Below are 57,671 nucleotides of genomic sequence, written 5' to 3'. Positions count from 1 at the left end.
ACAGTGCAATGCTGGGTTCTGAAAATAGACCAATGGGTACTGGTCTTTGCCAAAAACGCAGATGCACGTACCATACCGGCTCGGCAAGTGCTTGTTCCCGATTGTCAAAATCGCCAGCCATGTATTGGGCTAAAGCGATTAATTCTGGAGAGTGTGTCATAGGATTCTAGATTGGAGATTGGGGATTGAGGATTTGGTCGCGCAGGTGAATCTAGCGGCTGGGGATCAAATTCCTTGATGGCGATCGCCATCGTACATATTAGACCTTTTCGCTTGACATTAAGACTTGATTGTGCAATCCCAAAGCAAATTTGAACTAATCAGAATATTAAGTTTGTTAACGATTCCAGCTAAGATATAATTGTACAAAAGCCCCTAAGAAAATTAGGAAAATATGTAAGTCAGCGCCTGTAGTTGATTTATCCGGTCAGGTTTTGGCTTCGGTACTGGCGATACCGATGTTAAAAAAAATGGCACTTTTTGTCAGCCCGATCGCACGCAGTTCCAATTCCCGACTTTACTCATGCCGCTGAGCACGCTGGCTACGGCAAAATTATTAGATATTAAGACTCAGGTGAACAAGAACCGTACTGTTTCAGATACTAAGCGAAGTTTCTATACGATTCACACTCGGCCGATCAATTCTATTTACCGTCGAGTGGTGGAAGAGTTGATGGTAGAAATGCACTTGCTTTCGGCAAATGCCGATTTTCACTACGACTCAATCTATGCTTTGGGTGTGGTGACAGCCTTTAATCGATTCATGTTGGGATACGTCCCAGAACAAGACAAGGATTCAATTTTTAACGGTTTGTGCAAAGCTGTAGAGGACGATCCCGATCGCTATAAGCACGATGCTGACAGACTCGAAAGCTTGGCCCAAAGACTTTCGGGTAGTGAGTTGCTTTCATGGTTCGCTCGCTCAACCAGTTTTGAGGATACAGGAGATTTGCAAGGGTGTTTAGAGGCGATCGCCAATAACCCTCAATTTAAGTACAGTCGCTTATTCGCGATCGGCTTATTCTCCATGTTAGAAAAAGCTGACCCCAACTTGGTCAAAGACCAAGCAACCCTCAACGATACACTCAAAAAAGTCTGTGCGGCCTTGCATTTACCCGAAGACAAAGTTAGCAAAGATTTGGACTTGTACCGCAGCAACTTGGAAAAAATGGCTCAAGCACGAATCGTGCTCGAAGATGTAATCCAAGCAGAACGGAAAAAACGGGAAAAACGAGATCTAGCCAATCAAGCCAGTCCTAACCCATCCCTAGACTCCACGGAAAGCACAAATTAACGATTTTTGCAAGAAACCTAGCCTTTGTGAAACAGGCTAGAATTTAGATATCCGACTTTTTCAAGAGGTCGGATATTTTGATATTACAACTAATTTGGCTAAGGTTGTTGCTCAAAATTAGTAGCATTCGCCTGCAACAAATTGCTTAAACTCGAAATAACTTCATTTCCAGAAGACTGCTTAGCCAAAGCTGTCGGGTTGACAGGTTCTGGCCGGTCCAAGTTGCGGGCGATCGCTGCGTTGACTTCTTTGGAAATCAATTCATGAAGTTGCTCTTTAGCCCTAGCCCTTTGAAAGTGAGCTCCTTCTTCAGTCGTAGCGTAAAGAGGCGGCAATCTATTTAAAGCATAAGCCGCAATATCTCCCACATCAAGAGTCTGGTCGCTAGTGGCCTCAATTTCAGCAACCCTGGCGATCGCATCACTAAGCACCAACTCTTCCATCACATTGATGAACTGTTTGCGAGGAAGAACCACAACTTCCCCAGTTAATAAAGCTCCCATCAAACGATCGAGAGCCATATACTCCTCGATCGACAATTCGGAAGCCGTATTGCAAATTCGTCCTACTTCAGCTTCCATAGACGGCGTTAAATAGCCATCCTGCAAAGCTTGTTCAACAATTTTTTCAATACTCATATATGCTTCCCGCTCAACGGCATCATCAATAAAGTTTTGTGAAGACGCAATTACTGGCGTCTGGAGATTGGAATTTGGAGCCGGTCGTTGAGAATTTTTGTAAAAATTCTAACTTAACACTTATAACTTAACTTACAAGTGCGATCGGCACGCCCCAGCCACAAACTTACCCCATAATGACTGGTAAATTCATCAAAGTCTGGAAAAATTATTACTCAATTCCTTGAAGTCGCCAAGGTACCGGATCGATCGACTGCCCGTTTACATACAGTCCCCAGTGCAGGTGAGGACCTGTAGAAGCCCCCGTAGAACCCAGCGCCCCAATAACTTGACCAGGCTTCACGAAATCCCCTTCTTGGACATCAATGCGACTCAAGTGCATCAAAATACTGGCTAACCCTTGACCGTGGTCAATACCAACTACATTGCCATGAATTTTAAACCCTTGAGATTCGCGTCCCACCAGAGAAACCCGACCAGCAGCCGGTGCGACGACAGGAGAACCATAAGCACCTGCATAATCAACACCTCGATGGTAGTAGTCTTGGGCAAACACCCCATTATAGTATCGGCGCACCCCGTAAACAGTAGTAATTTCGCCAGAATTAGGTCGCAACAGGGGGCCATTCCAAAACTTTTCGGGTGTCACCAGTGCTTTAAACGCATCTACGCGATCGAATTCAGCATCAGTACCTTCACTATCTTTCCCTGGTGGTAGCGTGATAGATTGAGTCGGAAAATTGCGATCGCGCACTTGTACGCTCAAGTTTTGCACCTTTCCGTCACCAGTGACTTGGATTTGGCGAGTTCCGGCTTTTTCTAGTGGCGTCGTCGGTAGCAGTGCCCGAAAGCGGTTGTTACCCATCGGAAAAGCTGGGTAATTTTTCTGTTGTAGAGAAACCATTGGAGTTGCCCCAGGGCTATCATCTACCTGAATCATTACTGACAGCGTATCTCCCAGTTGGGGATTTTGTGGAGTGACAACTACCTGCAAAGCTTGCACCGGCGATACCAAACTGAGAATGCTAGCAACAATTCCACCACTCAAACTCGCTCTTTTCATGCTTGTTCTCAACATAGAGTAATCCCAAATCCTTTGTGAATTTCTTACTCCCGGACCTTCATAAAGTCCGGGTTGGGGTGAGGTAAAAAAAATTACTACTCATTAAAATACAAAATAATTTGGCAAAATAGAGAAAATCACCAAACATTCCCCAAACCCATGAATCATACCTCTGACAGCAACTCCCCGTTAGACGATTTCATGAAATCCCTGGGCCTTGACACCCATCAACCAAACAACATCGAACATACTGACAACAACTTACACGACAGCAGCCAACTCCACAACCTCAACCACCCAGGGCGGGTTTAAACAGATTGTTGGTTCGTCTCAACTATTATTTGTAAAACCCGCCCCTACCGCATAATCAAGGGTATTCAACACGATATTAATCAAATATTTCCCGACACTATCCCTGTGAGACAAGAAAGCCGTAGGGGCGGGTTTGACCAACCATCTATGGGGGGAATCAACAACATCATAAACCCGCCCTAGTCCGAGCGCAAATCTGCATTTTTTCATCTGCATTTTTGGGGTCGCCCATCAAGTTAATCGGGGTTATTGGTTGGGTGTGGGCGGGTTTATACAGATTGTTGGTTCGTCTCAAATATTATTTGTAAAACCCGCCCCTACCGAAGAATCAAGGGTACTCAACAGGATATTAATCAAATGTTTCCCGACACTATCCCTGTGAGACAAGAAAGCCGTAGGGGCGGGTTTGACCAACCATCTCTGGGGGAAACCAACAACATCATAAACCCGCCCTGGTCCGAGCGCAAATCTGCATTTTTTCATCTGTATTTTTTGGGTCGCCCATCAAGTTAATCGGGGTTATTGGTTGGGTGTGGGCGGGTTTATACAGATTGTTGGTTCGTCTCAAATATTATTTGTAAAACCCGCCCCTACCGCATAATCAAGGGTGTTCAACACGATATTAATCAAAAATCCGATTTCTGAATTCTCGCACGAGGACTAATTCCCAATTACTAATTCCCAATTCCCAATTCCCAAACTATAATATAACTTTACACTTTTTTCATATAAGTTGTGCAAGAAGACTTCCGACTGATCGTTGACTTAGTTCTAGTTCTCGCTGCTGCCGCAGCAGGAGGATTGTTCGCATCGCTTTTGCGACAGCCGGTAATTCTGGGCTATCTCCTCGGAGGGATGGTAGTGGGGCCGGCAGGTTTAGGGCTGATTAAAGAATTAATTCAGGTAGAGACTTTGGCTGAATTCGGCGTTGCTTTTTTGTTGTTTGCGTTGGGAGTAGAATTTTCCTTCGCCGAACTACAGAAAGTTAAAGCAATTAGTCTCGGCGGTGGGACTTTACAAATTGTCCTCACCATCGCCATTACTACTTTCACATCCTTGGCTGTAGGCTGGGTAGACTCACCAGCCCAAGGTGTGTTTTTAGGGGCGATTCTGTCCCTCTCCTCCACAGCAGTGGTACTGAAGTGCTTGATGGAACGGAATGAAGCTGGTACTTCCCACGGTCAAGTAATGCTGGGAATATTGGTGGTTCAAGATTTAGCCTTGGGTCTAATGCTAGCAGTTTTGCCGGCGCTCAACCAGCCTATCGAAACTATTGGGATCACTGTGGGCCTGGCTTTGCTGCGAATTAGTTTATTTGCTGCGGGCGCTGTGGTTGCGGGCATTTGGGTGATTCCTCGCTTGCTGCGCTACCTGGCTAAAACAGAGAGTCGGGAACTGTTTTTGCTGGGAGTTGTGGTTTTGGCTTTGGGGATTGCGCTGCTGACTGAATATTTGGGTTTTTCCATTGAAATGGGAGCTTTTGTGGCGGGTTTAATGATTTCTGAGGTGGAATATGCTGACCAAACTCTAACTTATGTCGAGCCTTTGCGAGATATTTTTGCATCCCTATTTTTTGTGACCATCGGAATGTTAATTGACCCGTGGTTTCTCTGGAACCATCTAGAGTTAATCCTGGGATTGGTATTTTTAGTATTTGTCGGCAAATTCTCGATCGTAACGCCGATCGTCCGACTGTTTGGCTATCCACTAAAAACAGCATTAATCGCTGGTTTGGGTTTAGCTCAAATTGGAGAATTCTCCTTTGTGCTTGCCAGTTCTGGTCAAGCCTTGGGACTGGTTTCACGAAATGTTTACCTATTAATTTTGGGAACAACGGCAGTTACTTTGGTGCTGACACCGTTCGTATTGAGAAGCGTGCCACAGTTGTTGAAGTGGGCGGAAAACTTCGGGCCTTTGCAGCGCTATTTTGATGCCACATCTCAACCTGTGGAAATAGCTGAAACTTTGCCGGAACAAAATCATATTGTGATTTGTGGCTACGGGCGAGTTGGTAGGAATTTAGTCAAAATGCTGCAAAGTCGCAACTGTTCGGTGGTGGTAATTGATGAGTCGGAAAGTAGAATTCAAGAGTGTAGACTCCAGGGAATTCCCTATATTTATGGTAATGCTGCTAGCTTGCACGTCTTGGAAGCTGCGGGGGTGGAACGGGCAAGAGCAATGGCGGTGACGCTTCCAGATCCGATGAGCACTCGTTTGTGTCTCAAGCGAGCTTTAGAATTAGTCCCTGATTTAGATATTGTGGTGCGAGCAAACAAAGATAAAGATATCGAATTGCTCTACCAACTGGGGGCTTGGGAAGTTGTGCAGCCGGAGTTTGAGGCTAGTTTGGAGCTTTCGTCTCATCTGTTGTCTGGTATTGGTTTGTCAGCCATTGCTATTAGCCGGGAAGTCCAGCAAATTCGCAGCAGTCGCTATCTGGAATTCCGAGCCTCACGAGGAAATGCTGCTATTTCGCGGGATTTGCAAGTGGCGGTTCGAGATATGAACAGTGGTTGGTACAATCTCCCGGAAGGTTCTCCCATTGCTAGCATGACTCTGGAGGAAACTAACTTGCGGCAGTTGACAGGGGTCAGTGTCATGGCGATCGTCCGTCAAGATGGCGAAGAAATTGACTATCCTAATGGTAAGACTGCTTTGGAGTCTGGCGATCGCCTTTTGGTAGTTGGCGAACCGGAAGAGCTTGTGAGTTTTGAGTTGCTGGCGAAGGGCGAAGCTGCTGTGCCGCAGGGCGATAGTTCTTGTCAGTGGCTGAGATTGCCAGCAAACAGTCCTTGGGCGGGCAAAAAACTATCTGAGGTGGAGTTGCTGACTCAGTACGGGGTGGAGGTACGCGCCATCCGACGGGAAGGGAAATTTAGTCGCTGGCCTGATGGTAGTACGGATTTGCAAGAGGGCGATCGTTTGTTGTTGTGCGGAGGCTTCTACGAAATCGGCTTGATGCAGCGAACTGCTGCACCTGTGGTTCAGCCACCTGTGGTCAAACTGCCTTTTGTCACCGCTCAAGTTAGCGAAAAGCTGTTTAGTGATTAGGGAATTGGGAATTGGGAATTGGGAATTGGGAATTGGGAATTGGGAATTGGGATAATTCTCCCACTCTCCCACTCTCCCACTCTTCCCCTCTCCCCCTCCCCCCATCTCCCCAGGGCTGTTTCATTCTCTTGTAGGGGCAATCCCCCCGTGGTTGCCCTGATGCCTGAAACACTTACAAAATCGTGGATGAGGAGGGTAGGCACGCACCATCCACTACCCCTACAAAACGATGATTTGTTTGAGAATGAAACAGCCCTGCCCATCTCCCACTCCCCCCATCTCTCCTCCTCCTCTCACCCGCTGGACTTGATATAAGCAATGGCTTGCCGCGAAACTAGAATTTGTTTTTCTGAGTCATCAAGGACGCAAATACAGTTATTGTCTTGCCAAAAAATTTTACCCACTAGCACGTCGTTGGTCACGAGTTTTAGTTCTATCTGTTGTTTGTCTTTGATGTAGCTTTGTATTAGGCGAACGCTGGGCAATCCGGTCTCAAATTCAGACATACTAGGAAATGGGTTATTTGGTCATTAGTCATTAGTCATTAGTTATTAGTCAAAGGACGAATGACTAATGACTTTAGAAGTCTATCAAGTAATCAGTTTTAACCAAAAGGGGTTTTATGCCGATCGAGTTTGCGAAGTATCATGGACTGGGCAATGATTTTATTCTGATTGACAACCGCCAGTCCTCAGAACCTGTGGTGACACCAGAACAAGCTGTGGTATTGTGCGATCGACATTTCGGGATCGGTGCAGATGGTGTGATCTTTGCTCTTCCTGGGCAAAATGGCACTGACTATACGATGCGGATTTTTAACTCCGATGGTTCGGAACCTGAAATGTGTGGTAATGGGATTCGCTGTTTGGCTAAGTTTATCGCCGATTTGGAAGGAGTGGAAATTTACCCCCCCCAACCCCCCCTTACTAAGGGGGGGAGTGAATCTCAACCCCCCCTTACTAAGGGGGGGAGTGAATCTCAATCTGGTCTTAGTCAGGGGGGGAGTGAATCTCAATCTGGTCTTAGTCAGGGGGGGAGTGAATCTAAGACGCAGTACCGCATCCACACTCTGGCGGGTGTGATTAGCCCGGAATTGCGATCGGACGGTCAGGTTAAGGTGGATATGGGAGTTCCTCGCTTGCTGGCGTCGGAAATTCCGACAACTTTGGCGGCACCAGATGCCAAAGTGATAGATGTGCCGATCGCGGTGGCCGATCGATCTTGGTCTGTTACTTGTGTCAGCATGGGTAATCCTCATTGCATTACTTTTGTGGAGGATGTTTCGGCTGTTAGTTTGGAAACTGTGGGCCCTGAATTTGAACACCACTCAGCATTCCCACAACGTACAAATACGGAATTTATTCAAGTGATACATTCCGACTATGTAAAAATGCGGGTGTGGGAAAGAGGCGCAGGTGTTACTCTAGCTTGTGGAACTGGTGCTTGTGCTGCTGTGGTGGCTGGGGTATTGACTGGTAAGTGCGATCGAACCACTTCTGTTGAACTCCCAGGTGGCGTGTTGCAAATCGAATGGTCAGAAGTCTCAGGACGGATTTATATGACTGGGCCGGCACAGCGAGTATTTACGGGCTTGATTAGTCAATAGTCTGTTAACAGTTGACGGTTAACCGTGGATAGTTAACTGTTAACTGTTTGTTCAAAAATCTCAATTGTAAAATTAATTAGGTGAGCGTGCATGGCTGGAGGTATTTATCTGATTCAGGATGACGACAGGCTGCTGGAAATGATGGAACAGCCCTATGATTCAGAAGATCAGTTACAAGACTTGCTTGTAACTTATCCTAATCTGATTGCTGGAGACCAAATAGATCGGGCTACAGCGCGGAAATGGTTGTTGATTTCGCGCGAAGTTTCAGTACCCAGCGATGAGGAAACAGCCGTGCAGTGGTCTCTGGATCATTTGTTTATCGACCAAAATGCAGTGCCTACTTTGGTGGATGTTAGGCGCACTCCTAATGCTGCTCTCCGACAACAAGTTTTAGGTCAGTCGATCGACTATGCTGCTAATGCCGTAGTTTACTGGCCCATAGATTCAATCATTGCTTTTTTTGAAGCTAATTGTCGCGATCGGGGTCGCGATCCAGAACAGATTTTTGAGGAATTTCTCGGTGCAGATGCCAATGAAGATCGGTTTTGGCAGAAGGTGAAAACTAATTTACAAGCTGGTAAAATCCGTTTGGTTTTTGTAGCTGAGGAGATTTCTGCTGAAATGCGCCGGGTGGTGGAATTTCTCAACGAACAAATGGACCCGGTTGAAGTTTTTGCCCTGGAAATTAAGCAATATGTAAGTGAAGATGGTCTCAGAACTTTGGTTCCGAGAATTATCGGTCAGACAGCAGAAGCACAGCAGAAAAAATCGAGTGCAACGCGGGAAAGAAGACGCTGGGATGAATCGTCATTTTTTGCAGAACTGAAAGCGAGACGGGGCGCAGAAGAGGCGCAAATGGCAAAAGAAATTTATGTTTGGGTGAAAAATCAAGCACCGGAAATGGATATTCAGTGGGGTACGGGGGACACCTATGGAGGCTTTGCGGCTCACTTACATCTAAAAGCCAAAAAACCCTATCAGTTGTTTACGGTTAATATTGCTGGAAAAATGGAGATTTCGGCTCACAATTACGGTTCGCAGCGGCCGTTTAATCGGGAGGAAAAGTGGCTGGAACTGAGGAATAAGTTTAGTTCGATTGGGCTGTCGCTACCTACAGAACCTGGTGAGGTGCGATCGCCTAGTCTGGCTTTGTTTACTTTACAAGATGAATCAGACCTCAACCAAGTTATCGAAATTTTTGATTGGGTGGTTGCAGAAATTAAAAGAGCGTAGTTATTGGGAATTGGGATAGGGCGAAGCGAATCTCCGCCCAATTCCAAATAACCAATAACTAATATCGAATGTTTGCTTCTTTCATGCGACGCAGGGCTTCTCCCAGGCGATCGCAATCGGCAATCAAACTAACTCTGACATATCCTTCCCCACCAGGTCCAAAAGCATTACCAGGAGTCACTACAACACCAGTTTGCTGCAAAACATTCAGCGCAAAATCAGTCGAACTCATGCCGCGAGTACAAGGAACCCAAAGATACATTGCAGCCAAAGGTTTAGGAATATTCCAACCCAATTCTGCCAATCCTGCCACCATAAAATCCCGGCGAATGCTATAACGATTCTGCACTTCTTGCAAGTAACTATCCGGCAATTGCAGTGCGGTTTCTGCGGCGGTTTGCAAGGCGGAAAATATACCGTAATCTAGGTTAGTTTTTAAGGTCCGTAAACCTTGGATAATTTTGCTATTTCCTACTACAAAACCGACTCGCCAACCAGCCATATTGTAGGTTTTTGACATCGTGTGAAATTCGACACCAATTTCTTTACCGCCGGGAATTTCTAATAAACTTGTCGGTTGATAGCCGTCAAAGGCTAATTCGGCATAACATAAGTCATGAACTAACAATATTTGATGTTTGTGCGCGAAGGCCACAACGTCTTTGAAAAATTCGCGGGGTGCAGTTGCTCCAGTCGGATTACTGGGATAATTGAAATAGAGTATTTTGGCTTGTTGCGCTACGCTATCGGGAATGTCGGCTAAGTCAATTACCCAGTTGTTTTCTGGTTTGAGGATGATGTTGTGAACTTTTGCGCCGGCGATAATCGGGCCGCGAAATAATACGGGATAAGCAGGACTTGGTACTAATATTACATCCCCTGGATTGATGTAAGTCATCGCAAAGTGCGCTAAACCTTCTTTGGAACCCAATAAAGGTAATGCTTCGCTTTCTGGATCTAGTTCAACGTTGTAGCGGCGGCTGTACCATTTGGTAATGGTACGGCGAAAACTCGTTGTTCCTTCAAAGGGTGGATAGCCATGATTTGCTGGATTTTGGATGGCTGCGACGGCGGCATCTACTACTGGTTGGGGAGTCGCGCCGTCTGGGTTTCCCATTCCCAAGTCTATTAAGTCTAGTCCTTGTTCGCGGGCGCGGGCTTTGAGTTCGTCGAGACGGGCAAATACATAGGGTGGCAGTGTTTGCAACCTGTCAGCAGGGCTAATCCAATCCAAGGTCATTAGTTTGTTATCAGTTGTTAGTGTTAGTTGTTGGTAGTCAAAACTTTACTATTTAAAAGTTTAGTCGATCGAGGAATCAAGTCCTGACTACTAACCCTTGTCATGTTTCTGGGTTGGTAGTCAGGACTTTAGTCCTCAAAGGTTTACTTAATGGAGGAGTAAAGTCTTGACTTTTGAAAACTGTTAATTCTTGACTTTTAATTCTCCCACAGGTGCGGTGGTAGAAACCATCGCTGCCATTAATTGTTCGGGAACTACTTTGAATGGTAGTCTGTGGATGTCGGAGTTGGGATTGCAAGCTATTTCGGCGGAGCGCTGCAATTCTGTTAGGCTAATGTCTCCAAGTCCTAGACTGTCTAAAGTTTGGGGTAATCCAATCTCGCCGTAGAATTTTAACAGTTGCTGTCTGGCTGTGGCTGCCAGTTGATTGTTTTGCAGCATTTCTTCTAGTCGCAGTTGGACTAAAATGCCGTAGGCAACTTTTTCGCCGTGCAATGTTCCGTGACTTGCTAATAGATGAGTTAGGCCGTTGTGGACGGCGTGGGCGGCGACGGTGCGACATTGAGCACCCCCTATGCCGCCAATTACTCCTGCTAATAATACAACGGCATCTGTCACTTCTTGCCAGGTTTGGCTACCGGGTTCTTGGAGGGCGATCGCCGATTTTTGAAATAGGATATCTCGCAAGATTCTAGCTTGTTGAACTGCCGAAACGATCATGGTTTGTTCGGAGTGTCCGCTGCTGACTGAGGCTTCGTACCATTTGGCGATCGCATCTCCAATTCCTGCTACTAATGTCCGCTGGGGGGCGGTTTGAATCAAGTCGTAGTCTAGTATCAGTAAATCTGGACATCTGGCTAATGTAACATCGTATTGGAAGGCACCTTGTTCTGAATAGATGTTAGAAAGGGCTGTCCAAGCGGCGCAGGTGGCTGCGGAGGTGGGAATTGTGGCGATCGGGATTTGGCACTGATAGGCTAGGAGTTTGGCTGCATCTAAGGCCTTGCCTCCACCAACGCCGATGATGAAATCAGCTTCATGGGTGGCGGCTGCTTCACGCAGGTTTGCCAAACTCATTTCGCTGCAATCTGTACCGTAGGCTATTTCAGCGAACTGTAGGGGCGTTGCCCCTGTGCGCGCCCCAGCGCCTTGGAGGATTGGTTGCAGGAAAGGTTTGGCGGTGGCTAGGGAGTTGCTACCGCCGACGATGAGGGGGCGTTTTCCGAGACGGGCGATCGCCTCACGCGATCGGGCTAGGGCATTTTGACCCCGCAATACACAAGCGGGGGCAATTGTCAAGGATAATAGTGATGTGTCGGTTTTGGTTGAGGTAGAGGTTTGAGTCATTGAGCTGGGAGCGTAGTGACGAGTTGTGGAATTACTAGACTTATAGGATAACTCTAACAAGGCTTTGGCAACAGGATCGGTTTTCTCAAGTTTTTGTTAAGTATTGTGCGGGGTTGGAAGATGGGAAAGGGATTTGATGGGCGATCGGTATGATAAATTTACAAATATAGGCAATTTAAAGGATAAGGCAATGCTGACTAAACAAGATTGGGACTGGTTAGCAGTGTGTTCTCATTATCAAACGGCTGTCACAGTCCAGACACTTCTCAAAGAAGGAAAATCTATGGAAGCCACGGCAGGTTTAGAATCTTTAATTGAAGCAATGGGAAGAAGTGAAAAACGTGCATTAAAAAGCCAATTAATCCGTTTAATGCTTCACATTATTAAATGGAAATGTCAACCTGAAAAACGAACTGCTAGCTGGGCTATTAGTATTCGTTCGGCGCGGCGAGAGATTGAAGAAAGTCAAGAAGAAATGCCGAGTTTAAATCGTGATTTTATTGAGTCTATCTGGGATAAATGTTTTCAAGTTGCGGTGAAAGATGCTGAGGATGAAATGGGTAAAAAATGTCAATTAACCTCACTTGCTTGGTCTGAAGTTTTTGAGGATGAATATAGTTTTGAGACTTTTTGAATTCTGTCATCCTCCCAGTCTTCGCGATCGAGTACCGAAAACTTGCAGTGCTGTTTCATTTGTCCAGTTTCTAGATTCCACAGCTTAATTGTTCTGTCATAACTTCCACTAGCTAAAATTTTTCCATTAGGGTTAATAGCAACGCAATAAACCGCAACTGAATGCCCTGAGAAAGTACGAATCAGCTCTCCTGTATCGAGATTCCAAAGTTTACTGCAATTTCCACTGCTGTTACTAGCAAAAGTCTTGCCATCTGGACTAATAACTACGCAAGCAACAGATGACATACCTACGTCATTAAGAGTTTTTACACAGTCGAATCCGATGAATTATTGGGAGAGGGAATCAGGATATCTCGGTACTTTTGAGAGTTATTGCCGAAGGCTTCTCCTAGTTTGTAGCCGATGTTTCTAGCGATGGGTGAGAGCACTTCGAATATGTAGGGCGCGATAGCGAGGATTGCTTTTGCGAGCATAGATGTGGGTGAGGATGTGGTTGTTAATAGTGTAGCAGCTTGTAGGTTGGGGAGGAATGTAACCAAACATTATCCTTGAATTTGTTGGGTTACGCTACGCTTCGGCCAACCTACTCAAGCAATTTCCGCTTTTTGTAAAATGACAATTTCCTTCAATTCATCGAGATGACTTACAACCCGCTGCTGGAATTGACTAAAATAAACAATTTCGTACTCATCCCCCAATTCCTTTTGAAGTTGTTTCCATAAACTAACCCCTTCTCTTTCAAAAGCTATCTCTTCCTGTGCACTCGCAAAACCAGCCGAAGCCGGATCATCCCAGTCAATAATGCCATCATAAATCTTTTGCCAATTGAGTAAACGTTCAATTGTTGCTTCACTCAGCGGTAACTCTGTTGGATCGATATCGCCAACGTCATCCATATCCCAGAGAGGATAATAGTTATAATCAGTCATCAGCTTTATTCTTGTGTACATGACTATTTTTCCTGAGTTAAACGACCGATTAATCTTGTTTTGCTAGGGTTGGCCCCGACAATATAGCCATTACTAGCTATATCTACAGAAATGTATTGAGTCTCGTCATTAAATTGTACCTCATAGATAGCCCTAGTGGTTCCTTGAGTTCCTAAAAATCTGCCCCTAGTAACAGCAGCGATAACTGCATCAATAATCTGATTTTCAGAAATGCCTCGATTGGCAAAGTCTTTAGTATGCTTTGCCAGAATATGTTGCCATCCAGAGCGATCATTACCAATCTCTAAAAAAACAATTTTACCATCGGACAATCTAGCAATCCGCAGAATGGAATCCGGGTTATGCTTAACTCCAGCGGCCCGCAGTTGGGCTATTAACTCATCTCTCTCAACTTCATTTGTCAATGAAATCACCCCAAAATGTGCGATAATTTGATATTATCACCAACTTCCTAATATGACTGAACAGCCAACTGCAACCTACCGCACCGAAAGCGACTCGATGGGAGACAAACAAATCCCATCAAATGTCTATTATGGCATCCAAACTCTCCGCGCTATCGAAAATTTTCCGATTAGCGGGATTAAGCCTTTATCGACTTATGTTGATGCTTGTGTTTTAATTAAGAAAGCTACGGCGATCGCCAATGGTGAACTAGGCTGCATTCCGCAAGATATCAGTCAAGCTATTGTCCAAGCAGCAGACGAAATCCTAGCTGGTAAATTGCGCGATCAATTTGTAGTTGATGTCTATCAAGCTGGGGCAGGAACTTCTCACCACATGAATGTTAATGAAGTTCTTTCTAATCGCGCTTTGGAAATTATGGGTGATGAAAAAGGCAACTACAAGCGTGTTAGTCCTAACGATCATGTAAACTATGGACAATCGACTAATGATGTGATTCCGACGGCGATTCGGATTGGCGGATTGTTGGCGCTGGAAAAAACTTTGTTGCCCGCTTTGTCCAAGGCCGTAGCCACTCTAGAAAGCAAAGCCACAGAATTCCAAGATATTGTAAAATCAGGCCGCACTCATATGCAAGATGCAGTGCCTGTGCGACTCGGTGAAACCTTCCGCGCTTGGGCTCAAATTCTCAGAGAACATACCTTGAGAATTCAAACTGCATCGGCGGATTTGACATCCTTGGGATTGGGTGGCAGTGCAGTGGGTACTGGCTTAAATACTCATCCTGAATATTGTCAAAAAGTTGCTGAAATTCTCTCGACACTAATTGATAAACCTCTGAAACCAGCGACACATTTAATGGCGGCTATGCAGAGTATGTCGCCGTTTGTAAATGTGTCTGGTTCGCTGCGAAATCTGGCTCAAGATTGCGTTAAAATGTCCCATGACTTGCGTTTGATGGACTCAGGACCGAAAACGGGTTTGAAAGAAATTCAACTGCCTCCGGTGCAGCCTGGTTCGTCAATTATGCCGGGAAAATACAATCCTGTGATGGCGGAAATGACTTCGATGGTTTGTTTTCAAGTCATGGGTTATGATAGTGCGATCGCCCTTTGTGCCCAAGCGGGACAATTAGAGTTGAACGTGATGATGCCCCTGATCGCCTACAATCTGATTCATAGCATCGAAATTTTGGGCAATACGATTAGTGCTCTGAGTACCAAATGTCTGGCAAAAATTGAAGCTAAGGGCGATCGATGTCTCGCTTATGCTGAAGGTAGTCTCGCCCTCGTTACCGCCCTCAATACCCACATCGGTTATCTCAACGCGGCGGCTGTTGCCAAAGAATCCCTAGAAACTGGCAAATCTTTGCGGCAAATTGTGCTAGAACGCGGTTTAATGAGTGCAGAAGACTTGGCAAAAGTTCTAGACTTAGAGAAAATGAGTGCGATGCCCACATATTCTGCTAAGTAAGTTCAACTTAAAACACCGAATCCTCAGATCCCCAACTTTTTTAATAAGTCGGGGATCTAACAGCAGAAATTCCACCTTACGTTATTCTTTGATAGTGTCAAGTTTCGGAGCAACATTTATTATGCGCGCAGGTTCTTTTAGTAAGTTAGTCCCTGATAGAGAGAATACAACCCAAGTTACCTTTCATTATGTGGAAGGTCAGGCAGAAACGTTTACAATTCCTATGCCTGCACGGGATTTTCAAGAGGAAGTAGTGAATTTATTAAACCAACCTTGGTTGACTTTTCATTTAAACGATCAAACCATTTTTATCTGTACATCCAGAGTGGTTAAAATGGAAATAAAACCGGCGATTCCAGAACTTCAAGGTCAAGGAATATTCCCTAACTCCCAGCGAGTTACTACAATGCAGCGTGGGGCTGCGGGTCGATTGGCGATGGATACATAATTGAGTTATTTGTTACTTGTTATTTGTTATTGGTTATTGGTTAGTTGCTGCGCCCTGCCCTTCGGCTACGCTGACTGAACCGCGAAGTCGAAGGGTTATTGGTTAGTTGTTATTTTTGATTGGTGATTGGTTGCTTGTGGTTACTTGATTATTGGCAGACACAAACAATAGGAAGCAATTCAAAATAATAACAAATAACCCCCAAAAAATCACATTCAACAAATAACCAATAACAAATAATAACTAAAATAACCAATAACAAATAACCAACAACAAATAACCAACAACAAATAACAAATAACATTATGCCTACAGTTAGTTTAATGAGAGCGCATTCCTACGATCGCCAAATCTTGCAAAAATCCTTAGAAAGCTTGATAGCACCCTTGGGGGGAATGTCAGCTTTTGTCAAAAGTGGCGATCGAGTTTTGCTCAAACCCAATCTCCTCACAGGTTCTCGCCCCACCAAAGAATGCGTCACCCGTCCCGAATTGGTTTATTGTGTGGCAAAAATGGTAATAGAAGCGGGTGGAAAACCGTTTTTAGGTGACAGCCCCGCCTTTGGGAGTGCGATGGGTGTCGCCAAAGCCAACGGCTATTTGCCACTGCTAGAAGAACTGAATTTACCAGTAGTAGAATTTCAGGGAAAACGTTACGAAACAGTCAACGATGACTTCAATCATCTCCGGCTGTGCAAGGAAGCCATGGAAGCAGATGTGGTAATTAATTTGCCCAAATTGAAATCGCACGTTCAATTAACCGTCACCATGGGTGTGAAAAATTTGTTCGGCTGCGTTCCCGGCAAAATGAAGGCTTGGTGGCACATGGAAGCGGGCAAAGATAGTGCCAGATTTGGTGAAATGCTGGTCGAAACTGCACGCACGATCAACCCAAATTTGACTATACTCGATGGGATTATTGGTCACGAAGGTAACGGGCCCAGTGGCGGGGAACCTAAGTTTTTGGGAATTTTGGGCGCATCAAGTGATGTGTTTGCTTTGGATAGAACCATAGTTGAAATTATTAATGCTAATCCCGCTAGTGTTCCGACTGTGGTGGCGGCGATGAAGTTGGGGCTTTGCTCGAATTTAGAGGCTATTGATTTTCCGCTGTTGCAGCCGGAGAGTCTGAAGGTGTGGGATTGGAAGTTGCCGGAAAATATGATGCCGATCGACTTTGGTATGCCTCGTGTGGTCAAGTCCGCCTTCAAACACCTTTATATCAGGTTTATCAAAGAAAGGTTCAGCATCCGGGCTTCCGATTAGCTCTCGGAAAAGGAATCGCTCAAATTTTCTGTTGTTACGCCTTGTGCTTCCCCTTGTTAATTATGAAGAAATATGACGCGGATGTTACCATCTCAAATAGACTTTATGTTAAGCTATAATAAGCTTGTTCTAAATCCTATGGTTGAAAGTATTTAGATCGCTGTATTCAGAATTCGTGAATCACTCGTGCTGTTTTTCTAGCTCGCAGCAATGGAAGAATAATATTTAGGTATAAATACTTTTCATTGCCGTTAATTTGAACTGGAGCTAGTGGGAAGTTGCACTAATCTTTATAATTGACCGCTAAATTATAAAGACTCAGTAAAACTAGAAAAAGTATATTGACACTTCTACTTATTTTGCATGATAATCCCCACATATCAACTAAATCCGGCTTGAATAACCCATTTATTTCTTACTCAATAGAATCAGAGCGAAAGCTGGTATGTTAGGACTTTTAACCGCCTAGCCTTCGAGGGGTTATCGACCCGTATTTGATTGGAAATATGGCTGTTATTAAAGATAAAAGATTTAATCCAGTTCATTTATCCATCTGGCAGTATTACAAATCTCGGAAACTGTTTCTGAAAACCTTGTCGTATAGGGCAGGGCATGGAAATTTAAACTAGCTTGATGTCTTTTATGAATATCGATGTTTTTGGTCAATTCCACCAAGGATTGATTACTAGATAGACAATAAAAAATCACAACTAAGGAATATCTAGCATATGCCTACTAACAACAACCTGACAATCCTACAACCTCTACAAGCAAAACTATTGCCAGATGGTAAAGTTTTACTCACCCGTAAATTAATAGAAGCGATCGTTGAATTAAATAATTATTGGGATGGTTCCATTACTGTGATGATGGAAGAATCCCAATTCGAGAACGGCAACATCGATCAAAAAGTATTCAAAATGAATGAACTACCTTTTAATTTAGAGGTAATTTCTTTCGATCTGATTACGCCAGCTTTACTGAAAAAACACCACAGCTCTGTAGTATTAGCAGTGCCGGGATACCGACAGAACCATATTGCTCAAGTCTGTAAGTTAGCGGGAGTGCCGTGTATTTATGTTTCTGAATACACTTTGAAAACTCGCAACCAAATTGCGAGTGTGACGACAAGTAATCCGATGATGCGCCTGCGGAAACTGCTGTGGGAATACAATCAGGAAAAAAAGCAGTGCAAGGCGATCGTCATGGCAGATGGCTTGCAATGCAACGGCACTCCTACCTACGAAGCCTACAAGCATATCAATCGCAATCCACTGTTTTTCTTTGACACCCGGATTAGCGAGGATATGTTAGCCACAGAGGCAGAAATTGAACAACGCACTGCAAAAAGCTTACAAGATCAGCCTCTACGTTTGTTGTTTTCAGGTCGCCTGATTAAAATGAAAGGAGCCGATCATTTACTTTTGGTTGCTCAAGAACTCAAGCAAATGAAAGTTAACTTTGAAATGTTCATCAGCGGTTCTGGCGATTTAGAAAAGACGATGCAAAAGACCATCGCAGCTAATCAACTTCAGAACCTGGTGAAAATGCTTGGCGTACCAGACTTTAAAACAGAGTTTTTCCCCTTTGTAAAGAAGAATATTGATTTGTTTGTTTGCTGTCACCGTCAGGGCGATCCTTCCTGTACTTACATAGAAACTATGTCTTGTGGAGTGCCGATTGTGGGCTATGCTAACGAAGCATTCGAGGGGATTTCTGCAATGTCGGGAACCGGATGGGTTGTACCAATGAATCAACCTAAAGTGATGGCCCAGAAAATTGCACAACTCAGCCAGCAGCGGGAAGCAATTAAGTCTATGTCGTTCAAGTCTCTTCATTTTGCTCAAAAGCATACTTTTGAGAAGACTTTTAAAGCTCGCGTAGAACATATGCAGCAGGTGATTGCCCACTCAAGGCAGGCTCAAGAAACTACGGAAAGTCGATTGTCTGAAGAGACAAATCCGATTTTTGCGTAATATTCAATTCTGCGATTTACCCTGATTACCCCCTTTATTCTGTGGCGATTGAAACCGCTATTACTACCATTAAGTAGGCTTTGGCAGACTTAAGATCTAAAGGGGGTATTTGAGGTGACTGCTGTTTGCATTTCCCTGGGATTTGATTTTGGTTACATCAAATCCTCTCTTCATCGTCCTGTATTAATCTCTCTCTTCTCTTCCTTCGCGTCCTTAGCGCCTTCGTGGTTAAATCATTTCGATACAACCGGAATTGATATTACATCACCATTGCGCCCGATCGCTAATCATGGGATAGGCAAACTCAGCTACATAGTCAGTGATGTAGCAGGGCTATCTATGGATTATTGATTTATCTTTAATAAGCACCCTGACAAGTTTACAGTCAAAAGTCAAACAAATTAGTTATTATCTCGACTTTTTACTATTTACTTCTGAAAACCCACAATTTCCAACCACCTTTGAACATTTAACCGTACAATACTTCTTTCATAGGTGGCGTAGCATCTTTAGGATCGAACTGTTTTAATTTCAAAGCTTGGAGTAAAAACAGCCAGATATACAGCGGATTCAACAAAACATATCGCTGCCAAAGACGGCCTGGTTCCATGACGAGTCGAAACAGCCATTCTAAACCCAACTTACCTAAAAAATCAGGAGATTTAGCCAAATTTCCTGAATGAAAATCGTAAGCAGCACCTACAGCAATCAGAGGCATTGATAATTCATCCCGATATTCGTAGGCCCAAACTTCTTGTCTGGGACACCCCAAACCTACAAAAGTAATTGCTGCACCGCTAGCGCGAATTTCCTGAGCGATGCGATGTTTTTCTTCCGTAGTAGTCTGTCTGAATTTAGAAGGCTGCATTCCCGCAATAATTAACTTGGGAAAACGCTGGCAAAGATTTTGAGATAAAGCCTCAAGTACACAAGGTTTAGAGCCGTATAAATAGATAGACAACCCTTCTGCGGCGGCACTTTCGCAGATTTCTAACATCGCATTCGGCCCGCAAACGCGATCGGGCAATTCTGTATTATAGAGCAAATTTAATGCCCATCTGACCGGTTGTCCATCCGGTAATACTAAGTCAATGTGATTGAGGCGATAGCGGTGAGTGCTGTCAAGGACTCCTGTCATTACGCCGTGCACCGCTAAAGCCGAAACCGACATTGGTTTGCCGGCGCGGGCTGCGCCAATAATTTTGCTAACTGCCGCTTCATAATTAACCGCATTTACTAAGATTCCCAGAACATTCTTTTTACCCTTATCAATCATTTGGCACCTCTTTAAGCCAACGGTCGTGGTTACATTCATAAATTTCCTGAAGAATTTGTTTGACGTTATATTTCATTTTCCAATTTGGGTAGTGACTCTCGAATTTGCCATTGTCACTAATCCACCATATATGATCGCCGATGCGATTACTTTCAGCATAGGTCCAGTTGAATTGGCGATCGGCTATTGTCTCGCACATTTGGATAGCTTCTAGCATGGAACAATTGCTATACCTACCACCTCCTGTATTGTAAACCTGTGCGCTTCTGGGAGCTTTGAAAAATTCATAAAATGCTGAAATTAAATCGGCGCTATGAATGTTGTCGCGGACTTGCTTACCCTTATATCCGAAAACGGTGTAGGGAGTTCCTGTGACGGCGCATTTCATTAAGTAGGCGAGGAAGCCGTGTAATTGAGCGCCTGAATGATTGGGCCCAGTCAGACAGCCTCCCCGAAAACAAGCGGTGTTCATATTAAAATAGCGGCCGTATTCTTGAACTAAAATGTCCGCAGCTACTTTGGATGCGCCAAACAAACTGTGCAAACATTGGTCGATGGACATATCTTCCCGAATGCCCCCTTCGTAAGTATGACCCGGTGCAATTTCCCACCTGTGTTCTAATTCCACTAAAGGCAATTTATTTGGGGTATCGCCGTACACTTTGTTGGTAGAAGTAAAAATGAAAACTGCTTTGGGACAGTACAAGCGAGTTGCTTCTAAAAGATTGATGGTGCCGTTGGCATTGACGGTAAAATCTATTTTAGGAGCACGGGCTGCCCAATCGTGGCTCGGCTGGGCTGCGGTGTGAATTACTAATTCGATCGAATCGCCATACCGCTGAAAGATATTGGTAATTGCTTCATAGTCGCGAATGTCAATATCTAAGTGGTAATACTTAGTTCCCAAGGATTGTTCTAGCTGTTGGCGGTTCCAATTTGTAGAACCATCTGCACCAAAAAAGAACTGGCGCATATTATTGTCAATGCCGACTATATCCAAGCCTTGTTTAGCAAAGAATTTACAGGCTTCAGAACCAATTAAACCCGCAGAACCCGTAATAATTGCAACGCTCAATTTTTATCCTCCTCACAAATAGTATTTGATATTTTGGCGATCGAATACATCAGAACTTATCCAGATTTTCGATCGAGTAGATCTTGGCACAATTGGGCAAAAAATTCACCTTTAACATCCCAATCATATACTTCTTTGACGCGCTTTCTACCTGCTTCACCCAAACGCGATCGCCCTAAAGGATCTTTGCCTAAACACACTATAGCTTCTGCTAAACCTTCCACAGCGCGATCGGGGTCTGTAGCCGGAACTTTAATGCCCGTTTCAGCAGTGACCTGAGTAGCAGGACCACCCAAATCCAAACAAATCACCGGACGACCTATCCCCATCATTTCCGTGCAGACAAAACCGCCAGAATCGTGCAAACTAGGGTGGAGGAGAACGTGAGATTCCCCCATTTTAGAAAGAGTTTCACCACGAGGTAGAGAACCCCAAAAATGGACCTGGTTTTTGATTCCCAATTCTGTTGCCAAAGTTTCCAAACGCTGCCTTTCTGGACCATCTCCCACAATCCAGTATTCCGATTGTTCCAGCTTCGCCTCCGCAAATGCACGGAGTCCCAAGTGCACTCCTTTCCAGTGCAAGAGACGACCGACACTGATGAATCTAATGGGTTGTTCCGGGGGAGTTGGCAATTTTGCTAGTGCTTGAATTTCCGGCTGCGACAAACCGACTTGCGAGAAAATTTTCACATTTTTTGCTTTGAGAAATCGGAGTCTTGCCGCCGTTTCTTCGGTAGTTGCTAACGCGACAACACTGCGACGCGCCGTCAACCCTACAAACGGATCGCGTTCTCCCAATCTTTGAGCCAATTCCCGGAGAGTTTCGTAAATTTTGCCCCGGCGGCTAAAATCTTGCCAAAAAGGCTTTGGTGCTGCTTCTGCACCTCCCACAGGTCCCCAAATGAAAGGGTGCGGTAATAATGCTAGGAAGCTGGGAGACCAATGCTTCACATAAGTTACGTGCTGTATTATGTCAAAACCGATCGCGCGATCGAGTTTCCGAGCCCTAAAATAAGCCCAGATTTGCCACAAATAGTAGTGAAGTTGCAACAATCCTTGTTTCCCCTTCCAATCTTCGCTCCACCCAAAGGGGTCAAAATAAATAAAATGCAAATTGGGTACTGGATTGCGTTCTAATTCTGCTTCTATGTACGATCGACAAAAAGTGCGAGTAAATACCCAAGTTTCGTGATATTTAGCAGCTTGAATCACTGTATTCCATCCGACTCCCTCTTCAGAGCCGAGATTTGGTTCGCAAGCAAAAGCAGATAATAAAAGTTTCATCAGTTATTGGTTATTGGTTATTGGTTATTGGTTATTGGTTATTGGTTATTGGTTGTTGGTTGTTGGTTGTTGGTTATTTGTTCCGTCGCTGGCTTAGTCGAAGGTTGATTGGTTATTTGTTGATAGTTGTTGGTTATTAGTGATTTTATCACTCACTAATGACTGCTGACTAATAACTAACCAATAACCACTAACAACTAACCAATAACCAATAACAACTAACCAATAACTAAGGACTTCTTTCCATCAAAAAAGATATAACTTCGACATAACCTTTAGCCGCAGTTTCAGGAGTTTTTTGAGCAATTAGCTGTCGCGATCGCTCCCCCATCGACTCAATCAAATCAGGATTATCTAGAAAAACTTGCATCTTTTCTGCTAAGTCCTGAGCCTGACTAGGGTCGAAAACATAACCGTTTTCCCCTGACACAATCAATTCGCAAGAAGCCGCACCCTTGGAACACAATACGGGTTTCCCAAACACCATGGCTTCTGGTACAACCATTCCCCAGACATCCTCAAAAGTAGGAAATACAAAAACATCAGCTTGGTCAAAGTAAGTGCCCAAACTGCCATAATCTACCCATCCCACCCATTTTACTTGTTCGTAAAAATCTTGTTCTCTAATAAAACTTTCCAATTCCTCCTGCTGGTCTCCCTTGCCAACAATCAGTAAAGTATAATCAGAATATCCTTGTTTTTTGAGCAGAGCACAAGCTTCTAACAGCGTCTTAATTCCTTTTCTGGCGGTAATCCGCCCCACATATAAAAAAATCGGCTGCTTGAGGTCTAGTTTTTTGACCTTAGTTGTGGACAAAGGTTTCAGCAGCGTTTCCGCATCGGGAACTAAATAAGTTCTCGTAAAAACTTCTGCTTCTGGTACATTCAGCGCTTCTATCAAATATCTTTTTCCCGCTTCGCTGTTAGAAACAAAAGCATCAGCAAACTTCGCTAATATACGTCTGACAGATGTCCGAAAACTCGAATCTCGAAAATCTGTGTTTGGGGAACTACCATCATAAATAATTGCAATTCGCCACCGACAAACAGGTTTGAGAATCACCACCAAGACAGTCCACAAAGAAAAAGCTTGAGGGAAAACTATCTGAGGTCTAAATTTGAGCAAATGACCGATGATACTGGGTGATACGGCGATGAAACCGCGATCGTACCCTGTTTCAATCTTTTCCGTTTCGACAAACTTAGTCTCCCCTACCAATACAATCGAAGATGCTCCCGGTAGCGTCGGATCGAATCCAGACCAAACACGACCAGTATAAAAAACTGTATTGTTAAATACTTTAGTAAATTCTCTCAATACTGGCTGCCAGTAAGCTCCCAATTCGACTTCCGGGACTAGCCAAGCGACGCGGATTTCATCCATGCGATTCACCTTTTAGTTGTAGGACTACCAGAAAGGTGGCCATATGTTCAACAATTTTCCCCATTGCCTGTGCTTCCAAAAATAGTCACTTGTACAGAATTTAAATTGTCTATTTCTCCAGCAGTCTCAAAAATCGTCAAATTTTATCCCCCTCTCCCTTCTGGGCTTCTCCATTCTCCCCTCAACCCATTCTCCCCTGAACCCCTGGGACTTTCGCCCCCTTTAACATCAAAGCTAATATATATGTATAGATGCACTAGAGCTGATTAGCCACGATAGCCTAAAGGCCCTCGGCGGACTGAGGTGAGAATCAACCTCAAATAAGGTAGCAGCCAATATATCGGCCACAATATATTTGTGTGCCGCTCTACGAGCACTTTCGACTCTTTCGGACTAAAACCTTTGGGTTGCATTACCTGTTTCCACCGATCGAGCAAACTCATGTTCGGGTCTTCCCAGCAGTTACCCTCAGACGGATTAGTCGAGCAGGTTCCGACGTATCCGGGAACTACCCAAACTGTACAATTTTGTTGCACCGATCGCAAACCGTAATCAATATCTCCCATGCTATGAATGAAAGCTGGGTCTAAGTTACCCACTACTTCAACTACCTCTCGCGGTATCAAAACGCAGTTGCCGTTCATTGTACTGCACTGCTGAGCTTCCGCGATCGGTTCCAGCAGGCGAAAATGCAAAGGATGCCACCAGCTAGTCCGCAACCAGCCCCCGTAAGTCAGCGCCCCAGTTGTCGCATCGCGAGTAGAACCCACTGCAATCGCTCGCCTGTGGCCTTGCTCCGCCAAGCTTCTGGACGTTGCCAGCATAGTGTTCACAGCCGACGGTTCCAGTACAGTGTCATCGTTGAGCCAGAGGTAGTAGTCATAATCATGCTTCATCGCTTCCGCCAATCCCTGCCGCATTCCCCCATTCCAGAACAAATTCCCATCTCCGCCCAGCAATTTCACCTGGGGATAAGTCTCCTGCACCGCTTCGGGAGTACCATCAGTGCTGGCATCGTCCACTAAGTAGACCACCAGCAATACATCTGCTGGTAGTACCTGATTGAATAATGCCGCGAGACTAGCTAAGGTCTTTTGCTTGCGATTGTGGCAAGTTATGATTGTCGCTATAGTGCTGTGTGGTTTCATCAATCTATAATAGTTTCATTCAATATTATTGTACTCTGGAAAAAATTATGAGGCAATTCCTAAAAAAAATAGCGTACCAAATGCTTAAGCCTGTGGGATTTGATGTCCCACGAAAAGGCATGAGAACATCTATGTACGGTATGCTCGATCAGTTGATCGAGTTGGGTTTTAAACCAGAAACAGTTATAGATGTCGGCGTGGCCTACGGGACTTTTGAATTGTACGAAAAATTTCCCACAACCAACTTCTTACTGGTAGAGCCTTTGATCGAATACGAGAAAAATTTAAAAGCAATCTGTCAAAAATACCATGCTCAGTATATCATGGCCGGAGCGGGCGCTCAAGCGGGAAATATTACGATTAATGTTCACCCTCAACTCTACGGATCTTCTACTCTTAACGAGTCAGAAGGCAGTCTGGCCGACGGTGTACCTAGAGAAATTCCTCTAGTTGTTCTCGATGATGTGTGCCGGGAAAAAAACTTAAAAGCCCCTTATTTATTAAAAATTGATGTCCAAGGTGCCGAGTTGAGTGTTTTGGATGGCTGTGGTCAGATGCTTGAGGATACAGAAGTAATCATACTGGAAGTATCCCTGTTTCAATTCTTTGTTGGAGGCCCGCAATTATACGATGTTGTGAGTTATATGAAAGAGCGCGGATTCGTCACCTACGATATTTTTGGAGGTTACATCCGCCCTCTCGATGGAGCGTTGGCTCAGGTAGATATGGTGTTTGTGAAAGAAAACGGACTATTTAGAAAGTCTCATTTTTTTGCGACACCACAGCAGCGAAAACAGTTAGTTTAATTGGCTGCACTGTTGGCGGCGCTGGCGAGTTCAGAAAACAGCGACAAGTAGCGGCGAGCTTGTATGTCTGAGGTGAATTCTTGTTCGACTTTCTGGCGCGCCCTGGTGCAGAGTTTTTGGTGTCGATCGGGATTTTCTAGTACCCATGCAATACCTGTAGCTAAATCTTCTGTTTCATAAGGTTTAGCTAGGTAGCCATTGGAGCAATGCTCGATCAAATCTGGCATTCCCCCAATCTTGAATCCGACACTGGGGATGCCACAGGCTGCCGCTTCCATCACCGTATTCGGTAAATTATCGTAAACAGAAGGAGCCACGAACACATCCGCTGCTGCATAAACTATTGCCAGAGAAACGTCATCAGCGAATTTACCTAAGTAATGCGTGTTAAAACCAAGTTCAATCGGATTGGCTGCTCCCGAAGAGCCAAAAACTAGCAACTGTATGCGATCGTTCCAACCCGATTTACTCAGACTTTGCAAAGCCGGTACTAGCAAGTTAAATCCTTTCCAGCGATCGCCCGTGCCACCAGCACTCCCAAACAGTACAATTTGTTTATCTTGAGGTAAATTGAGGATTTCTCTGGCCCATTGCCTGTTGATGGGTTTGTACTTTTGAGTATTAATGCCATAATGAATTACCTCTATTCGCTTGTCTTTAAACAGAGAACTAGAAGTAGCACATTTCGCCAGCCAAGCACTAGGGCTAACCAAAGTTAAGTTAAGATTTTTCCAAGCTTTCGCTTTCCTCTGCCACACCCAACGCGACAAATCCCCATCCTTGCTGCTGTGGAGTTGGTGACAGCTACCGCAAGATTCAGTATAACGATCGCACTCTTCGCTATAGTGACATCCACCCGTGAAAGGCCACATATCGTGGAGAGTCCAGACTAGGGGCTTATTAAACTTGGGAATGGTTTCTACTTGCATATAGCCAGCACAAACCCAGTGCAAATTAATAATATCTGGTTGGATTTTGGCAACCTTCGCAGCCAGGGAGTCTGGTAGCCATTGAGGAGAAAATATGGCTGGATTTCTCTGAGGGTAAAGCCGTAATGGAGCATTTGATATAGTCGAAATAATCTTATCAAACTTGTTGGCTATCCCATCCTGTGACATAATGACATTTGCATCCCCACTTATCTTATTTTTCACCAGCATTTGGGAAGACACCCCAATCCCCTGCAAACTTTCGTGCAATCTATAAGCTGCGCGGGCTGCACCACCGACCGTATCAGAACTATTAAGAACTACAACCTTCATCTACCTTGCCTTTCCTCTAGATTTAGAACGTCTAATGCGATCGGATTTGTGTCAACACTTTATGGACTTTCCTTTGCACCTTTTTTAGCAGTGGCGGATCGTAATCATACAAAGTATTTTGAGTGAAATTATCTGCTTGGGCGTCCCGAATTGCAAAGGGTGGGTGTTTCAACGGAAATGTTAGGGCTTCCGCCGCCATATTATTATATGGACTGGTGACATCCCCCGTGTGAGTTCCTCCCGTACCGTGTCCGATGTTAGAAGCTAAATTGACATTAGCCAGAATATTCATACCATTTTGAATAAAGCTAGCAAAAGCCCACTGGAAATCCCAAGTATCTATTTTTTGCTCATAACAAAGCTCAAAAGTCTTTGTCCAAACTTTTACTGCTTGCGGATCTCCCAGTACATCCGCCAAAAAATTACCATCGCGAATTTCCGGCCACAACTTCATATCTAAATCGTAGTGCTGCCAAGCTCGTCTCCAAGTCGCCCAACTCCAGCAGTGATTGTAGCGAGAAAAGTAGTAGCTGTAATCTGTTCTTTTTCGCCCAAACTGAACATTTTGACCGGAGATTGACATGATTCGGCGATCGTCTCGGTAGCGATCGAGCAATTCTTCAGCGAAGCGGAAAAATGTCGGATGAGGTAAACAGTCATCCTCAATAATAATCGCCTCTTCCACCATCTCAAACACCCAATTGATACCGCTGGAAACCCGTAGCCGACAGCCCAGATTGACGTCAGCATAATTTTTCAATACTTCGCAGTCCCAATCTACTCGCTCAATAATGGCACGAACGCGATCGCAATCTCGGTCTTCCCCCAGTCTATCTGCACGGGGTCCGTCCGCAACTACTAAAAGTTTCGGTGGCTTGACTTTGCGAATTTCTGCAAACACCCTTTCGGTTTCTTCCGGGCGTTTAAAAATAATAAATGCGACGGGAGTCTTCAATTGCCAATCCAACATTTAAATTCTCTACTATAATTTTAATTCACAACATCAGCAGTCATATAGGATTTAAACTCCGCAAAATTCAGAACCATCACAGTCGCTATGAATGCCAGTGTATCATTTTTCGTCTGATAGGGCAAAAATCTATAGCGACCAGAAGCCATTCTAGGGTTGCTTTCTTGGTAGATAATATCTTGAGCCAAGTTGCCCCAGCGCTCATCTATTAAATCAATGGTCATGCCAGCATGGGCCGAAGGCAGTAGCATATTAGAGCCGTGCAGACCAATTACTAAACGGCTTTCTGCATACAAGTGGCATATTTCCTGTTCAATTTTTTCATTAAAACTATCCACCCTATAATCTTTAATCCATTCTGGGAAATTAGTTGTTGTCCCCAGACCAGCCACTGCAAATTTAGCCGCTGGTATCTGCAACCTGATTTTTTTAAATACTTCCTGAATCATCAAATTTTGGAGCCATAGTGCAATTTTTTGACACTTAAGCTTTCGCAAAACTCGGAACAAAAAACGATTAACTAACAAACGATCTTCGCGCCAGATAAACGTAATTTTGATTTCTTCTCCCTCAAAATTGTGTTTGGGCACCCTCGTAAACCTGGTGATGTCAAACCGACTCGGATGAGAATAGGCTTCGCTGACATAAATCTCCTGAAAACGTTGAGTTTCTTCCTGCACAAACTCGGCAAAGCTGGGATAATACTCCAGACCATTTTTTAAAGATATAGGTACTGTCCAGACTTCAGCCACTCCGTCAGGAACCATCCACCTTAAAAACTTAGGGACGATCGTAATTAGCCCAAATTCCGGCTGGGAATCCAAGTGTCTTGCGGCATTGAGTAACTTTAACAGGGAGTGACCGTAAAGATAGTCAATACAGTTTAAGATGATTACCCGATCGCACTTCTTAAAAATTTCTTTGGTGATTTCAAGTTTCTCAGGTCTAGGATTTTGGAGTGAATGCAGTAAGGGTTTTCCTAACCATTCTCCCATTCTACTATCCCCAGAAAAAACCTCTCCTTTTGCTAAATCAACTTGAATGGACGTGTGAGACCCATGACCAACTCTCAATACATCGATTATTTCAGTCTCCGAGTCGTTTAACTTAGATTTCACACAAATCTGAATCCCCTGCCATAGGACCTCGATGGGTGTGAGAGCAGCACCTGTTCTGGGACAATTGGATTGCTGCTGAATGTCGGGTTTGATTTTAATCATTTTATTAATCCCATTATCCGAAAAACCGCTTTGTACAAGTTAAGCGATTTCCAAATTAATTTACCAAAAGGCCGCAATTCCTTAATCATGAAATTGACTAAAATAATCACATAGAAATAAGTAATCAGAGTAGCTACCGTTGCACCAAGCGCTCCATAATTAGGAATCAGAAACCAGTTTAACCCCACATTAAAAATGGAGCCGATGACTGTCAAGTACAGACTGTACCGCAACTGACCCTCTATCGTAAAATAGGTGTTGCGCGCCACCCCAAAGTTACTCCCAAATTGCGCCCAAACATAGATAGCCAGTACCGCTGCTGAACTACTATACTTGTCACCGTAAAGCACCTTGACTATCCAAGGAGAAAGCAATGAAATTGGGAGTGCCACTCCCAACCATAGTATCATCATACTATCACAGTAAATTTGAAATTTATTCATATATTCTTCATAATTTTTATCTCTTAAATTAGCTAATTTAGGAAAAATAGATGAAGATACGATCATCGGCAAAAAATCGCAAACTTCGGAAATCTTTACAGCCGCAGCATAATATCCCAGTTCAGCATTTTTATTCATCCCACCCAGCATGAGCTGATCGGTTTTCGAGTACAAGAAAACTGCAAAGGCTGACAACATAATCGGCCAACTCTCCCGCAGTAGTTCCTTCCCCCTGGACCAACTGAATTGCCAATCCTGAATTTTATTTCCCGTAAGCTTATAACAATATAAATAGGCCATGCCGACGATCGCCACCTCTATCAAGCGAATGCCTGCAAAGGCAAGTAGTGGTGCCCCCAGCAGTACCAATCCAATTCTGACTCCGGCAACTAACAAACAGACTGAATTCTTGGCCAGCACTGTATATTTTGACTGGACTTGGGACTCAAACCAAAAATTTATGGTCTCAAAAGCTTGAAATACCGTCCCGGCTGCGATCAAGCCTACCAACCAGCGAGTCAGAGTCTCATCCGGCTTGAATAAGGAAATCATCACCACAGTTAACAACAGAGTGATGCAGCCACCAGTAAATTGCATCGCGAAGGCTGTCCCCAGGGTTTCGTTTTTGCATTCAGGATTGCGAGCGATATCCCGGATGACGATACCACCCAATCCCATGGTTGCTACCGAACTAAAGACGGAAACAAAGGCGATCGAGTAGTTGAGCAATCCAAATTGCACCGGCCCCAGATAGCGTGCCACCCAAAGCCCTACGATCAAACCCAAAGCCATCTGCAAAATTTGGTCAGTGAACAGCCACGCCAGATTCACGAGTACCTGACGAAGACCAGGCCCGATTTTTTGACTGGCCACTGCGAGTTTATCTAACATTAGAAAGTTTTGAGTCCTTAAATAGATAAATCTGTTTGTTGAGACTTTGATAGTCAATTTAAAATCACCCTCTTTTAGAGAGTTTATCATAACCTTTCGCAGTCATCAACCATTTATTGAAAAACTTTTAGCTGTTTTTATAGACTTTTTTTTAAAATACTCACCTAAAGGCAATAGTATAATTTACCAAGCCCAGAGCAGTAATAATACCATAGCTCGGAATTCTACTCAATCGGTCAAATTGTAAACTTAATCTATATATTGAGTCTGAATCCCAATCAAGACTCCAATTCACGTCGATCGCTCAGGTGGGGCATAGATGAAGATTTGGCACTATCTATACTGAGCCTAACAGTCAGTATCACGTAGCCCAGCCAGACATCCCCAATCTCACCTAGAGAACCTTCAGTTATATTATTTAAAATAATAAACACTAAGTAAATAATTGGGATTCCCGATTGAGATAGCGGGCGACGACTCAGTTCTCTGACCGCAAAAATTAAATTAGTTAACAGAGAAACTAAAATTACAATCATTCCCGGATAACCAAAAGAAAGCAAAACTGATATCGCACCATTATGAGCCGTTTTGGGCTGAAACCCATTGGTCGTATATATAAAATAAGCTGGGGTTTGCTCTCCGACTTCATCTTGTTGAAAAAATCCATCAAATCCATAGCCAAACCAAGGACGCTGATTGGCTGCATCGATTAATTTTGGCCAGAATTCCGTGCGTCCAGTCAAGGTTAAATCCTTTCCTAAACCTCCCACAACAATGGACTCTAAGTTATCTATGATATAAACACTGGCAATGATTCCGAGCACCGTAAATCCGACAATAGAAGTAAATGCCCATTGAAATTTTAATTTACTCAGAAAACTTAATGATGATACTACAACTATGAGCATCAAACTATTAACTAAAGAACCGCCAGAGCTAGTAGCTCTCACCAAATAAAAGGAAAAAAACATTAACCCCAGAGCTATCCAGCGCTCTTTCTGAGTTTTAGCACCTTGGGAATAGTGAAGATACCACAGTGCTGTACATATAACCATGAGGCTGCCGAAAGTGTTTTTGTGACCCGTAATTCCGGCAAATTCGCGTCCCACATTCGGGCGTCGCAAAAAACTAACTATAGCGAGGGAGGTATAGCCCGCTCGCAGTAACCCAGATAGCTCATGCCACTCATATCGTGAAGCTATATAAAAAGCAACAATGGTAAAACCTGTAAATGCCATTCCTGCTTTTAGTGTAATATCAGGAACTAGCGACCAAAGTGTCGATGTAATTGGCAATAAAAAATACACAAAAGCAGCAGGATTCCTCAAAATAACTGATGACAAACCTTCCACAAATTGCTTGTTTAAAAATTTAACTAATCTCCCACATAAAAGAAATGCAATCCACGGATAAAAAAGAAAAGGAATTTGATACATTATTCCTTTTTCAAGTTCAGAAATATTTACAAAATGCAGGTAATTAAAAGGAGGTAAATTGACGTGAGGAGATACGAATATATACAGAATAGTAAACCATCTTTCTAAAGTAAGACCAATTTTTTTTTGACTAGCTATCTGAAAGATGAAGAGAGTGAGAATAAATACGCTCAATCCTAATATAATTAGCAACAGATTATTGCTGAGAATTAGTTCCCTAATGAGTTTTGCCATAAATATATTTTTTTGAATTCTAAGAAGTTAAAATTGGAAATTTGAGATTTGGGAATTAAAGAAGTGTTAATTAACTGGCGAGGGAATGTCGCTTGAGTGAGAAGTGCTATAGATTGTAGATTTCTTGAACCCTATCAAAAATCCTCTCGCCTCTGACTCTCTGAGCCTCTAACACCACCATAGACAATATAGATGCACAACCGCCCGTCTGCCATAAACAAGGCATTTCCGCGATCGGCGATTAAACTGGTGAATGATGCTAGTAATCAAATAGGTAGCCTGTGGTTAACACTGATTTTCCTAAACAAATAACCCTGTCCGTATTGAGTTTAACCTTGTGGACGATCGCCTGCGCGAGTATGATTTCCCTAGGACTCCCAGGGAGTGCTACGGCGCAAGTCCGATTACGTCCCGGTGCAGCCACCACACCCCCTACAGGATTGAGGAGATCCCCAGAAAGCTATAAACTAGGTGGAGGCGATCGCATCCAAGTAGAAATACTGGAAGTACCCGAACTCACCCGCGGCTACGAAGTTCTCTCAGACGGTTCTGTCAACCTACCCCTAATCGGTTTAATATCAATCCGTGGCCTGACCTTAGTAGAAGCCACCACTATTATCCGTAACGCCTACCGTCGCGTCCTCAAAGACCCGATAGTCACAGTCAGCCTCGTGGCCGCCCGCCCCCTCAACGTCGGTGTCATCGGAGAAGTCACCAGGCCCGGAAATTTCACCATCGCCCTCGCTTCAGGTCCAGGTGTAACACCCTCAGTCCAATACCCAACCGTCACTCAAGCCATCAAACTCGCTGAAGGCGTCACTGGTGTCGCCGACATCCGTAACATCCGTGTCCGCAGGCCCCAACCCGACGGGCCAGACCAAGTGCTCAACGTCAATCTATGGAAATTCTTGCAGGAAGGAGACATCTCTCAAGACATCATTTTGCAAGACAGAGACACCATTGTGATTCCCACCGTCACCAACTTCAACCAAGCAGAAGCACGCCAATTCGCGACCGCCAACTTTTCTCCACCCCCAGAAAAACCTAGATCGATCTCTATAGTCGGTCAAGTCACCCGCCCTGGAGCTTACGTCGTCATTGGTGGGAACACTACCAACGACCTGAGCCGGGAAGGATTCCCCACCGTCATCAGAGCTATTCAGCTAGCCGGTGGCATCACTCCAGAGGCAGATATCCGCCAAATTCAAGTGCGTCGCATCACCAGAAAAGGCGAACAAATTATCCCAGTCAACCTGTGGCAATTCCTAGAGTCGGGCGACGGGTCTCAAGATACTATCCTCCAGCAAGGAGATACAATCGTCGTTCCTAAAGCAACTATCGTCAACCCCGCCGAAGCTGGTCTGTTGGCTAACGTTAACTTTGCTCCCCCCGCCATCAATGTTTTTGTGGTCGGAGAAGTCAGAACTCCTCTGGAACCAATCAAGCTCCCAGCCAATGCTACCTTGAATCAGGCTTTGCTCTCTAGAGGATTTTTTGGCTACGAAAACAGCAGAGCTACTAGAGAAACTGTTGACCTAATTCGTCTCAATATTGATGGTACTGCCACTAAACGCACGATCCAAGTCGATTTAACTCAAGGAATTAACGAGGAAAAAAATCCTCAACTCCGCAACAACGATACGATAGTAGTGTCGCGCAGCGGTCTCATCAAATTCGTAGACCGTATGAATACAGTCCTTGGACCTTTAGGTCCAGCTACCGGAGTGTTCAATTTTCTCAACATTATCCGCTCTATATTCCGCTGAGCAGGTCTTGGGCAAAATTTCAGGAAGTTCTAATTTGGCGATCGGGCCCGATCGCTCGGTTAGAATAAACTAAGGAATAGCATTTTCCCGGAGTTGTGGCACTGTAGTATCTGGAATATCAACCTCTAAAATATCGGTAGCATCTTAAATATCAACCTCTCTAATACACAGACTGAATATGGATACCAGAAAAAATTACCAACCGTTCCTACCAAAATCCAATGGTCAATTGTCTCCCTTGTCTGCTCCTAACTACAGAGATAAGTTTGAAGAAATAGAAGAAGAAAAACTAGACTTGTCTTGGCTATTTGGGGTGGTACGTCGCCGCCTCCTGGTAATGCTAGTAGCCACCATTGCTTTGAGTTCCGTGGTGGGAGCGGTGATACTCAAAAATTCTAAAAGCATTACCATCGACTATGAAGGCTCATTTTCCTTGTTGGTAGAACCAGCTACCGCTGAAGGTTTACTATCCAAACAATTAGATAATACCGTAGCTGCTGACTTAGCTAAAATCAATATAGAAGGGATTAGTTTAGTAGATTATGAAACGCAAATTAGGATTTTACGCAGTCCCAGAATGATGCGACCCGTGCTACAAAGAATGCAGGCATTGTATCCTAATATGACCTACAATGACCTAATGTCAAAATTGTCAATCAACCGAATTAGCTATGAAAAAGATGGCAAACAGCAAGGTACAAAAATCTTAGAAGTTAAATACAAAGATTCCAATCCCAAAAGAATTTATGCTGTATTAGATAGAGTTTCTAAAGCTTATTTAGAGTACAGTTTGCAACAGCGACTAACAGGTATTAATCAAGGAATTAAGTTTATAGATATGGAGATGCCCAAGCTCCGAGAAAGAGTCGAAGTTTTGCAACTACAAGTTCAAAAACTGCGCCAGCAGAGCAACTTGTTTGACCCCCAGCTAGAAGGAAAATCTTTGTCAGAACAAGTTCAGAGCATTCGGGGACAGCAAGCCACACTCCAAGTACAGTTAAAAGGGATGCGAACTGTCTACCAAAATTATCAAAAGTTACTGGAACAGAATAACCCAGTTGGCATATTAATGACCCAAGGACAAGCTTACGCAGGATTATTAGGTGAAATTCAAAAAGTTGACTCAGAAATTTCCCTAAAATTAGCTCAGTACAGAGAGGACAGTTTGCCAATTTTAGCACTCAAAAAAACTAGGGAAGAGCTAATATTAACAGCCACCCAACAAGCTCAAGAAGTGGTAATGAAAAATTTAAACAGCCAAATCAAAGAACTTGAGTCACGAAATTTGGCAATGAATCAGTTGCAAAAACAAATGAATCAAAAAAATAGAGAATTTTCATTAACAACTAGAGAATACGACAATTTACAGCAAGAACTGCTAGTGGTGACTAAAAGTTTGTCTGACTTTTTGGCAAAACGAGAAGCTTTGCGGATAGATGCAGCTCAGCAACAAATACCTTGGGTACTAATTAACCCTCCAGAAATTCCCTTAGACAAATTCGGAAAATATATAACTGCAACGGTGAAACAAACTCGCAAACAGTTAGTCCTAGCAGTGGTTTTAAGTAGTTTGTTGGGGATAGCGATTGGATTACTGGTGGAGGTACTTAATAATGTGTTCCATACTCCTGAATCCTTGAGAATGGCAACAAAGCTTCCCATAATTGGAGTAATCCCATTGACGAAAAGAATCAAGCGTCGCTCTCCAGTTAGAACCAGGAAACTCACCTCGATGAAAGCAAAAAATGCTCAGCCAGTCGATGCTAAACCTCCTACTCGGAGCCTGGAAGGTACGGGTATTTTTAGCGATTCCGACTATAAATTCTTAGAAGCATTTCGATCGCTCTACACCAACATTAACTTGCTAAGTGCCGACAGGCCAATTCGATCGCTCTTAGTCAGTTCCGCCCTAGACGGAGACGGAAAATCGACAGTAGCCCTGCACCTAGCGGCCACAGCCGCCGCGGTCGGGCAGAGAGTATTATTAATAGATGCAGATTTGCGTTCTCCGCAACTCCACATTAAGTTAGGACTACCAAACCTGCGGGGACTCAGCGAAGTCATCTCTACAGACCTCAGTCTTAACGAAGTCATTCAGCGCTCCCCCTCGGAGGAAAACCTGTTCGTACTCACCGCAGGTCAGATTCCTGCCGATCCGATTAAGTTTCTGTCCTCCAAAAAAATGCAGTATCTGATGGAGCAATTTCAAGCATTTTTTGACTTAGTGATTTATGACTCGCCCCCTCTAGTCGGCTTGGCAGATGCCCACTTGATTGCGGCTCACACTGACGGTACGGTATTGGTGGTAAAAATTGCCAAAACAGACCGCTCCCAAGTTACCAAAGTCTTGGAAGAATTAAAAATTTCAGGAGCTTCCATTGTGGGAATGGTTGCTAACGGCTTAAAAAGTTCAGGTCAAAACTACCGCCAGCGCCCAGGAGTTATGGATGCCCTCTACGAACAAAAACTACCGGTTTTAGAGCAAAAAAATCATAATTGACACATGGTCCTCTCATCCCAGTGATTTCTTTAGTCTGGGGTCAGGGACCATGGCCGCGAAACCTAAAACCAAACTAAATCAGCAATTTTTGACAAAAGTACCATTTAAGAAAGAAAATGATAGACTAACGAACATAGCATGGTATGTCAAGGGAGATTTCGCGGATGTTTAATTTCGCGCTAATCCTGAAAAACATGATTGGGAAATGAGCAAAAGTGGGTAGACTAAACCTCAAAGAGCAAAATTTCAATCAAGCTAACATATCTTTTATTGTGAACGTTTCAACCCAGAAACTTGGTAAGGACTATTCTATGAGTACAGTTATGGTTGTTGATGATAGCGTAACTCTGCGGGAGATGATCGCTGACTTGCTCAAAGGTAGAGGACTGAACGTCACGGTAGCTAGTGATGGCGTAGAAGCTCTAGAGCAAATTAAGACAAATCGGCCAGATTTGGTAGTTTTGGATATCGTGATGCCCCGGATGAATGGCTATGAAGTTTGTCGCCGACTCAAAAGTGACCCAAAAACTCAGAGTTTGCCTGTGGTAATGTGTTCGAGCAAAAGTGAGGAGTTCGATCGCTACTGGGGTATGAAACAAGGTGCCGATGCTTACATTGCTAAGCCCTTTCACCCCCAGGAATTGGTAGGCACGATCAAGCAACTGCTGCGGGCTTAAGCTTGAGCTGATAGCTACAGGAAAAATTCTCTTGAGCATTTCCCCTTTCTCCCGCTGGCTCGTGGGACTTGTGCCCGATCGATCCCTGTAGATTTTAAGGATGAGGGGAATAGTGTCAAAATTATAATGGTTGACATATTCCCATTAATGTGCATTCCCAAACCAATCGTGGCTGTACATAGTTGAGTAAATATTGTCGCGCTTTTTCTAAAGGCTCTAAAGGCGATCGACTAATTCCCCCTGCCAAAAATTGCTGCCAGTAACAGTGCTGTAAATAATCGATTAACCATAACTGGGATTCAGTATCCAAAGTTTTATCAATTTCCTTTGCCAATTCCAAGGCCGATCGCAAATTTTGAGGCAACTGCTTAACTTTTTGTAACAAATCCTCCGGCATCGATTGCAGTTGCTGCCAAATAGCAATTGCCTCTCCAGGGCTTCCCTGGGCCATTCCCATCACCTCAGCATGGGACAAAATCTCTCCAAATCCCCTTTCCTGCAATACCCGTGCCATCGCTGCGGGATTGAGGCGATTAAACTGAATTTTTTGACACCGTGAAATCAAGGTTGGTAGCAAAGATTCCACAGTCGGAGCCATTAAAATTAGGGCAGCTTTTCCCGGTTCTTCCAAAGTCTTCAATAAACCATTGGCAGCCCCCTCACCCATGGTTTCTGCTTGCGACAACACGACAATAGAACGGGCAGATTCTAGGGGTGGTCTACTCAGAAAATCACCGATTTCTCGCACCTGCTCTAGTCGAATTTGGGGCGGTGATTTGCGCTTCAAGCCCGCTTCCTCAGCTTCCTGTGCTGACAGCCGCTTGCCTTGATTCATGTAAGTTGGTTCTACCCAGAGCAAGTCTGGGTGATTTCTCAGTCGCACGCGGTTTTGCACCGAGGCTATTAATTTTGGTTGTGTCAGATTTGCCGAGAAGAAAAGCTCAATAAAACATCGAGCCGCTAAACTTTTGCCGATCCCGTTAGATCCCACAAATAAATAGCCGGGAGCAATGCGGTTGCCAGAGACGGCTTGAGTGAGTAATTCTACTGCCTGGTTTTGTCCGATTAATGATTCAAAATAATCCATAATTCAAAATTCCGAATTGTTTCCATATCCCCAAGCTGCTAACTTACTACTTAAGATAGTTTGAATTTCTTGGGCGACCTCATCCTCAGTGCGATCGGCATTTATCCTCACCATTCGATCCGGATTTTGTCTAGTCAACTCCGAAAAACCTTGTTGTACCCGCTGGTGAAATGCCAAATCAGCTAGCTCCATACGATCGCACTCTCCCCTCGCCCTTGCCCTCGCCAAGCCCGCTGACACATCGATATCCAGCCAAAAAGTCAAATCACTTTGCAAGCCCCCAGTAGCAATGGCGTTCAGTTGGTTAATTAAGTCTAAATTAATACCGCGGCCGTAGCCCTGATAAGCAATAGTAGAATCAGTAAAGCGATCGCACAAAACCATCGTCCCCAGGGCTAACTTGGGTTTGAGAAAAGTTTCGACGTGCTGACTGCGATCGGCAGCATACATCAGTAATTCCGCTCGATTTGATACTAATTCCTCGGACTCAGGCTCCAGTAATAACCTTCTGAGTCGCTTTCCCAGTTCAGTCCCCCCAGGCTCACGAGTAGCAACAAAATTTTTGATTGTAAGACAGTTTTTTGGCAGCCAATGTATCAACCGCTGCATTTGCGTAGTTTTTCCTGCACCTTCAACTCCTTCAAAGACGATCAGTTTCCCTGCCATTGACTTCCCTTAGAATTTGGATAAAATAAGTGATTATTGTACTGTAGATATCTTAGATGTTAGGTATGATGATAAAGTCTAAATGCCTCACGGCAGGAGTTTTTTTTATGGCTCGTTATACTGGTTTTTTTATCGTTGCCGTTCCCATCGACCGTCTCCGTCACTCTTTGATTGAGATTTTAGAGTCATGCAATCTTGATATTATCTACAATACAGGAGATTCTCTCATGGCTCGCGAACTTCCCGGTCAAGTTTCTATACCCAAGCTTGTCACCGCAGAAGTCCTAATTGAGCAAAACACGAGCAGCGATTCAGAAGTTCGCATGAATTTCGTGATTAAAAACGAGGAACTCCCCCTCAAAACCAATAACCACTGCCGTCAAATGTTTGAGCTAGTCACTCAGTCGATTATGAGCAACCGTAACTGGCGGCTCTTAGAAAGTATGGCACTTTAGTCATTAGTCATTAGTCATGAGTCATGAGTCATGAGTCATTAGTCATTAGTCATTAGTCATGAGTCATTAGTCATTAGTCGCTATTTTGATTAAATTCAGCCTTCAGTATCCATACTTTCGGCCTTGTACTTTCGGCAGGCAGGAGTTCTTGGCTCATGACCAATGACTGAGGATTGTTAGCTAAAATCTGTAAATTTAAGGCCGAAATTCGCGACGCAGCAGCAAAGAATTGGTAACAACGCTAACAGAACTAAACGCCATAAATGCACCAGCCGCAGCAGGGCTGAGTAAAATTCCCATTACCGGGAGTAAAAGACCAGCGGCCACAGGAATTCCGAGCATATTGTAACCAAAAGCCCAAAACAGATTTTGGCGAATTTTCTTAAAAGTAGCGCGACTAAGTTCGATCGACTCCACAACATCCATCAAAGTATTTCGCATTAGGACAATCTGAGCAGTTTCAACAGCTACATCAGTCCCACCATGTAACCCGACACCAACATCTGCTTGAGCTAAAGCGGGGGCATCATTAATTCCGTCACCCACCATCGCCACTTTCCGGCCTTCGGCTTGCAAAGCAGCGATCGCCCTTGCCTTCTCTTCTGGCCGCACTTGAGCCAAAACATCCGTCGTCGGCAAATCTAACTGGTTGGCGATCGCCAACGCCGCCCCAGGCGTATCCCCCGTCAGCATCATCACCCGCAATCCCATAGCCCGCAAACGCTCCACCGTCGCCTTAGCATCCGGTCTGAGAGTATCTTTTAGGCCGATTACCCCCAGCAAAACGCCCTCACAAGCCACATAAACCGCCGTTTTGCCTTGAAAAGACCCACACAATTCTGTGGCAATAGCGACCCCCTGCTGCGTCATCCACTCGGCATTCCCGGCGAACACCAGTCGGCCCTCCACCACAGCCGAAACCCCCAATCCCGGTGCCGTGTAGAAATCCTCAGCAGCCAGCAGTGGCAAAGCTTGTTGTTGAGCTTCCCGCAAAATCACTGCCGCGACGGGATGACAAGAACCCCTTTCCACAGCCGCGGCGATTTGCAGAAGTTGGGAGTCAATGGTAAAACAGGCATCTTGCCTGTGGCTAACATTCAGATCTGAAGTCCCATCCAACCCAGAATTCTCAAAAATCGGCAAATAATCTGTGAGTGTCAGCTCTCCGGTAGTCAAAGTACCAGTTTTGTCAAAAACCACCGTATCTAATTGATGCACCCGTTCCAAAACATCACCACCGCGAATCAAAAGCCCGCGCTCCGCCCCAATCCCAGAACCAACTAAAATGGCAGTTGGGGTAGCCAGTCCCAAAGCACAAGGACAGGCAATGACTAAAACGGCGATCGCCAATTTCAAACTTAACAGCAAAGGTGATTGATAATCAGTAATTGGTAATTGGTGGCCCATGCCCATGGCCCCATGGCCCATGTTCATAGCCCCATGCCCTAAAAGCACAGATGGCCACAGATGAGTTCCGGCAAAATACCAAAATAGGAAGGTTAAAGCCGATATCGCCATTACCCCATAGACAAAATATCCCGCCACAGTATCCGCCAAATTTTGAATCGGCGCTTTCCGAGTTTGGGCAGCTTCCACCAAAGCCACCATTTGAGCTACAGTAGTTTCCTTACCCGTGCGAGTTGCCCGGATCACGATCGCCCCAGATTGATTGATAGTTCCCGCCGCCACGGGATCTCCTGTTTGCTTCAAAATCGGCATCGATTCCCCAGTCAGCATCGACTCATCTATGGTTGTTTTACCTTCGCAAACTTCACCATCTACCGGAATCTTGTCCCCTGGTAAAACTTGCAGCCATTCTCCGACTCGGACACGATCGGCTGGAATTTCAATATATTGTGGATTGTAGACCGGAGATGGCGAGTCCAAATCTAAAATCGGCAATTTAAAATCAACTAAGCGCGCAGTAGCTGGTTGGAGTGCGATTAAAGCTTGTAGTGCTGAGGCGGCGCGCTGTCTAGCTTGCTGTTCCAGAGTTTTCCCCAACAAAATAAAGCCCAGCAGCATCACCGGTTCGTCAAAAAAGCATTCCCATCCCATCTGGGGAAACAGCAGTGCCGCGTTGCTAGCGGTGTAAGCTGTGACAGCGCCTAAAGCTACCAGAGTATTCATATTGGGTGCATTTCGCCACAAACTGCGGCACCCGTCCACTACAATTCGCCGCCCAGGTAGTAGTAAAGCTAGAGTTGCAAGTCCCCAGTGAAACCAAATATTGCTTAAAATTGGGGCTTTTGTTCCCAATACGTGACCTGAACCTGAGAGAATAATTAAGAACAGGGCGATCGTTAATTGTCCTATTTGCTCTCGAATTTCTTGCTGTCGCCTTTCAATTATCGCCAGATCCATTTCTCGCTGATTTCCACCTGCGCGAGATTGACTGGGAAATCCACTATCGGTTAACTTTTTGGCTAAGGCATCAGCATCCACCGCCCCCGGTTCGCACTCAACCGTTGCTACTTCTACGGCTAAGTTAACGCAAGCTGAAATTACCCCTGAGTATTGCATTAGTTGGCGTTCAACTGCCTTGGCGCAGCCTGCACACTTCATACCACTGACATCGAAAGTCACAATTTCAGGTGGTGAGGATTCTTTGACTGAGATGATTGACGATCGCATTTCAGGAACTGTGTTTGCCATAAATTGCCTAGGAATTACTTAGAATTGATTACAATATCTCGGTATTGGTCATTTTTTTAACAGACATTTCCCAACAAGCCTGTTAAGAACGGGTATCCCGCCTGTTCCACAAGAAATAATGATGGGAGATGTCTAATCTACTTCATGGATAAATGTCTCTACTTTGAGAGTAAATAAAAATTTCGCCATCTACCGAAAGTGTTAGATTTTTTTAAGCCTTGGCATTTTTGAGTGATCTAAAATCCTGTCTTCATCGTCCTGTATTAAACTCTCTCTTCTCGAACTTCGCGTCAAGACTGCCTTCGCGGTTAAATCATTCCGATACAACCGGAATTGATAGGATGAGGGAGAGAGTGCCAATTACCAATTACCAATTACCCATTGAAATTAGAGTGTAGGAAGGAACCCAGACAAATGAGCGTACAATTAATTAAAGGTGACAGATTCAATCTTTCTCAAGAATTTCCCAACTTAAAAAAACTGGTCATCGCTTTGGGTTGGCAAGTCAATTCATCATACAAAAACTGTGACATTGATGCTTCAGCATTTATGTTAGGCGCTGATGGCAGAATTCCCCACGAAGACTATTTAGTATTTTATAATAATCCTAAATCCCTAGATGGTGCTGTGAAACAATCCGGCACGGATAAATCTTCGCCCAGAAAAGGATACATTAACACCCTCTACAGTGTAGATTTATCTCTAATCGATGCCACTATTGAAGAGATTGTGCTGATTGTCACTATCCACGACGCTGAATCAGTAGGATTAAATTTTAGCCAAATCCAGAACGCCTTTATCAGTCTATACGATCGCGATCGCCAAACGGAATTGACTAGGTACGAATTAAAAGAGAATTTTACATTAGAGACAGCTTTGGAATTTGGACGTTTGTATAAAAAAAACCGAGAGTGGAGGTTTCAGGCCGTAGGACAAGGATATAAATCAGGATTGCGAAGTTTTGTGGAAAAATATTATGTAGAAAAGTGATGGCTAAAGTCCTCACTACCCACCAGGTTTGTAATGAGGACTTTAGCGCTTCAGACCCAATTCTTTGGTGAACAATGGTCATACAGCAAGCTTTTTAGCCACCTGTATCTTACGTTTAATTAGGTGGATTTACTTACTTAGATTTAGCCGGTGCAGAACTTGGCTTAGCCTGGGGCGCAGTCGCTTTTGGTGGCGTAGCATTCGGTTTCGACTCAGCCTTCTGATTCACTGTTTGACCAGTCACTTTCTTGGTCAAAATTTCCAAAGCTTTTGCATACTGCGGATCTGCATTCGTACCGATTTTATCCCGATCGCGCCTCAATTCCTCTTTTTGAGCTTCGGTAAGTTCAATTTTCACATCCGGTTCAATGCCCAAGTGGTTGATATCCCGCCCATTGGGAGTAAAATATTTAGCGATCGTAACAGCTAAACCCGAACCATTTCCCACACCACGTACCGACTGCACTAAACCTTTCCCAAAGGTCTTTGTTCCCACCAAAACCGCCCGTTTGTTGTCCTGCAAAGCACCGGAAAGAATCTCGCTAGCACTGGCCGAACCCCCGTCTACCAGTATCACTAAAGGTTTGTCAGTAATCGCTTTTTTATTGGCAGTTTGTCTATCCGTCTCGCCGATTCGATCGACCGTAGAGACAATCGTACCTTCTTGGAGCCACATCCGAGCAATCTCAATACTCCCGTACAACAACCCCCCCGGATTAGAACGCAGGTCTAAAATATAGCCTGTCACTTTTTTCTTTTCCAAATCCTGAATTGCCGATCGCATTTCCGATCCCGCATTTGCACTAAACTGGTTCAGGCGAATATAGCCGATTTCACCCATCGGACTTTTCTGCACCGAATGACGCACCGGATGAATTTCAATCTTCGCCCGTTTCAGCTTAAATTCTATTTCCTTATTATTGCGGATAATAGTCAGTGTCACCTCAGTATTAACTTGACCGCGAATCAAATTTACCGCTTGATTCGTATCCATCCCCTGGGTACTCTTGCCATCGATTTTACTAATAATATCTTTTGCTTGAATCCCCGCTTTAAAAGCCGGAGTATCCTCAATGGGGGAAATCACCACTAATTTCTTAGTTTTTTCATCCTGAGTCAACTGAATTCCCACTCCTGTTAATTCTCCAGAAGTATCAACCTGCATATTTTTGAACTCTTGTGGGTTCATGAACCTAGTATAAGGATCGTCTAGCTTTTTGAGCATTTCCCGCACGGCCTTATAAGCATCCTCATCACTGCTATAGGTCCGGTTCAAATAATCCTTTCGTACTGCTTTCCAGTCAACCTGATTAAAAGTACCATCAACATAACTTTTGTCAATAATCTGCCAAACTTCATCAACCAACTCTTTGGGACTACCCCTAAAAGAAGCCAGAGATTTAGAACTGCAACCAGTGTTGGCAAGAGTTACAGCAGTGAGTACCACCGCTGCTGCACTTAGAACAAGCCCTCGTTTTGTGATAACCATTTGTCTGACGCGCCGGAGGAGAAGAGTTCACAATAATTACGCTCAATCTAACACAACCAAGGCCCTGTCGCAGTTGAGGTGTTTATATTCTTCAAATTTGTCGAGTTTGATTTCCCAAGTAGAGGTTGCTCAATCTGGGGGTTGATACCCCACAAGCACCTTTAATTGTTCTGCAACAGGGCGGACTCCCTCTTCACTCAGGATGGTACAGGAGGTGATATGATATTTTTGTTCTGAAAGCTCAAACCAAGCGTTCAGTCGATCGCCATTGCAGATTAGACTTGCGTACCTTAAACTATCATCGTGAAAATCGCCACCTGGAACGTCAACTCAATCCGCACCCGCATCGAACACGTCATTAACTGGCTGCAAGCAAACCCTGTAGAAGTTTTGTGTCTGCAAGAAACCAAAGTTATAGACACAGATTTTCCTCTGCAACCCTTTCTCGACATCGGCTACCACTGTTACATCTCCGGCCAAAAATCCTACAATGGTGTGGCGATTTTGAGTCGAGTTCCCATGCAGCAAGTTAGCGCCGGATTTTCACCCATTCTCGGTGAGGAAATCGTCGGCACTTTTGACGAACAAAAACGCCTCATCACCGGCATCATCGACGATATTTGTATTATTTCCGTATATGTTCCCAACGGTTCAGAAGTGGGTTCCCAGAAATATGAATACAAGTTACATTGGCTGAAATTGTTACACAAATACTTGAAAATTGCTCTTGACAAATCACCTAATTTGTGCATTTGTGGAGACTTTAATATCGTTCCGGGCGATCGAGATATTTACGACCCCAAAGCTTGTGCTAACTCCGCCGGCTTATCAGTCCCAGAGCGCCTCGCACTCACAGAAATCATAGAATTAGGATTGAGTGACCCCTTTCGTAAATTCACCTCAGAAGGTGGCCATTATAGCTGGTGGGACTATCGTGCCGCCTCCTTTGCTCGCAACAAAGGCTGGAGAATTGACCACCACTATCTCAGCTTGTCTCTCTACGAAAAAGCCAAAAACTGCACCATAGATATTCATCCTAGGAAACTGATCAAACCCAGCGACCACACCCCGGTAATTGTCGAATTTTGATCGATCGCGACTTACGCAGGGATAGCCAGAAACCGGGTTCACAGCAGTTGACATTTTACCTAGATTTACCTAGGTTTTAGTTACTAAATTATCGGTAAATTGACGAACAGACTAATTAGCGTTGATGATTTCGATCAAAAGAGAAGGTGCAACCTTTGAAAAAGACCTCGCCAGCGACGTTTCGGAAATAAAAGAAACTCATTGAAAAACTTGCAAATCCTGCGCGAAGCGATTAATATACTAGGATGCAACCGCATTGAGAGGTCGAATCAATGGCTACCTTAACTTATTGTAAAGGCTTGCCCACGCCAGCAGATGAACTCAACGAACTTGGATTTACAGATTTCGAGATGTTCTTGGAAGCTTACGCCCCAATTTTCAGGGCTGCAAGTATTGAAACAGTCAACCACTTACTTTTAAGTACACAATTCAAGAAGTCCGACTGGAACACACACTTACAGCAAACCTACGGCATCAATAAGCGCCATGCAAATGGCGTGATCAGTGCGGCCTAATGTATGGCTTAGCTAGCGACGAATCGGCTGCACTGGTGATTGCTCGCAGGGCCATGAATAAGAGTGAAAAAATACCTCGCTCCTTAACCGCCTATTCCGAGATGAACCCGGAAAAGCACGTTTGGAGCGAGTGGAACCAACTGAATAAAAAGATCAAACGTTCGGCTGTAATATCACGTCGCTGTGATTATTATAGCGTTTCTAACTGGAGTTTCTTGGTCACGCCTCAAGGCGAGGAGGCGCAATCACTAAGAAAGAACGTTTAAAGCTTATACCGCAGAGCTTACCCTGGTTTGCCTAGGTTTTTATAAGCGGTTTGATAGACAAAAATACACCAATTACAGCCCGGTAAACAACCTTTCTGATCGCACTAACTTAGCTGTCGTACATCCGAGCTTCAGCCGCGTCTGGATTCTCGTCGCAATACTCGTCAAAAGCCGTTTTGTCCAGCTTCTGCGATCGCTGGTGAGAAGCCTCAGCCTGCATTTCCTCTACAATATCCCAAGCTACCGCGCACTCTCTAGAAGTCACACCTTTTTCGGCACAAATAGTTCTGGCATCGGCGATCGCCTTTTCTATTTCTTCCTCAAATACAAGACTCTTCGGCTTCTCCAAAAAATCGCTTTTTGTCAATATATCCGTTACCGAAATAATGCCAACTAGCTTGTCTTTGATGACCGGCGCCCGACGGATGCGGGTATTGGCGAACAACCGAGCCACATATTCCACGCCCAAGTCAGGATTCACCGTAATACACGGCTTAGTCATAATCTCAAAGACGCGGACTTTTTTCGGGTCTACTCCGTAGGCTGCTACTTTATAGACAATATCCGTTTCAGTCACAATCCCGTAGGCATCTTGTTCGTGGCGGCGTTCCACAATCAACGCCCGCAAACACAGCTCGTTCATCATCGCTACTGCTTCGGCAACAGTTGCCGAACCGCGAATGGTAACAACGTCTGTGGTCATAATATCTTGGGCTTTCATCATCATTTTTTAGGGTTCCCTCCTCATTAAATTTACCTCTATCGTGTCAAGAAAAACATTTTTGGCAAATGTTTGATATTTATTTATTTCGTTTTCTCAAAATTGAGAATAATCTAATCCCGGTCAATTTAATGTTAATTTTTTTAAACGCCTCAAGATTTAGAGCCGACATTTTTAGTAGGGCTATCTTTTTGGGCTTCTATCCATTTTTATAAAGATTACTCCAACTAGCTAGCCCCCAATTATAAGTAAACCTCCCTAGGCCAGCGTGTTAGCTCATAACCCTTGTTTGACTCTTGTTTAGTTTTAGCTTGGTTTTTATAGATAAAAGCATTGTTCGATCGGAACACTGTATTTCTTGATGACTCAATCAAGTAAAGGTTTGTTTACGAGTGTACCACTTTGTCTATTTATGCGCTAGCTAGGTGCTAGCTCTAAAACTCCCCAACCAATCGCAGCCAACCACGCAGGAGGCTGAGTCAATACCGACGATCGCCCAAGATGGCTCAGGTTTTTCCACTCTCTCCCACTCTCCTATGGATCATTTTCCCACTGTCGGGTCTGCAAGAAGCAAAAGTTAACACAAACTAACTCAAGACTTACGCTCGCACAGATCCCCGCCTCTGATAAACTTGATTGCTGGGAGTGCAAAAAAAGCACAAGGCACGCAGGACTCAGTTGGGAGGATATAGTTCGTGGACAATGCAATCGGTTTAGAGATTATCGAAGTAGTTGAGCAGGCAGCTATCGCCTCAGCTCGATTGATGGGCAAAGGCGAGAAAGATGAAGCCGACAGAGTGGCTGTAGAAGCCATGCGCGAGCGGATGAACAAAATTCATATGCGCGGTCGCATCGTGATCGGTGAAGGGGAACGCGACGACGCACCCATGCTTTATATCGGCGAACAAGTGGGTATTTGTACTCGCGAAGATGCCCAAGAGGTCTGCAACATAGATGAATTGATCGAAATTGACATCGCTGTTGACCCCTGCGAAGGTACTAACCTAGTGGCTTACGGTCAAAACGGTTCCATGGCAGTTTTAGCAATCTCCGAAAAAGGTGGTTTGTTTGCTGCTCCCGATTTCTACATGAACAAATTGGCTGCTCCTGCGGCTGCCAAAAATCATGTAGATATTCGTAAGACACCAACCCAAAACCTCAAAATTATCTCTGATTGTCTCGGCCGCAGTGTTGAGGATTTGGTGGTAGTGGTGATGGACCGCCCTCGGCACAAAGATTTAATTAATGAAATTCGGCAAGCGGGTGCAAGAGTTCGACTGATCAGCGACGGCGACGTCTCAGCAGCAATTTCTTGCGCGTTTTCTGGTTCTAATATCCACGCACTTATGGGTATTGGTGCAGCACCGGAAGGTGTGATTTCAGCAGCAGCCATGCGCTGTTTGGGCGGTCACTTCCAAGGGCAGTTGATTTACGATCCGGCTGTTGTGAAAACTGGTTTGATCGGTGAAAGTAAAGAGAGCAATATCGCTCGACTTAAAGAAATGGGCATCACAGACCCAGACAAGATTTACAATGCTGAAGAATTGGCATCTGGGGAAACAGTTCTGTTTGCAGCTTGCGGAATTACTCCCGGAACGCTGATGGATGGAGTTCGCTTCTTTGGTGGCGGCGCTCGTACTGAAAGTTTGGTAATTTCTTCTCAGTCCAAGACTGCTCGGTTTGTGGATACAATCCATATGTTTGACCAGCCGAAATCTCTGCAATTAAATTAGTCATTAATTAACAGTTAACTGTTGGCTTTTGCCTGGGGACTGTTGGCTGTTAACTTTTGAGTGTTAATAGCCAACATTATGCTGTTGGCTTGTTGACAGTTGACTGTTGACAGTCACCAGTTATTAGCAATTAGCGATAAACTAAACACTAATGACAGGTGACTGTTGACCAGTAAAAAAAATAGTGACAAATCACAGATATGAATATTGCAGTTGTAGGTCTTAGCCACAAAACAGCGCCGGTTGAAGTTCGCGAAAAACTGAGCATTCCAGAACAGAAGATTGAAGGGGCTATAGCCCAATTGCGTAGCTACCCACATATTCAAGAGGTTGCTATTCTCAGCACTTGCAACCGCTTAGAAATTTATATTGTTACCACCGAGTCGGAACCTGGTGTCCGGGAAGTTACTCAATTCCTTTCAGAATGCAGTAAAGTTCCTTTACAGTCTTTGCGACCTCACCTGTTCATCTTACTCCACGAAGATGCGGTAATGCACCTGATGCGAGTTGCTTCTGGTCTTGACAGTTTGGTTCTCGGAGAAGGGCAAATTTTGGCTCAGGTGAAACAAACTCACAAACTCGCTCAGCAGTATAAAGGCGTAGGTCGAATTTTGGAGCGCTTGCTCAAGCAAGCCATGACAGCAGGGAAACGTGTTCGCACAGAAACCAGTATTGGTACTGGTGCGGTTTCCATTTCTTCGGCGGCGGCGGAACTGGCTCAACTCAAAGGTCAGCATTTAGCCACCAGCCGGATTGCGATTATCGGTGCTGGTAAAATGTCCAGACTTTTGGTGCAGCATTTGCTTTCCAAAGGAGCTGGCCATATTGCGATCGTCAATCGATCGCTCCGTGGTGCAGAAGAATTAGCCAGCCTGTTTAAAGATGCTACCTTACATTTATATCAGCTTTCGGAAATGATGTCGGTAATTGCTAGTTCCGACTTGGTTTTTACCAGCACCGCTGCTACCGATCCGCTCTTAAATAAAGCTAAATTAGCAACCGTCTTAGAACCCGATCGCCCTTTGATGTTGGTGGACATTTCTGTCCCCCGCAACGTCGATTCTGATGTAAAAGAACTGACCAATGTCAAGTCATTTAATGTAGACGACTTAAAAGCTGTGGTAGCTCAAAATCACGAAACCCGCCGCAAAATGGCAATGGAAGCTGAAGGCATACTCGAACAAGAAGTAGAAGCTTTTGATGTTTGGTGGCGCAGCCTGGAAACTGTTCCGACTATTAGCTGTTTGCGGGATAAGATAGAATTGATTCGGGAACAAGAGTTAGAAAAAGCTTTATCGCGTTTAGGTTCAGAGTTTTCCGAGAAACATCAAGATGTGATTGAATCTTTAACAAGAGGGATTGTAAATAAAATTTTACACGACCCCATGGTGCAATTACGCGCTCAGCAAGATATTGAGGCACGCCGACAAGCAATGCAGACTTTACAAACACTCTTTAATTTGGATGTGGATGTCAATCAGCAGTATAGCTAGTTGATTTTTTGCCCTAATTCCCAGGCTCTGCCTGGGGATTATTTCCCTCTGGTTTTGATGCTTATTTTTTTTGAATTAAAATAAAAAAAAATCGTCATTTTTTTAAGCTTAAACGCTTGACTTTCCCCAATTCATCACCTATTATCAAATAATGGGAGTGGTGGCAATTTTTTTTATTTTTGCCACCACTCCCATTATCTAAAATATACCATAAAAAAACGCCGAAGTCAATAGCTAATCCTTGTTTTTTAGGGCCGAGCAGTTATTGACAGTAACAGAAAATTTGCGCTCTATACTTATTGAAAAAATAAAAAAAGGAAATATTTAACCGTAGATTCACCCCGATGAACTGCGGCAGATATTGATAGTGGCGAGAAGTTGAAGATGATGACTTTGAACAGGCGAATTTATCAAATAATTCTACTGATTGCGAGCCTAGGGCTGGTGATGGAGTTAGTTACCAGGTTGGTAGCAGAAATTCTGTGGTTTCAGGAAGTTGGATATCTTCAGGTTTTGCTGTTGAGACTGAAAACTCAAGGGTTGCTAGGGGTAATTCCCACTGCTATTTCTGCTGTTTTTTTGATGGGGAATTTAGCTTTAGCCCGCAGCCTCAAACATCCCACTCAGGAAACCAAGTCGCCGAATTCGGGGGCGTTATTTGCTTCCTTAAATCTAACAAAAACGGAGCAGAATTATCAATTATCTCTGTCTCAAGCTCGACAGGCATTTCCCTGGTTGCTGTTATGCTTATTCGGATTGAGCGCGATCGCAGGTTTGATGGTAATTCATTGCGGGCTGTTAGCAGCAGCTAGCCTCGCGGATTTCAGTATAGCCAGCGCACTGCCTGCCGGGCCAATTAATTTGGGATTTGAGTCCATCGGGCAGCTCTGCGTGCAGTTATTTTCTCATTGGTGGCACTTGGGCTTACTGCTGGGACTGATGTTAGCCATGACAATTAAGCCGGATTTTTGGCTGCGGGCGATCGCCTTTTTTCTCAGTTTGGCGATCGGCATAATTACCGCCAGTCGCTGGACAAAAGTCTTGCTCTATTTCCACCCCATTAAATTTAACACCACCGACCCTATTTTTAATCAAGATATTAGCTTTTATGTATTTATTCTGCCCATATTAGAATTGTGCGCCTTCTCACTAACAGTAGTATTTTTGTATAGTTTAGTATCTAGCACTTTTACCTATTTACTATCTGCAAACAGCTTGAGTCAAGGAATCTTGTTGACGTTTTCCCGATCGCAACAGCGACACTTGTATGGCTTAGGCTCACTGTTGATGCTAGCCATCGCCTTCCTCTATGGGCTAGCTCGTTACGAATTGCTGTACTCGCGGGGAGACGTTACTTACGGGGCTAATTATGCTGATGTCACAGTGCGACTGCCATCCTATGGATTTGCCAGTATTATGGCGATCGCCATCGCACTTCTTATGCTCTGGTTCGTCGGTAAATTAAAGATTAAAAGTAACCGCTTTAAATCCCTAGTCCTTAGTTTGGTTATAAGCTGTTTATCCTTAATTTATTTACTGCCAGTAATCATCCAACTGTTAATTGTCAACCCCAACGAAATAGCCAAAGAAAGACCATATATTCAGAGAAGTATTACTTTTACTCAACAAGCCTTCGATCTCAACAAAATCGAAATAAAAACTTTCGATCCAGAAGGTAAATTAAGCTATAAAGACTTGGAAAAAAATCAGCTTACCATCAGCAATATCCGCCTGTGGGACAAACTGCCTCTACTGCAAACCAACCGGCAGTTGCAACAAATTAGACCTTATTATAAATTCTTAGATGCTGATATCGATCGCTACACAGTTAAAAACCAAAAAACCCAAAAACAAGATGCCGACACCCAACAAGTCATTCTCGCAGCTAGAGAATTAGACTACACAGCAGTTAGTCCCGAAGCTCAAACTTGGGTTAACGAAAACCTGGTATACACTCACGGTTATGGCTTTACTCTTTCTCCCGTCAATACTATCGGTGCCGGCGGTTTACCAGATTATTTTGTCAAAGATATTGGAGTTGAAACAACGGGGAAGACGGCTTTAGACATCAATAGCGATCGCCTTCGAGCCAGTATACCCATCGGGCACCCCCGCATTTATTACGGCGAAGTCACCGATACCGACGTAATGGCACCTAGCAAAGTTAAAGAATTTGACTACCCCAGCGGTGAAGAAAATGTTTACAATACATACAGTGGTAAAGGCGGAATTGCCATAGACTCTCTGTGGAGACGCTGGTTATTTGCTAATTATCTCAAAAATTGGCAAATAGCTTTCACCCGCAATTTTACACCACAAACTAAGTTGTTGTACCGCCGAAATATTAACAAAAGAGTACGAGCGATCGCTCCTTTTTTACGCTACGATTCAGACCCATACTTAGTAGTAGTCAACGCCCAGATTACCCCCACTAATTTACAAAAAAAAGCACCCAATACAACTCAAAAAAATATCCAGTTTACCCCCTCAATAAATCAGAATTACCCCAACTATCTTTACTGGATTATCGATGCCTACACTACCAGCGATCGTTATCCCTATTCCGATCCCGGAAAAAATCAATTCAACTACATCCGCAACTCGGTAAAAATAGTCATTGATGCCTACAACGGCTCTGTAGACTTCTACGTTGCCAACCCCTCAGACCCGATAATCAACAGTTGGATGGCTATTTTTCCAGCACTCTTCAAACCTCTTGACAAAATGCCTCCGGCTCTCCGCAAACATCTCAGATACCCAGCAGATTTATTGAGCGTTCAATCCGAACGCCTGTTAACCTATCACATGGAAGACCCTCAAGTATTTTACAATCGAGAGGACTTATGGCGAATTCCCAATGAAATTTACGGCAGCGAACAGCAACCAGTAGCACCCTATTATTTGATTACGAAACTGCCGACAGAAAAATCAGAAGAATTTATTTTGTTACTGCCATTTACCCCTGTCGGTAGGAACAATTTAATTGCTTGGATTGCGGGTAGATCCGATAAGGGGGATTACGGAAAATTACTACTGTATCAATTTCCCAAACAGCGATTAGTTTATGGTCCAGAACAAATAGAAGCTTTAATCAACCAAGAGCCAGTTATTTCCGAACAAATATCTCTGTGGAATCGCCAAGGTTCAAAAGCAATTCAAGGAAATTTATTAGTCATTCCCATCGAACAATCTTTACTCTACGTTGAACCTCTGTACTTAGAAGCCGAGCGCAACAGTTTGCCCACTTTAGTAAGAGTCATTGTTGCCTACGAAAACCGCATTGTCATGGCCGAAAATCTGGACGCAGCACTCAAAGCACTATTTCAGCCTCAAGCTATTAATAAACCCGCCATCGTCCGACCTGTACAAGGAGCAACACCGGCTTTAAACTAATACTATTAGCAGTTTAATTCAAATTCTCTAGGAGCAACACCGGCTTTAAACTAATACTATTAGCAGTTTAATTCAAATTCTCTAGGGGAGCAGCCTTGATATCCTGCCACCAAACATAGATATAGGGCCATATCAATTTTTCATCTCCGACAGCATCTACTTTCACTGTCACTTCATAACGGCCAATATGCGTGAGTTTCCCAAGTTTGCCATTCCACTGTAACTGATCGGGATTATCAGTCCTAATTTCTACCCTTTGATTCAAAAGTGGCCGCATCTCCTGGGAAGAACCATAAAACGGATTTTTGCCTTTCAGGATATAGCCACCAATCAAAGATAAGTACATTAAAGCCATAAAAAATAGGGTACACAAACCCAGAATTAACAGTATTTTTTGTGGCGAAAAACGGCTATAAATACTGGTAAGTCCTAGAATAAGAGTTACGAAAAATAAAAAACTTGGCAGCACCACGGAATCTTCCAGAAACACCATACCAAACAAGATCGGCACTAACTGACAAACCAATAATCCACTCGCCTTAATCCACACATTTAGCAACGATGAAGACAGCAACAAATGTATTACTGTAGTAAGTGCTGTACCCAGAGCAATCATCATTCCTATTACCCAAAGCGGTACCGCATAATCGTACTCTCTGAAGGGAAGAAGAATAAACAATATTAAAGCACATACAAAGCCAGCGGAAACTAATCCCAATCCACTTAATATATCGTTCCAGTTGAGCATTATGGAAACATCACTACATCTAGCCTGCATCTAAGGTTAAAAAATCTGACTTTACACAACTCTCATATCCGTGATTTAGTGGGTGCTTAACTATTTGCTGCGGTCAGGATATGATTTACCGAGGATCGATCGACCTCACAAATTGCTGCAACGGCTTTGGTAGGGCAGGAACAAAAGTCTTTCTAAAACCTTTAACATCAAAAACGCGCCACAAAATACCCACCGCTACTATCAAAAAAAATAAGGCTCCCAAAAAATTTATCGTGTTATAAATAAAACTGTCATTCCTTTTTTTAGGAGGAGTAATGTGTTTCATGCGATAGACAGCCGGCGCCATTTCTCTAGGTTCCTCGCGACTGCGAAGCGGCTTTCTCGGACGCGAACTAGAAGTAAGATTCTCACTAAAAGGCGTTTTATTCGTTTTAATATAACTGCTAGCCGACTTCATTTCAAAATTGCTGCGCGTCCCCGTTAATTTACTAGCCGAAGACCCAGCTTTGTTGATAGTATTTTCCTCAATTCTACTGCGACTCCGCTGATTTGATTTGCGTTCTGCCAGGGTTCGCATCAAAGTTTGCAATTGCTGAGTTGCCGCCGCTGGACGTTCCCCCTTCCTGGCCCAATTTAACATCATGGCCCCGGTAATGCCACAGAGATTTGTACTTCCTACAGAAGCTATTCGTTTGAGTAGAGGCTGGGTGTTAGAAACAAACACTACGAGTGCGTCTGGGTGTTCCTGAGCTAAGCCGTAAACGCACTGAGCCGTTGCTACGACTAGCATTGCTTGTGTGCTTTGATTTTTAATCGAAGGTTCTAAGGATCTGTGCGTTTCTTGAGCATCAGTTACAATCCAGCCACTGTCTGCAAAAAAGCGCATAAACTCCCTAGCTACTTGCTCTTGAGATTTTTCTACTGCTTTCCCTGTCAAATAATCTATTTCGTCATATACTACTTCCGGGAGATAGCAACTTCCCACTTTGGCATATTCTTGCCACACTTGGGTTCTGCCAGCCATCAAAACATCTGCATCAAAAGTTACCAATACAGGAGGAAGTTGATTAGCCATAACTTTACCCTAAATGCTTAGATAAGTGATTTTTACTCGATACATTAAGTTTAAACCAATTGTGAGATTTTCCATTAGTTGAGATAGTCCCCGACCTAAAAGGTTCGGGGATTCTAATTCATGGTTCGTGTTGATTAAGAATCAGGTTCGCCATCTTCAAATCGTCAAGGACAATCACATCGTGAACTACGCACCAAGCTTGTTTAATTGTTCAGTCTTTACGTTGTCTTGGGATTTTAAGATGAAATTTACCTAGTGGCCAATGCCTAAACGCCCAGCTAAAGCTGGAGCCCACGGCAAAAGTATAGCAATCATCAGAAACAAAGCCAACAAACCCAATGCTGCACGAGCGTCGTCAGGTTCAGTTAGCTCGTTGAGCGAGGGTCGCTCCAAATTCCGCTGTAAAATCAGAATCACCAGCCCCCAATACAGGGCTAAAGGATTAACGAAAGAAGCGATGGCTAATACCCCAAAAGTCACCAAAGTCGCGCGATTAGCAGTTTTCCGGCCGTAGATTGCTTGGACTATTCTACCGCCATCCAACTGTCCGGCTGGCATCAAATTAATCGCTGTAATCACCAAGCCCAACCAACCGATAACCACCAGAGGATGAACGTCCACAAGCTGCTGCTGCAAAGCTGCACCCAAAACCACTTTTGCCAAAGTTCCTACTAAAACCGAACCCTTAAAGAATTCTGCGGGAATTTGAAACAAACTGCCGGGGTGAGAAAGTAGCAAACCGACTACCAGCATTAATACAGCAACTATTCCCCCGGCTGCTTCTCCCGCCATGGAGATGTCAAATAGCACTTTGCGGTTAGGTAGCAGGGACTCAAAACGATCGATCGCCCCAAAAGAACCTATTTGCCAAGTTGGTATAAAAAATGGCCAACTCAAGTTAATCTGATACCGATTTGCTACGACTCGGCGAGCAATTTCACGAGAACCTAAAACCGCCCAAATTCCTGATGCAATGGGTAAAACTTCTGGGTATCTCCCTGGCGAACTAAAGAAGTCAAAACCCCGGAGCAATCCACTGGTTTCTAATGTAGTAGCAATTGTTGCTAGGAGCAGCACCACTGCTAGGATTTTTTGAGATAGGGTACTTGGCTGGGGGTCGTTGTCGCTGGGTAGGATGATAACTACTGGTTTGTCGTCTTGATTTTCTACTAAAAACAGTCGGTAGCGCGAACCCAGTCTGGTTTGTAAACTTGCCGATAGCCGCGAGTGTACTTGTTCTGGATCTCCCCGCAGATTCCCTTTTAAAATCAACCCGTCTTGATAGGGAATTGTTTCTGTGGCAAAGAAAGTATCGATGCCAAAGATACCTTGAATTGCTTTTAAGTCTTCGGCGGGGACTGGAATGATTTCTAATGGATTAGTGTTGGGGGACGAGGTTACAGTTTTAACTGGTGGTGTGGGGGGTTCCGGCTGGGACTCTGGGGCCCCATTGCGATCGTTGATAGACTTTTGTTCCCTAGTATCGGGAAGATCGGCGCGCGATCGTAACACTCTATCTCCCTGGGCCGATCGCACTTCCCTGCCCAGATAAATGTACAATCCGGTTGATACTACTAGCATCAACAATACCGCCACTAGATTTAGGTAAATGCCAACAGAGAACAAACCAAAAAACAACAGCCAGGGAGTCATCAGCACTACTGACTGCAACCAAGCCAAAATCCCTAGTTTGCCTTCATTTTTGGCGCGATAAAAACCCCTACCTAGGATTCCTACAGCAACTAATAGTAGGGCAATGGTTGCCGTATTTTCCGATGTCATCATTGTTTCCATTCCTGTGGCTGGCACTAATAGTATTAAATTTGGGGGAATATAAAATAAAGTTGCTGCGAACATATCCAAGTATTTCATTCAATAACTAGCCAGATCAATAAGGATAACCTCAGAAGGGCACTCGCCGGACAACCTGTTTCTGCTAGCTTCAGTTCAGTTGATTTAACTATTGACAATTAAACTTTTGTATGGTATCG

At 44.2% G+C, this 57,671-nt stretch carries 49 protein-coding genes and 1 pseudogene (1 of these 50 cut by a window edge); 21 read left to right on the top strand and 29 right to left on the bottom strand.

The annotated features are described in order from the left end of the window. On the bottom strand, positions 1-160 hold the start of the coding sequence (locus tag AAFP14_RS01360; RefSeq protein ID WP_341730540.1) for a chromophore lyase CpcT/CpeT. It extends 461 nt beyond the left edge of the window; 160 of the gene's 621 nt are visible here — the first part of the coding sequence; the start codon lies at positions 158-160; the stop codon falls past the left edge of the window. A gap of 414 nt (positions 161-574) precedes the next feature. On the opposite strand from AAFP14_RS01360, the gene psb29 reads away from it, so the two are divergent. After that, a complete protein-coding gene (psb29, locus tag AAFP14_RS01355) occupies positions 575-1,294 on the top strand; it encodes a photosystem II biogenesis protein Psp29 (RefSeq protein WP_341730749.1) in 720 nt (239 codons plus the stop codon). Between the two features lie 98 nt (positions 1,295-1,392). On the opposite strand, the gene AAFP14_RS01350 is transcribed toward psb29, so the two are convergent. Both AAFP14_RS01350 and AAFP14_RS01345 read right to left on the bottom strand, forming a co-directional pair. Further along, positions 1,393-1,932 (bottom strand): late competence development ComFB family protein, encoded by a 540-nt coding sequence (locus AAFP14_RS01350; RefSeq protein ID WP_341730539.1) that lies wholly within the window; start codon positions 1,930-1,932, stop codon positions 1,393-1,395. A gap of 211 nt (positions 1,933-2,143) precedes the next feature. Then, positions 2,144-2,995 carry a M23 family metallopeptidase gene (locus AAFP14_RS01345; protein WP_341730538.1) on the bottom strand — a complete coding sequence of 284 codons (852 nt, stop codon included), beginning with the start codon at positions 2,993-2,995 and terminating at the stop codon, positions 2,144-2,146. Between the two features lie 159 nt (positions 2,996-3,154). Here AAFP14_RS01345 and AAFP14_RS01340 point away from each other — a divergent pair, with 159 nt between their 5' ends. Together AAFP14_RS01340 and AAFP14_RS01335 are read left to right on the top strand one after the other, a co-directional pair. After that, positions 3,155-3,307 (top strand): hypothetical protein, encoded by a 153-nt coding sequence (locus AAFP14_RS01340; RefSeq protein ID WP_341730537.1) that lies wholly within the window; start codon positions 3,155-3,157, stop codon positions 3,305-3,307. Positions 3,308-4,042: 735 nt separating this feature from the next. Next, positions 4,043-6,358, top strand: coding sequence for a cation:proton antiporter (locus AAFP14_RS01335; RefSeq protein ID WP_341730536.1), 2,316 nt, complete (start codon positions 4,043-4,045; stop codon positions 6,356-6,358). 293 nt (positions 6,359-6,651) lie between these two features. On the opposite strand, the gene AAFP14_RS01330 is transcribed toward AAFP14_RS01335, so the two are convergent. Next, positions 6,652-6,864, bottom strand: a complete 213-nt coding sequence (locus AAFP14_RS01330; RefSeq protein ID WP_341730535.1) for an Hfq-related RNA-binding protein — start codon at positions 6,862-6,864, stop codon at positions 6,652-6,654. 116 nt (positions 6,865-6,980) lie between these two features. Here AAFP14_RS01330 and dapF point away from each other — a divergent pair, with 116 nt between their 5' ends. Together dapF and AAFP14_RS01320 are read left to right on the top strand one after the other, a co-directional pair. Continuing rightward, complete coding sequence (gene dapF / locus AAFP14_RS01325) at positions 6,981-7,964, top strand: diaminopimelate epimerase (protein ID WP_341730534.1); 984 nt, start codon at positions 6,981-6,983, stop codon at positions 7,962-7,964. A gap of 90 nt (positions 7,965-8,054) precedes the next feature. Continuing rightward, complete coding sequence (locus tag AAFP14_RS01320) at positions 8,055-9,200, top strand: hypothetical protein (RefSeq protein WP_341730533.1); 1,146 nt, start codon at positions 8,055-8,057, stop codon at positions 9,198-9,200. A 58-nt stretch (positions 9,201-9,258) separates the two neighbouring features. Here the strand turns inward: AAFP14_RS01320 and AAFP14_RS01315 are convergent, their stop codons facing one another. Continuing rightward, positions 9,259-10,440, bottom strand: coding sequence for an aspartate aminotransferase (locus tag AAFP14_RS01315; RefSeq protein ID WP_341730532.1), 1,182 nt, complete (start codon positions 10,438-10,440; stop codon positions 9,259-9,261). Positions 10,441-10,623: 183 nt separating this feature from the next. Then, complete coding sequence (locus AAFP14_RS01310; RefSeq protein WP_341730531.1) at positions 10,624-11,787, bottom strand: iron-containing alcohol dehydrogenase family protein; 1,164 nt, start codon at positions 11,785-11,787, stop codon at positions 10,624-10,626. A 136-nt stretch (positions 11,788-11,923) separates the two neighbouring features. On the opposite strand from AAFP14_RS01310, the gene AAFP14_RS01305 reads away from it, so the two are divergent. After that, the gene (locus AAFP14_RS01305; protein ID WP_341730748.1) at positions 11,924-12,421 is read left to right on the top strand and encodes a DUF29 domain-containing protein; all 498 of its coding nucleotides are present in this window, start codon (positions 11,924-11,926) and stop codon (positions 12,419-12,421) included. Here the strand turns inward: AAFP14_RS01305 and AAFP14_RS01300 are convergent. The 4 genes from AAFP14_RS01300 to AAFP14_RS01285 form a co-directional block, all read right to left on the bottom strand. Beyond that, a complete protein-coding gene (locus AAFP14_RS01300) occupies positions 12,358-12,708 on the bottom strand; it encodes a WD40 repeat domain-containing protein (RefSeq protein ID WP_341730530.1) in 351 nt (116 codons plus the stop codon). The two genes, AAFP14_RS01305 and AAFP14_RS01300, sit on opposite strands and share 64 nt — an antisense overlap. A gap of 20 nt (positions 12,709-12,728) precedes the next feature. Beyond that, positions 12,729-12,851, bottom strand: coding sequence for a hypothetical protein (locus AAFP14_RS01295; RefSeq protein ID WP_341730529.1), 123 nt, complete (start codon positions 12,849-12,851; stop codon positions 12,729-12,731). Between the two features lie 159 nt (positions 12,852-13,010). After that, positions 13,011-13,373 carry a hypothetical protein gene (locus AAFP14_RS01290; protein WP_341730528.1) on the bottom strand — a complete coding sequence of 121 codons (363 nt, stop codon included), beginning with the start codon at positions 13,371-13,373 and terminating at the stop codon, positions 13,011-13,013. A gap of 2 nt (positions 13,374-13,375) precedes the next feature. Then, positions 13,376-13,786: a hypothetical protein gene (locus tag AAFP14_RS01285; RefSeq protein WP_472851015.1), complete on the bottom strand. Its 411-nt coding sequence runs from the start codon at positions 13,784-13,786 to the stop codon at positions 13,376-13,378. Positions 13,787-13,829: 43 nt separating this feature from the next. Between AAFP14_RS01285 and AAFP14_RS01280 the strand changes: the two genes are divergently transcribed. The 4 genes from AAFP14_RS01280 to AAFP14_RS01265 all read left to right on the top strand — a co-directional run bounded on the left by AAFP14_RS01280 (position 13,830) and on the right by AAFP14_RS01265 (position 18,940). After that, positions 13,830-15,251, top strand: coding sequence for an aspartate ammonia-lyase (locus AAFP14_RS01280; protein ID WP_341730526.1), 1,422 nt, complete (start codon positions 13,830-13,832; stop codon positions 15,249-15,251). Positions 15,252-15,372: 121 nt separating this feature from the next. Beyond that, positions 15,373-15,699 (top strand): hypothetical protein, encoded by a 327-nt coding sequence (locus AAFP14_RS01275; protein ID WP_341730525.1) that lies wholly within the window; start codon positions 15,373-15,375, stop codon positions 15,697-15,699. A 305-nt stretch (positions 15,700-16,004) separates the two neighbouring features. After that, positions 16,005-16,964 carry an Npun_F2552 family protein gene (locus AAFP14_RS01270; protein ID WP_341730524.1) on the top strand — a complete coding sequence of 320 codons (960 nt, stop codon included), beginning with the start codon at positions 16,005-16,007 and terminating at the stop codon, positions 16,962-16,964. 728 nt (positions 16,965-17,692) lie between these two features. Next, positions 17,693-18,940 (top strand): glycosyltransferase, encoded by a 1,248-nt coding sequence (locus AAFP14_RS01265; protein ID WP_341730523.1) that lies wholly within the window; start codon positions 17,693-17,695, stop codon positions 18,938-18,940. A gap of 469 nt (positions 18,941-19,409) precedes the next feature. Here the strand turns inward: AAFP14_RS01265 and AAFP14_RS01260 are convergent, their stop codons facing one another. The 5 genes from AAFP14_RS01260 to AAFP14_RS01240 all read right to left on the bottom strand — a co-directional run bounded on the left by AAFP14_RS01260 (position 19,410) and on the right by AAFP14_RS01240 (position 25,109). After that, complete coding sequence (locus AAFP14_RS01260) at positions 19,410-20,216, bottom strand: WecB/TagA/CpsF family glycosyltransferase (RefSeq protein WP_341730522.1); 807 nt, start codon at positions 20,214-20,216, stop codon at positions 19,410-19,412. Further along, entirely contained in the window at positions 20,209-21,291 is a 1,083-nt protein-coding gene (locus tag AAFP14_RS01255) for an NAD-dependent epimerase/dehydratase family protein (protein ID WP_341730521.1), read from the bottom strand. The genes AAFP14_RS01260 and AAFP14_RS01255 overlap by 8 nt, the downstream gene beginning before the upstream one ends. A gap of 56 nt (positions 21,292-21,347) precedes the next feature. After that, the gene (locus AAFP14_RS01250; RefSeq protein ID WP_341730520.1) at positions 21,348-22,577 is read right to left on the bottom strand and encodes a glycosyltransferase family 4 protein; all 1,230 of its coding nucleotides are present in this window, start codon (positions 22,575-22,577) and stop codon (positions 21,348-21,350) included. Positions 22,578-22,806: 229 nt separating this feature from the next. Next, positions 22,807-23,961, bottom strand: coding sequence for a glycosyltransferase family 4 protein (locus AAFP14_RS01245; RefSeq protein ID WP_341730519.1), 1,155 nt, complete (start codon positions 23,959-23,961; stop codon positions 22,807-22,809). Between the two features lie 266 nt (positions 23,962-24,227). Continuing rightward, positions 24,228-25,109, bottom strand: coding sequence for a glycosyltransferase family 2 protein (locus AAFP14_RS01240; RefSeq protein ID WP_341730518.1), 882 nt, complete (start codon positions 25,107-25,109; stop codon positions 24,228-24,230). Positions 25,110-25,156: 47 nt separating this feature from the next. Between AAFP14_RS01240 and AAFP14_RS01235 the strand changes: the two genes are divergently transcribed. Then, the gene (locus AAFP14_RS01235) at positions 25,157-25,915 is read left to right on the top strand and encodes an FkbM family methyltransferase (RefSeq protein WP_341730517.1); all 759 of its coding nucleotides are present in this window, start codon (positions 25,157-25,159) and stop codon (positions 25,913-25,915) included. Here the strand turns inward: AAFP14_RS01235 and AAFP14_RS01230 are convergent. The 5 genes from AAFP14_RS01230 to AAFP14_RS01210 all read right to left on the bottom strand — a co-directional run bounded on the left by AAFP14_RS01230 (position 25,912) and on the right by AAFP14_RS01210 (position 32,371). Then, the gene (locus AAFP14_RS01230) at positions 25,912-27,177 is read right to left on the bottom strand and encodes a glycosyltransferase family 4 protein (protein ID WP_341730516.1); all 1,266 of its coding nucleotides are present in this window, start codon (positions 27,175-27,177) and stop codon (positions 25,912-25,914) included. The two genes, AAFP14_RS01235 and AAFP14_RS01230, sit on opposite strands and share 4 nt — an antisense overlap. Positions 27,178-27,208: 31 nt before the next feature. Then, complete coding sequence (locus tag AAFP14_RS01225; protein ID WP_341730515.1) at positions 27,209-28,147, bottom strand: glycosyltransferase family 2 protein; 939 nt, start codon at positions 28,145-28,147, stop codon at positions 27,209-27,211. A gap of 20 nt (positions 28,148-28,167) precedes the next feature. Beyond that, a complete protein-coding gene (locus tag AAFP14_RS01220; protein ID WP_341730514.1) occupies positions 28,168-29,367 on the bottom strand; it encodes a hypothetical protein in 1,200 nt (399 codons plus the stop codon). After that, positions 29,364-30,701, bottom strand: a complete 1,338-nt coding sequence (locus tag AAFP14_RS01215) for a flippase (RefSeq protein ID WP_341730513.1) — start codon at positions 30,699-30,701, stop codon at positions 29,364-29,366. The genes AAFP14_RS01220 and AAFP14_RS01215 overlap by 4 nt, the downstream gene beginning before the upstream one ends. 278 nt (positions 30,702-30,979) lie before the next feature. Further along, a complete protein-coding gene (locus tag AAFP14_RS01210; protein WP_341730512.1) occupies positions 30,980-32,371 on the bottom strand; it encodes an O-antigen ligase family protein in 1,392 nt (463 codons plus the stop codon). Between the two features lie 281 nt (positions 32,372-32,652). Here AAFP14_RS01210 and AAFP14_RS01205 point away from each other — a divergent pair, with 281 nt between their 5' ends. From AAFP14_RS01205 to AAFP14_RS01195, 3 genes are all read left to right on the top strand, one after another. Then, a complete protein-coding gene (locus AAFP14_RS01205) occupies positions 32,653-34,137 on the top strand; it encodes a polysaccharide biosynthesis/export family protein (protein ID WP_341730511.1) in 1,485 nt (494 codons plus the stop codon). 178 nt (positions 34,138-34,315) lie between these two features. Continuing rightward, positions 34,316-36,637, top strand: a complete 2,322-nt coding sequence (locus AAFP14_RS01200; RefSeq protein WP_341730510.1) for a GumC family protein — start codon at positions 34,316-34,318, stop codon at positions 36,635-36,637. 311 nt (positions 36,638-36,948) lie between these two features. After that, entirely contained in the window at positions 36,949-37,314 is a 366-nt protein-coding gene (locus tag AAFP14_RS01195; RefSeq protein WP_340522932.1) for a response regulator transcription factor, read from the top strand. Between the two features lie 121 nt (positions 37,315-37,435). Here AAFP14_RS01195 and AAFP14_RS01190 read toward each other — a convergent pair whose 3' ends face one another. Then, entirely contained in the window at positions 37,436-38,401 is a 966-nt protein-coding gene (locus AAFP14_RS01190; RefSeq protein WP_341730509.1) for a DNA polymerase III subunit delta', read from the bottom strand. A 3-nt stretch (positions 38,402-38,404) separates the two neighbouring features. Continuing rightward, entirely contained in the window at positions 38,405-39,067 is a 663-nt protein-coding gene (gene tmk / locus AAFP14_RS01185; RefSeq protein WP_341730508.1) for a dTMP kinase, read from the bottom strand. Between the two features lie 107 nt (positions 39,068-39,174). Between tmk and AAFP14_RS01180 the strand changes: the two genes are divergently transcribed. Further along, positions 39,175-39,522 (top strand): hypothetical protein, encoded by a 348-nt coding sequence (locus AAFP14_RS01180; RefSeq protein WP_340525136.1) that lies wholly within the window; start codon positions 39,175-39,177, stop codon positions 39,520-39,522. A gap of 195 nt (positions 39,523-39,717) precedes the next feature. Here AAFP14_RS01180 and AAFP14_RS01175 read toward each other — a convergent pair whose 3' ends face one another. Beyond that, complete coding sequence (locus tag AAFP14_RS01175; protein ID WP_341730507.1) at positions 39,718-42,177, bottom strand: heavy metal translocating P-type ATPase; 2,460 nt, start codon at positions 42,175-42,177, stop codon at positions 39,718-39,720. A 414-nt stretch (positions 42,178-42,591) separates the two neighbouring features. Between AAFP14_RS01175 and AAFP14_RS01170 the strand changes: the two genes are divergently transcribed. Beyond that, a complete protein-coding gene (locus AAFP14_RS01170; protein WP_341730506.1) occupies positions 42,592-43,167 on the top strand; it encodes a TerD family protein in 576 nt (191 codons plus the stop codon). A 133-nt stretch (positions 43,168-43,300) separates the two neighbouring features. Here the strand turns inward: AAFP14_RS01170 and ctpC are convergent, their stop codons facing one another. Further along, the gene (gene ctpC / locus AAFP14_RS01165) at positions 43,301-44,656 is read right to left on the bottom strand and encodes a carboxyl-terminal processing protease CtpC (RefSeq protein WP_341730505.1); all 1,356 of its coding nucleotides are present in this window, start codon (positions 44,654-44,656) and stop codon (positions 43,301-43,303) included. Between the two features lie 303 nt (positions 44,657-44,959). On the opposite strand from ctpC, the gene xth reads away from it, so the two are divergent. Together xth and AAFP14_RS01155 are read left to right on the top strand one after the other, a co-directional pair. Further along, a complete protein-coding gene (xth, locus tag AAFP14_RS01160) occupies positions 44,960-45,745 on the top strand; it encodes an exodeoxyribonuclease III (RefSeq protein WP_341730504.1) in 786 nt (261 codons plus the stop codon). A 272-nt stretch (positions 45,746-46,017) separates the two neighbouring features. Beyond that, the gene (locus AAFP14_RS01155) at positions 46,018-46,260 is read left to right on the top strand and encodes a hypothetical protein (RefSeq protein ID WP_341730503.1); all 243 of its coding nucleotides are present in this window, start codon (positions 46,018-46,020) and stop codon (positions 46,258-46,260) included. Between the two features lie 375 nt (positions 46,261-46,635). Here AAFP14_RS01155 and AAFP14_RS01150 read toward each other — a convergent pair whose 3' ends face one another. Both AAFP14_RS01150 and AAFP14_RS26645 read right to left on the bottom strand, forming a co-directional pair. After that, positions 46,636-47,253, bottom strand: coding sequence for a CP12 domain-containing protein (locus tag AAFP14_RS01150; protein WP_341730502.1), 618 nt, complete (start codon positions 47,251-47,253; stop codon positions 46,636-46,638). A 193-nt stretch (positions 47,254-47,446) separates the two neighbouring features. Beyond that, positions 47,447-47,512 (bottom strand): annotated as a pseudogene (locus AAFP14_RS26645) (RNA-guided endonuclease InsQ/TnpB family protein); the annotation flags it as partial. 430 nt (positions 47,513-47,942) lie between these two features. Between AAFP14_RS26645 and glpX the strand changes: the two are divergent. The 3 genes from glpX to AAFP14_RS01135 all read left to right on the top strand — a co-directional run bounded on the left by glpX (position 47,943) and on the right by AAFP14_RS01135 (position 53,866). Further along, positions 47,943-48,980 carry a class II fructose-bisphosphatase gene (glpX, locus tag AAFP14_RS01145; RefSeq protein ID WP_341730501.1) on the top strand — a complete coding sequence of 346 codons (1,038 nt, stop codon included), beginning with the start codon at positions 47,943-47,945 and terminating at the stop codon, positions 48,978-48,980. Between the two features lie 200 nt (positions 48,981-49,180). Beyond that, positions 49,181-50,473, top strand: a complete 1,293-nt coding sequence (locus AAFP14_RS01140) for a glutamyl-tRNA reductase (protein WP_341730500.1) — start codon at positions 49,181-49,183, stop codon at positions 50,471-50,473. 387 nt (positions 50,474-50,860) lie between these two features. Beyond that, positions 50,861-53,866, top strand: coding sequence for a UPF0182 family protein (locus tag AAFP14_RS01135; RefSeq protein ID WP_341730747.1), 3,006 nt, complete (start codon positions 50,861-50,863; stop codon positions 53,864-53,866). Positions 53,867-53,933: 67 nt separating this feature from the next. On the opposite strand, the gene AAFP14_RS01130 is transcribed toward AAFP14_RS01135, so the two are convergent. The 3 genes from AAFP14_RS01130 to AAFP14_RS01120 all read right to left on the bottom strand — a co-directional run bounded on the left by AAFP14_RS01130 (position 53,934) and on the right by AAFP14_RS01120 (position 57,465). Further along, positions 53,934-54,485 carry a hypothetical protein gene (locus AAFP14_RS01130; RefSeq protein ID WP_341730499.1) on the bottom strand — a complete coding sequence of 184 codons (552 nt, stop codon included), beginning with the start codon at positions 54,483-54,485 and terminating at the stop codon, positions 53,934-53,936. A gap of 244 nt (positions 54,486-54,729) precedes the next feature. Next, positions 54,730-55,680, bottom strand: coding sequence for a PIN domain-containing protein (locus tag AAFP14_RS01125; protein ID WP_341730498.1), 951 nt, complete (start codon positions 55,678-55,680; stop codon positions 54,730-54,732). Positions 55,681-55,932: 252 nt separating this feature from the next. Next, positions 55,933-57,465, bottom strand: a complete 1,533-nt coding sequence (locus AAFP14_RS01120; protein ID WP_341730746.1) for a site-2 protease family protein — start codon at positions 57,463-57,465, stop codon at positions 55,933-55,935. Between the last annotated feature and the right edge of the window lie 206 nt (positions 57,466-57,671).

The sequence above is a fragment of the Microcoleus sp. EPA2 genome (assembly GCA_020882975.1).
GTDB lineage: Bacteria > Cyanobacteriota > Cyanobacteriia > Cyanobacteriales > Microcoleaceae > Microcoleus.
Note: the sequence above shows the minus strand (reverse complement) of the source record. Positions and strands in the feature narration are given on the sequence as shown.

Coding starts and splice junctions, on each gene's coding strand:
- AAFP14_RS01200 (WP_341730510.1), top strand. CDS start 34,316: ATGGATACCAGAAAAAATTACCAACCGTTCCTACCAAAATCCAATGGT.
- AAFP14_RS01180 (WP_340525136.1), top strand. CDS start 39,175: ATGGCTCGTTATACTGGTTTTTTTATCGTTGCCGTTCCCATCGACCGT.
- AAFP14_RS01260 (WP_341730522.1), bottom strand. CDS start 20,216: ATGATTGATAAGGGTAAAAAGAATGTTCTGGGAATCTTAGTAAATGCG.
- AAFP14_RS01230 (WP_341730516.1), bottom strand. CDS start 27,177: ATGAAGGTTGTAGTTCTTAATAGTTCTGATACGGTCGGTGGTGCAGCC.
- AAFP14_RS01305 (WP_341730748.1), top strand. CDS start 11,924: ATGGGCGATCGGTATGATAAATTTACAAATATAGGCAATTTAAAGGAT.
- AAFP14_RS01240 (WP_341730518.1), bottom strand. CDS start 25,109: ATGAAACCACACAGCACTATAGCGACAATCATAACTTGCCACAATCGC.
- AAFP14_RS01225 (WP_341730515.1), bottom strand. CDS start 28,147: ATGTTGGATTGGCAATTGAAGACTCCCGTCGCATTTATTATTTTTAAA.
- AAFP14_RS01215 (WP_341730513.1), bottom strand. CDS start 30,701: ATGTTAGATAAACTCGCAGTGGCCAGTCAAAAAATCGGGCCTGGTCTT.
- AAFP14_RS01120 (WP_341730746.1), bottom strand. CDS start 57,465: ATGATGACATCGGAAAATACGGCAACCATTGCCCTACTATTAGTTGCT.
- AAFP14_RS01315 (WP_341730532.1), bottom strand. CDS start 10,440: ATGACCTTGGATTGGATTAGCCCTGCTGACAGGTTGCAAACACTGCCA.
- AAFP14_RS01220 (WP_341730514.1), bottom strand. CDS start 29,367: ATGATTAAAATCAAACCCGACATTCAGCAGCAATCCAATTGTCCCAGA.
- AAFP14_RS01310 (WP_341730531.1), bottom strand. CDS start 11,787: ATGACTCAAACCTCTACCTCAACCAAAACCGACACATCACTATTATCC.
- AAFP14_RS01250 (WP_341730520.1), bottom strand. CDS start 22,577: ATGAAACTTTTATTATCTGCTTTTGCTTGCGAACCAAATCTCGGCTCT.
- ctpC (WP_341730505.1), bottom strand. CDS start 44,656: ATGGTTATCACAAAACGAGGGCTTGTTCTAAGTGCAGCAGCGGTGGTA.
- AAFP14_RS01330 (WP_341730535.1), bottom strand. CDS start 6,864: ATGTCTGAATTTGAGACCGGATTGCCCAGCGTTCGCCTAATACAAAGC.
- dapF (WP_341730534.1), top strand. CDS start 6,981: ATGCCGATCGAGTTTGCGAAGTATCATGGACTGGGCAATGATTTTATT.
- AAFP14_RS01275 (WP_341730525.1), top strand. CDS start 15,373: ATGCGCGCAGGTTCTTTTAGTAAGTTAGTCCCTGATAGAGAGAATACA.
- AAFP14_RS01300 (WP_341730530.1), bottom strand. CDS start 12,708: ATGTCATCTGTTGCTTGCGTAGTTATTAGTCCAGATGGCAAGACTTTT.
- AAFP14_RS01170 (WP_341730506.1), top strand. CDS start 42,592: ATGAGCGTACAATTAATTAAAGGTGACAGATTCAATCTTTCTCAAGAA.
- AAFP14_RS01235 (WP_341730517.1), top strand. CDS start 25,157: ATGAGGCAATTCCTAAAAAAAATAGCGTACCAAATGCTTAAGCCTGTG.
- AAFP14_RS01290 (WP_341730528.1), bottom strand. CDS start 13,373: ATGTACACAAGAATAAAGCTGATGACTGATTATAACTATTATCCTCTC.
- AAFP14_RS01195 (WP_340522932.1), top strand. CDS start 36,949: ATGAGTACAGTTATGGTTGTTGATGATAGCGTAACTCTGCGGGAGATG.
- AAFP14_RS01280 (WP_341730526.1), top strand. CDS start 13,830: ATGACTGAACAGCCAACTGCAACCTACCGCACCGAAAGCGACTCGATG.
- AAFP14_RS01340 (WP_341730537.1), top strand. CDS start 3,155: ATGAATCATACCTCTGACAGCAACTCCCCGTTAGACGATTTCATGAAA.
- AAFP14_RS01320 (WP_341730533.1), top strand. CDS start 8,055: ATGGCTGGAGGTATTTATCTGATTCAGGATGACGACAGGCTGCTGGAA.
- AAFP14_RS01150 (WP_341730502.1), bottom strand. CDS start 47,253: ATGATGATGAAAGCCCAAGATATTATGACCACAGACGTTGTTACCATT.
- AAFP14_RS01350 (WP_341730539.1), bottom strand. CDS start 1,932: ATGAGTATTGAAAAAATTGTTGAACAAGCTTTGCAGGATGGCTATTTA.
- AAFP14_RS01125 (WP_341730498.1), bottom strand. CDS start 55,680: ATGGCTAATCAACTTCCTCCTGTATTGGTAACTTTTGATGCAGATGTT.
- AAFP14_RS01140 (WP_341730500.1), top strand. CDS start 49,181: ATGAATATTGCAGTTGTAGGTCTTAGCCACAAAACAGCGCCGGTTGAA.
- AAFP14_RS01245 (WP_341730519.1), bottom strand. CDS start 23,961: ATGGATGAAATCCGCGTCGCTTGGCTAGTCCCGGAAGTCGAATTGGGA.
- AAFP14_RS01345 (WP_341730538.1), bottom strand. CDS start 2,995: ATGAAAAGAGCGAGTTTGAGTGGTGGAATTGTTGCTAGCATTCTCAGT.
- AAFP14_RS01270 (WP_341730524.1), top strand. CDS start 16,005: ATGCCTACAGTTAGTTTAATGAGAGCGCATTCCTACGATCGCCAAATC.
- AAFP14_RS01175 (WP_341730507.1), bottom strand. CDS start 42,177: ATGGCAAACACAGTTCCTGAAATGCGATCGTCAATCATCTCAGTCAAA.
- AAFP14_RS01210 (WP_341730512.1), bottom strand. CDS start 32,371: ATGGCAAAACTCATTAGGGAACTAATTCTCAGCAATAATCTGTTGCTA.
- AAFP14_RS01265 (WP_341730523.1), top strand. CDS start 17,693: ATGCCTACTAACAACAACCTGACAATCCTACAACCTCTACAAGCAAAA.
- AAFP14_RS01155 (WP_341730503.1), top strand. CDS start 46,018: ATGGCTACCTTAACTTATTGTAAAGGCTTGCCCACGCCAGCAGATGAA.
- AAFP14_RS01190 (WP_341730509.1), bottom strand. CDS start 38,401: ATGGATTATTTTGAATCATTAATCGGACAAAACCAGGCAGTAGAATTA.
- AAFP14_RS01135 (WP_341730747.1), top strand. CDS start 50,861: ATGACTTTGAACAGGCGAATTTATCAAATAATTCTACTGATTGCGAGC.
- tmk (WP_341730508.1), bottom strand. CDS start 39,067: ATGGCAGGGAAACTGATCGTCTTTGAAGGAGTTGAAGGTGCAGGAAAA.
- AAFP14_RS01130 (WP_341730499.1), bottom strand. CDS start 54,485: ATGATGATTGCTCTGGGTACAGCACTTACTACAGTAATACATTTGTTG.